Source organism: Terrabacter carboxydivorans (genome assembly GCF_039532035.1).
Classification (GTDB): domain Bacteria; phylum Actinomycetota; class Actinomycetes; order Actinomycetales; family Dermatophilaceae; genus Terrabacter; species Terrabacter carboxydivorans.
In genome coordinates, this window is record NZ_BAAARE010000028.1 from 1 (window position 1) to 41,249 (window position 41,249).

The window sequence follows — 41,249 nt, forward strand, 5'->3', positions numbered from 1 at the left end:
CCAAGCCGACCTCGACGAGGTCGCCCGCGAGCTCAACGGGCGCCCCCGTGAAACCCTGAACTGGAGAAACCCCGCCGAAGCCCTCAACCACCACCTCGTTGCAACAGCTCTTTGAAACCGCCCGGTGAGCAGGGGGCCAGTCGTGGCCTCTCGACGGTTGGGGAGGGTTGGGATGTGGGTGGGAGGGGGCAGGATCAGGTCATGGAGCTCTCGGACGTCGTCGCCACCTCCCGGACCGTCGCCGCCACGTCGTCGCGCACGGCCAAGGTCGAGGCGCTGGCCGCCTGCCTGAAGCGCGCCGCCGAGGACGGCCCGCACGTCGTCGAGGTCGTCACCGCGCACCTGTCGGGCACGCTCCCCCAGCGGCGCATCGGGGTGAGCTGGCGCGGCCTGCAGGGACTGCCCGACCCTGCCGAGACATCCACCCTGACCGTCGAGGAGGTCGACGCGGCAGCGTCGGCCATCGCAGCCATCGGCGGGTCGGGATCCGGCGCCGCGCGGTCGGCCGCGGTCCGCGACCTCTTCGCGCGCGCCACCGCCGACGAGCAGGCGTGGCTCCGAGGGCTCATCACCGGCGAGACCCGCCAAGGCGCCGGCGACGGGGTCATGCTGCAGGCCGTCGCCAACGCGGCCGAGGTGCCTGACGCCGCCGTCCGGCGAGCCGTCATGCTCGCCGGTTTCGCCGGGCCGGTCGCGAGCGCCGCGCTCACCGGGGGCGCCGCGGCACTCGAGGCGCTGACCCTCGAGGTCGGTCGCCCGCTGCGGCCGATGCTCGCCGGCTCCGCCCCCGACGTCGCCGCGGCCCTCGCCACGCTGGGCGGCGAGGTCGTCGTCGAGACCAAGCTGGACGGCATACGCCTGCAGGCCCACGTCGACAACCGCACGAGTCCCGGGACGGTGCGCCTGTTCACCCGAACGCTCGACGAGGTCACCGACCGGATGCCCGAGATCACCGAGGCGCTGGCCGCGCTCGACGTCGAGACGCTCGTGCTCGACGGGGAGGTCATCGCGCTCGGTGAGGGTGGTCGTCCCCAGCCGTTCCAGGTCACAGGCGCGCGCACGGCCAGCAGCGCCGACGTCGACCGGCTGCGCGAGGAGGTGCCGCTGACGCCCTTCTTCTTCGACGTGCTCCACCTCGACGGCGCCGACCTGCTCGACGAGCCGGCCCACGTGCGCTGGAGCCACCTCGGGCGCACCGTGCCGCCCGCCTGGCTCGTGCCGCGCGAGAGCACCGACGACCCGGAGCGGGCCCAGCAGTTCTTCACCGACCTCGTCGCCGCGGGTCACGAGGGCGTGGTCGTCAAGGACCCCGCCCTGCCGTATGCCGCGGGCCGGCGCGGTCCGGGATGGGTCAAGGTCAAGCCCCGGCACACCCTCGACCTCGTCGTGCTCGCCGTCGAGTGGGGCAGCGGCCGCCGCAAGGGCTTGCTGTCCAACATCCACCTCGGGGCGCGTGACGCCGAGAGCGGCGACCTCGTCATGCTCGGCAAGACCTTCAAGGGCATGACCGACGAGATGCTCGCGTGGCAGACCGAGCGCTTCCGGGAGCTCGCCGTCGACCCGGCCGACGAGAGCGGGTGGGTCGTCTCGCTGCGTCCCGAGCAGGTCGTCGAGATCGCCTTCGACGGGGTGCAGAGGTCGACGCGCTACCCCGGCGGCATGGCCCTGCGCTTCGCGCGGGTGCTGCGCTACCGCGACGACAAGCCGGTGTCCGAGATCGACACCGTGCAGACCGTGAGGTCCCTCGCCGGCTGGTGACGGTCGGCGCGGCGGGCGCCGGGCCCAGGTCGTGCGGAGCACTGTCCACCGGCGGCATGTCCGGTGGACCGGCCGGCGCCATCTGTTGCCGACCCCACGAGACGTAGGTAAGTTCCGGCGAAAGAGCAGATTGCGTCACTTCTTCACATTCCGGAGGCTCCCATGTCCACGTCCCCCCTCTCGCGGCGCACCGTCCTCACCGGCGGGCTCGCCGCAGCGGCCGCCGGCGCGGCGGCTGGCAGCGCGCGCGCCGCCGGCTCCAACCCCCTCCCGCCGGCCGCCGAGAACGGCTGGGTCACCTCGACGATCGCTCGGATGACGCTGGAGGAGAAGGTCGGCCAGCTGTTCATCCAGAACGTCTACGGCAAGGACGCCACGACGCCCGACAGCCGCAACCTCCCGCTCTACGGTGTCGCGAGCCCGGCGGAGGTCGTGCAGAAGTACCACCTCGGTGGCGTCATCTACTTCGCGTGGACCGACAGCGTGCAGAACCCCGACCAGATCGTCGGCCTCTCCAACGGCCTCCAGAAGGCGGCGCTGACCCAGTCGAGCAAGGTGCGCATCCCGCTCCAGATCGCCACCGACCAGGAGCAGGGCGTCGTCACCCGCATCGGGCCGCCCGCCACCCAGTTCCCCGGGTCGATGGCCCTCGGCGCCGGACGCAGCGCTGCCGACGCCCGCACCGCCGCGGCGATCACCGGCACGGAGCTGCTGGCCATGGGCGTCAACACCAACTTCGCGCCCGACTGCGACGTCAACGTCAACCCGCTCAACCCGGTCATCGGCACCCGGTCGTTCTCGTCGCGGCCCGGGCTCGCCGCCGAGCTGGCGGCCGCGCAGGTCGCCGGCTACCAGCGTGACGGCAAGGTGGCCTCCTCGGCCAAGCACTTCCCGGGTCACGGCGACACCGCGACGGACAGCCACGTCGCGTTCCCGGTCATCACCCACACGCGCGAGCAGTGGGAGGCCATCGACGCCCCGCCGTTCAAGGCCGCGATCAACGAGCAGATCGACATGATCATGACGGCGCACCTGTCCTTCCCCGCGCTCGACGACTCGGGCAACCCCGCGACGCTGAGCAAGCCGATCATGACGGACCTGCTGCGCCACGAGCTCGGCTACACGGGCGTCATCGTCACCGACTCCCTGGCCATGCAGGGCGTCCGTGACCTCTACGGCGACGCCGAGGTCGCCGTGCGCGCCCTCCTCGCCGGCGTCGACCAGCTGCTCATGACGCCGGCCATGGACGACGCCTTCGCCGCCGTCCTCGCCGCCGTCCGCAGCGGCCGCCTCCCCCAGGAGGACGTCGACGCCAAGGTGCGTCGCGTCCTGAGCCTGAAGTACCGCCGCGGCATCGTGGCACGGCCGTACGCCGACCCGAGCGCCGTCCCGTCCGTCGTCGGCACCCCGTCCCACCTCGCGGCCGCAGACTCCGTCTCGGACCGCACGACGACCCTCGTCAAGAACGACGCCAAGGCGCTGCCGATCGCCCCGAAGGGCAAGAAGGTCCTCGTCACGGGCTACGGCGTCACGACCACCGCGACCCTCGCGGCGGCCATGACGGCCAAGGGCGCGACCGTCCAGACGGTCCAGACCGGGACGTCCCCCACCGACGCGCAGGTCTCGGCCGCCGTCGCCGCCGCCGCCGGCAAGGACGTCGTCGTCGTCACGACGATGAAGGCGTGGGACACGAACGTCACCGATACCCGCGGCGGCCAGCAGAAGCTCGTCAAGCAGCTGCTCGCCACCGGCACCACGGTCGTCGTCGTCGCCGTGCGCGACCCCTACGACATCGCCTACTTCACGGCTGCTCCCACCTACCTCGCGACGTACTCCTACAGCCCCGTCGCCATCGAGGCCGCAGCGCGCGTCATCGTCGGCGACGTCGCACCGACGGCGTCACTGCCCGTCGACATCCCCGTCGCCGGTGACCCGGGCACCGTCCTCTACCCGTTCGGCCACGGCCTCACCTACTGACGCCCCGGCTCGACCCAGGATCGGAGAGCTCCAGATGACCAATCTCAACCGCAGGCAGCTGCTCACTGCCGGCGCCCTCGGCGCCGTCGCCGTCCCCGCCACCGCAGTGGGTTCCGTTGCAGCGCAGACCGGCCCGACGGCATACGCAAGCAACTTCCCCAACAACCCGGTGACGACGGGCGCCCAGCGCGCGGCCGCCGCGAAGTGGACGGCCCTGTCGGGGCAGAAGGTCGGGGTCATCACCAACCCGACCGGCATCCTCACCAACCTGCGCACCATCGTCGACGAGATGCACGAGTCCGGCGCCGTCGACATCGTCGGCGTCTTCGGCCCCGAGCACGGCTTGCGCGGCACGGCGCAGGCCGGGGACTCCGAGGGCAACCACACCGACCCGCGCACGGGGCTCATGGTCTACGACGCCTACGGCGCCAACGCGGCCCGGATGACGACGCTCTTCCGCACGGCCGGTGTCGAGACGGTCGTCTTCGACATCCAGGACGTCGGCGCCCGCTTCTACACCTACATCTGGACGATGTACACGGCCATGCGTGCGGCCGTCGCGGTCGGCGCCCGCTTCGTCGTGCTGGACCGCCCGAACCCCATCGGCGGCAAGGCGATCGGTCCGATGATGACGACGCCGTGGACCTCCGGCGTCGGCGCCAAGGAGATCGTCCAGGCGCACGGCATGACGGTCGGCGAGCTCGCGCGCTACTTCGACGGCGAGTTCCTCACCGCCGACGCGGGTGGCCGGCTCACCGAGCTGTCCGTCATCGAGGTCAAGGGCTGGCGACGGGACGTGCCGTATGCCGTCACGGGCCTCCCGTGGGTCATGCCGAGTCCCAACATGCCGACTCCCGACACCGCCCTGGTCTACCCGGGCACCGGCATGTTCGAGGGCACCAACCTCTCGGAGGGTCGTGGCACGACGCGGCCGTTCGAGCTCATCGGGGCGCCGTTCGTCGACTACAAGTGGGCCGAACGCCTTGCAACTCTTGGCCTTCCGGGCGTCGGCTTCCGCGAGGCCTACTTCTCCCCGACCTTCAGCAAGCACACGGGCAAGGTGTGCGGCGGTGTGCAGGTCCACGTCACCGACCCCGCGAGCTTCGACCCGATCCGGTCCACCGTCGAGATGCTCGTCGCAGCCAAGGCGCTCTACAGCGACTTCGAGTGGCGCTACGACTCCTACGACCCGGCGCGCCCGTATTGGATCGACAAGCTGACCGGCTCGCAGCGGCTGCGCACCCAGATCTCGGCCGGCGCCCCCGCCGACGAGGTCGTCGGCGCCTGGCAGGACGAGCTCGCGGCCTTCGACGCCCGACGTCGCCCGTACCTCATCTACCGCGGCCCGGCGGCCTGAGCGCGCCGCACGCGTCCCCGACAATCCAGGAGTGACATGCGTCTGCGCACCCTCGTCCCGGCCGTCCTCGGCAGCCTCGCCCTCGCGGGCAGCCTCGTGACGGCCGGGGCGGCCGGCGCCGCCGCGGCCGACGACTTCAGCAAGCCCGATCGTGGCTTCGCCCCGCCCAACACCGTCCTGTCCGACGCGAGCCCCGCCTCGGTCGGTCTCGACCCGGCACCCATCGCCGAGGCCGTGGCGCAGATCCACGGTCACGAGCAGGTCGACGCGAGCGGGCACCCCCTCTTCGCCGGCGCCGTGGGGATCATGGGCCACGAGGGTCGCATCGTCGAGCGCGACGCGAGCGGCTGGGCGCTGCGCTACGCCGACGCGGCCACCGAGCTCCCCCGCGACCAGTGGGAGCCGATGCGCACCGACACGATCTTCGACCTCGCCTCGGTCTCGAAGCTCTTCACCTCGATCGCCGTCGTCCAGCTCGTCGAGGAGGGCCGCGTCTCCCTCGAGAGCCCGGTGGCGGCATACCTCCCCGAGTTCGCGGCGAACGGCAAGGGGGCCGTCACCGTGCGTCAGCTGCTGACGCACACGTCGGGCTTCACGTCGTGGCTCCCGCTGTGGAGCAAGTGGCCCGACAAGGCGTCGCGGATCAAGGCCGTCATGGACCAGCCCCTCACCAACGCGCCGGGCTCGACCTACCTCTACAGCGACCTCAACCTCATCACGCTCGGCGTCATGGTCGAGAAGCTGCGGGGCGAGCCGCTCGACGCCGTCGTGCACGACCGCATCACCGCACCGCTCGGCATGAAGGACACCGGCTACAACCCGACCGACAAGGCCCGCACGGCCGCCACGGAATACCAGACGGCCCCGCCGCGCGGCATGGTGCGCGGCGAGGTGCACGACGAGAACGCCTGGTCGCTCGGCGGCATCGCCGGCCACGCCGGCGTCTTCTCCACCGTCGACGACCTGGCGGTCCTGTCCCAGGCCCTGCTCAACGGCGGGACCTACCGGGGCGAGCGCATCCTCAGCCGCAAGAGCGTCGAGGCGCTCGTCACCGACTTCAACAGCGCCTTCCCCGGCGACTCGCACGGCCTCGGCTTCGAGCTCGACCAGCGCTGGTACATGGACGCCCTGAGCGGTCCGCGCACGGCCGGCCACACCGGCTACACCGGGACCTCGATCGTCATCGACTTCACGTCGCGCTCGTTCGCCGTCCTGCTCACCAACCGCGTGCACCCGTCCCGCAGCTGGGGCTCGATCAACCTCGCGCGGCGCGAGTGGGCGCACGGACTCGCCGCCGCGATGGCCATCCGCCCACGCCACGGCGACACGGCCTGGTTCACCGGCGGCGACAACGCGACCACGAGCACTCTCACCACACCGACGCTCCCGGTCGGAGCGGCCGGAGCCCGTCTCGGCTTCGACCTCTTCCTCGACACCGAGGAGACCGACCTGCTGCACCTCGAGCGCTCCACCGACGGTGGGGCCACGTGGACGGCGCTCCCGTTCACGGTCACCGACCGCGGTCAGACCGAGACGGCCGACGGGGTCATCTCGGGGTCGGGCACGAGACGGTGGGTGCAGGTCCGGGCCTCCCTGCCGGCGGGGTCGCAGCAGCTGCGGTGGCGGCATTCGACGGACGGCGCCTACCTCGGGCGCGGCGTGGCCGTCGACGACGTGGTGGTGCAGGGACCCGGCGGCATCCTGCTCGACGGCGAGAAGACACCCGGCGCCTTCACCCCGGATGGCTGGCGCCTGGCCGGCCGCGACGCCGTAGCGTAGGCCCATGCCCAGGACCGAGGACGGGGCCTCGCCCCCCGCAGGCGCCGCGAGCGCATCGCTGCTCATCCGCCTGCGGGGGATCAAGCCCTCCCTGTCACCCGCCGAGGACCGTGTCGCCGACATCGTCCTCGCCGACGCGCGCCGCGCCGCCGGGCTGACCATCAGCGAGCTCGCGACGGCGGCTCGCACGTCCGAGACGACGGTGCTCCGCTTCTGCCGCCGGCTCGGGCTCCCGGGCTACCCGCAGCTGCGCCTGGCCCTCGCCGAGGAGTCGGCCCAACCGCGCACGATGAGCCGCAGCGGCACCGACATCAGCGCGAGCGACTCGATCGACGACATCATCGCCAAGGTCGCCTTCACCGATGCGAGCGCCGTCGAGGAGACCGCCCAGCAGCTCGACCGCGACGCCCTCGCCGGCGCCGCCACCGCCATCGCCAAGGCGGGTCGCGTCGACATCTACGGCATCGGCGCGAGCGCCATCGTCGGCACCGACCTCCAGCAGAAGCTGCACCGCATCGGCATCGTCGCCTTCGCCTGGAACGACCCGCACATCGCGCTGACGAGCGCCACCCTCCTCGGCCCCGGCGACGTGGCGGTCGGGATCTCGCACTCCGGCACGACGACCGAGACCATCGAGGCGCTCGCCGCGGCGCGCTCGACCGGCGCGCAGACCGTCGCCATCACCAACTTCCCGCTCTCGCGCCTCGCTGCGGGCGTCGACCTCCTCCTCACCACGGCCGCGCGCGAGACGAGCCTGCGGTCGGGGGCGACGGCGAGCCGCATCGCCGCACTCACCGTCATCGACTGCCTCTACATCGCCGTCGCCCAGCGCAACCTCCGCAAGGCACGCAAGGCGGTGGCGGACACCCGCGAGGCCGTGGCCGGCCACCACGTCACCGACTGACCCTTTGAGCACAGACTGCGCCTGGCGGCATACACCGCTGGGCGAGCGACCGCGGATGCCGCGTAGCGCAGTCCGAGCCCCGGAGCGGGCACCGCGTGACGTGACCGGAATGTTACTGATTTACAGCATTGACGCTACGGGCGTAGGAAACTAACCTCGCTCGGGTGAGCAGCGAGGTGACCGTGGACGCCCCCACCGAGGAGCGCCATCCGGGGACGACGTCCATCGACACGCACACCTCGCTCGACATCCTCCGGGCGCTCAACACCGAGGACGCCACCGTCGCGGGAGCGGTGGGCGAGATCCTGCCCGAGCTGGCCCACCTCGTCGACCGGGCCGTCGACTCCCTCCGCGCCGGCGGCTCCGTCCACTACTTCGGCGCCGGCACCTCCGGGCGCCTCGCCGTGCTCGACGCCGCCGAGCTGCGCCCCACCTTCAACGCACCCGCCGGGCTCGTCGTCGCCCACCACGCCGGCGGCCCCGCCGCGCTGCTCCAGGCCGTCGAGAACGTCGAGGACGACGTCGACCTCGGCCGTTCCGAGGCCGACGTGCTGCGGCCCGGCGACATCGCGATCGGGCTCACGGCCTCAGGACGTACGCCGTTCGTGGCCGGCGCTCTCGCCCGGGCCCGCGAGCTCGGCGCCGTCACCGCGCTCGTCACGGCCAACCCCCGCGCCGAGGTCGCCGTCCACGCCGACATCCTCCTGGCCGTGCGCACCGGCCCGGAGGCCCTGACCGGGTCGACGAGGCTCAAAGCCGGCACCGCTCAGAAGCTCGTCCTCAACTCGTTCTCGACCGCCCTGATGATCCGGCTCGGTCGCACGTGGAGCAACCTCATGGTCGACGTCGTCGCGACGAACGCCAAGCTGCGCGGCCGGGTGCTGCGCATCCTGCAGGAGGCGACCGGCGCCGACGCCGAGCAGGCCCGGGTGGCCCTCGACGACGCCGGCGGCGAGCTCAAGCCGGCCCTGCTCTCGATGCTCGCGGGCGTCGACGCCGCCCGCGCCCGCGACGCCATCGCCACCCACGACGGCTCCGTCGCCCGCGCCCTGGCCGCCCTCGGCTCGCCGGTCCCGCCCGCGCCCGCCGACCCGACAGCACCTACCGAGCCCACCGCACCGACAGCGCCCACCGCGCCCACCGCGCCCAGGCCCTGACACCCCCGCCGCACCCAGCACCACCTGCCCACCCGCATGCCGACCCCCAGGCACCGCGCAGAACCCGACAGGAGCACCACCATGACGTTCGCCTCACGCCCTCCCGGCTCCTCGCGGCGGGTCCGCCGCACGGTCCTCACGATCGCCGCGCTCTCCGGCGCGCTGCTCGTGACGGCCTGCTCGCCCTCCTCGCCGGGCTCCTCGGGATCGACCGGGGCCGGCGGCGACGGCAAGGTCACCCTGACGGTGTGGTCGTGGCGCGTGGAGGACGAGGCGGCATACAACAAGATCTTCCAGGCGTACGAGAAGTCCCACCCCAACGTGAACGTCGAGTTCAAGGCCTTCAAGGCCACGGAGTACAACAAGATCCTCGCGACCGGGCTCGCGGGCTCCAGCGGCCCCGACGTGCCACAGGTGCGCTCCTACGGCCAGCTCCAGGGCACCGTCGCGAGCAAGTCGCTGCTGCCGCTCGACGGCAAGGTCGACCTGTCCGGCTGGGACGAGAACGTCGTCGCGAGCGCCAAGGGCAAGGAGGACGGCAAGACCTACTCCGTGCCGCTGGCCCGCCAGACGGTCCAGATGTTCTACAACCAGGGTCTCTTCGACAAGAGCGGCATCAAGGCCCCAACGACGTGGGACGAGTTCATCGCCGCCAACGACAAGCTGATGGGCGCCGGCGTGACCCCGATCGCCGTCGGGGCCAAGGACGACTGGACGCTGCCGATCGTGCACGAGGTGCTCGCCGGATCGCGCTTCGGCGGCAAGGCCTTCCAGAACGAGGTCATGTCGGGCAAGAAGTCCTTCACCGACCCCGACTGGGTGGCGTCGGTCAAGGTCGTCGGCGACCTCGAGAAGTACATGCCGAAGAACGTCACCGGTGTCGCCCAGACCGACGCGCAGACGCTCTTCTCGGCAGAGAAGGCCGCGATGATCCCGGGTGGCAGCTTCGACCTGTCCGTCCTTCAGAAGGCCAACCCCGGCATGAAGATCGGCATCTTCCAGGTGCCCCCGGCACCGGGCTCGCCGAGCGGCTCGAGCGCGACGACGGCAGGATGGGCCGATGGCAACTTCGCGGTCTCAGCCAGGTCGAAGCACCCCAACGAGGCCACGGAGCTCGTGAAGTGGATGACCTCCAAGGAGTTCGGCCAGATGGTGAACGACGACATCAAGCAGATCTCGGCCGTGCCCGGTGTCGAGCCGACAGACCCGCTGCTCAAGCAGATGAGCGACAACTACAACAACTCCGGCTCGCCCTACCTGCTGCTCACCGACTTCCGCTACGGCGCACCCTCGGGCACCGACCTGCTCGGCAAGGGCCTGCAGCAGATGCTGCTCGGCTCCAAGGACGCCGCCGGTGTGAGCCAGGACCTCGACACGGGCGTCAAGACCTGGTTCAAGCCGAGCGCCTGACGCTCGACCCGAGAGGCACAGCATGAGGCGCCGCACCGGCCTGGTCTTCGTCGCGCCGGCGCTCGCGCTCTTCGCGGTCTTCGTGCTCTACCCGATGGTGACGGCGTTCTCCTACGCCTTCTTCCACTGGCAGGGCACGAGCCGCGGAGGGTTCGCGGGTGTCGAGAACTTCGCGACGCTCTTCACCAGGGCACCCTTCACGACAGACCTGCCGCAGGCTCTGCTGCACAACGTGCTCTTCTTCGTCGGCACGATGCTCATCCAGAACACCTTCGGGCTGACGATCGCCTACCTGCTCCACAGCCGCCCGCGTAGCCGCCGGATGCTGCAGACGCTCTACGCGATGCCCTACCTCGTCAGCCCGATCGTCATCGGCTACCTGTGGACGCTGCTGCTGTCGCCGACGTTCGGGCCGGTCAACACGCTCCTGACCAAGGTCGGCCTCGACTCGTGGGCCCTGCCCTGGCTCGGCGACCCGAAGACCGCGCTCTGGGTGGTCATCCTCGTCAGCGTGTGGCAGTGGATCGGCTTCCCGGTGCTGCTCTACGGCGCAGCGCTCGGCGGCGTGCCGGAGGAGCTGACCGAGGCGGCACGCGTCGACGGGGCGAGCAACCGCCAGGCGTTCGCCAGGATCACCTTGCCGCTGGTCGTGCCCGCCATCGGCACGGTCTCGGTGCTGACGTTCATCTTCGCGATGGAGGCCTTCGCCCTGCCGTACGCCTTCGGCGGTTCGACCGGAAACCCCGCTGGGTCAACGGACTTCGTCTCGCTGCTCTTCTACCGCACGGCGTTCGACTCGGGTGCCACCGACGCCATCGGCAGCTCGTCGGCCCTGGCCACGCTGCTCTTCCTCATCATCTTCGGCGGCGCCTACGCCGCCACGGCCGTGCTGCGCCGTCACGAGCGGAGGATCACCGCATGACCACCGCCGTCGTCACCACCGAGGCACCCACGGAGTCCGCCGTCACCCGCCCGGAGCAGCCCGGCCGACGCCGCCCCCCGCGGGTCAACCGTCCCGTCGGCGGCGCCGGGGCCAGCGTGCTCCTGTGGGGGTATGCCGCCCTGGCGCTCGTGCCGCTCCTGCTCATGGTGAGCAACAGCTTCCGCACCAACGCCGACCTCATCACCGACCCGCTCGGCCTGCCCGCTCCCCCGACCACGGCGAGCTACGTCGAGGCCTGGACGACCGGCAACTTCGCGACGTACTTCGGCAACTCGCTCGCCGTGACCGTCGGCGCGGTGGCGCTCTCGACGGCCGTCGCGACCATGGCGGCCTACGCACTGGCCCGGGGCCGCTCGCGCATCTTCCGCTGGCTCGAGTCGCTCTTCCTGTCCGGCCTCATGCTGCCGATCCACCTCGCGATCCTGCCGATCTTCTACCTCTTCGACGGGCTCGGCCTCATCGACTCCCGCCTCGGACTCATGCTGATGTATGCCGCGTCGGGCATCCCCTTCTCGATCTTCGTCCTCACGACGTTCTTCCGGCAGCTGCCCGAGGAGCTCGAGGAGGCGGCCGCCCTCGACGGCGCGAGCAGCTGGCAGACGTTCTGGCGGATCATGGTCCCGCTCGTGCGGCCCGCGCTGGCGACCGTCGCGGTCTTCCGCTTCGTGCCGATCTGGAACGACTTCCTCTTCCCGCTCGTGCTGCTGCGCCGCGAGGAGAAGTACACGCTGCCCGTCGGCCTGACGAACTTCTTCGGCGAGAACGCGACCAACTACTCCGCCGTGTTCGCCGGCCTCGTCATCACGACCATCCCGCTCATCGTGCTCTTCCTCGTCGCGACGAAGCAGATCGTGGCCGGCCTGACCGCCGGCATGGCCAAGTGACCGGGTCGCCCTCGTGAGCGGGCCGGTGCCGTCACGCCCGGGGACGGTCGTCGCCGTCGACGTCGGGGGCTCGGGCCTGCGCCTGCAGACGTATGCCGTCCGGCCCGGTCCCGTGCTCACCGCGCCGGGCGTGCGGGTCGGGGCGGCAGGCATCGACGTGGCCGCCCTGGTGGCCGACGCCCGGTCGCTGCTCGTGACCGGAGCCGTGGCCGGCGGCGGTGCGACCGAGGGCGCCGAGGGCGCAGGCGGCGATGATCGCGTGGATGGATCACCCTGCAGCACAACGCGGCCCGAGGTCGTCGTGTGGTCGATGCGCGGCCTGCTCTTCCTCGCCGACCGCGCGGAGGTGCTGCGCACCGTGGCCGAGGGGCTCGGCGCGCGTCGAACCGTCGTCGTCAGCGACGCCGTCGCGGGGCTCGTCGGCGCGACCGGGCACATCGGGCCCGGCGCCGTCGTCGCAGCCGGCACGGGGGCTGTCGCCTTCGGCACCGACTTCGACCGGCAGTGGCGCCGCGTCGACGGGTGGGGACACGTGCTCGGCGACGCCGGGTCCGCCGCCGCGCTGGGCATGGCCGGGCTGCGGGCGGCCCTGCGCGCCCACGACGGCCTGCCCGACGGCTCCACGGCCCTGCTGAGCGCAGCCGTCGACCTGCTCGGCCCCCCGGACCTGTGGCCGCGGCTCGTCATGACCACGGCCGACGCCCCCGAGCGCCTGGCCGGCGTCGCACCGCTCGTGACCGCAGCCGCCGGCACCGACCCGGTGGCCGCGGCGCTGTGCGAGCGGGCCGGGACCGACCTCGCCGACTCGCTGCTGCGGGCCGCCGACGGCCTGGACCACCCGCGCCTCGCCGCGACCGGCGGCCTGCTCGCGGCCGCCCCCGTCGCCGAGGCGCTGGACCGGCGCCTGGCGCTCGCCGGTGCCCGACGCTCACCCGCCCGCGGCACCGCGCTGGACGGCGCCCTGCACCTCGCCCGGCAGCTCCGGGACACCGGCGCGATCCCCGAGCACCCGGCATACCTGCTCGTCTCCTGAGGGGAGCTTCGCCGCGACCAGAGGGGTCGTTGGGGCCATGGGGACCCGTGGGGCGCTCCGAACCGGTACCGTCACAGGTGGCAGTGTCCGTTTTGTGCCTCGGCTACGGGTATCGGCGATCCAGCTAAACGGCTGCCCTGACGCTCGAGAGGTTCTGACATGACCACTTCCTGGTGCCGGATCACGGCTCTCGTCGGTGCTGCCGCACTCGGTCTCGGCGGCGCGTCCAGCGCCGCGGCCGGCTCGCTCGCCGCCGCTCCGGCCGGGCCCGGACCGGTCGTGTCCGCCACCCCGTCGGCCCCGACTGCGCCTTCCGCCCCGTCAGCCGCAGCGCCCGCGCCCGCCGCACCGGGGGCACCGGGGGCTCCGGCTGCTCCGGTCGGCACGCGGCCGGTCGACTACCGCGGCGTCCACGTGACGGTCCCCGCCGACTGGAAGGTCGTCGACCTCGACGCCGACCCGACCCGCTGCCTGCGTCTCGACGTCAAGGCCGTCTACCTCGGGCGCCCCGGCAGCCAGCAGGACTGCCCGGCCCACCTCGTCGGTCGCACCGACACGCTGTGGCTGCACCCGGGCTCCGACCGGGCCACGGCGGCGTCGACCGCGACCACCGCGAGCGCCTCCAGGGTCGGACGGCTGACGGCGCACACCGGCTCGGACCCCGTCGCCCGCACGAAGGTGGCCCGGTTCACCGCCCAGGACGTCCAGGTCGACGCCACGTGGGGCTCGAGGGAGTCGACCGTCGACGACGTCCTCGCGACGGCGACGACGAGCACGACGACCGCCTCCACGCCCGCCCCCGCCCCGGCCCCGGCGCCGGCCCCCAAGACGCCCTCCGCGACCACCACCTCGTCCAGCGCCACCACTGGTGCCTCCTTCGCCCCCGCCGTGGCGACGAGCGGATCGCCGGCCATCGCCCCCGCCGTGGCGACGACCGGGTCGCAGGCCCTCGCACCCACCGTGACCACCGCCGCCGCGTCCGGCCCGCGCACCTTCACCGGTATGGGCTTCGACGCCTGCGCCGCGCCCAGCGCGTCGACCATGCAGTCGTGGCTGTCCTCCCCCTACCGGGCGGCCGGCATCTACATCGGCGGCTCGATGCGGGCGTGCCCCGACGGCAACCTGTCCGCGAGCTGGGTCAGCCAGGTGAGCTCGATGGGGTGGGGTCTCATCCCGATCTACGTCGGCGCGCAGGCACCGTGCGTCAACCAGACCGGGCTCGCCACCATCGACCCGAGCCAGGCCGCGGCCCAGGGCAAGGCGGCTGCCGCCGACGCCGCCGGACGCGCGGCGACCTTCGGCCTGGGGACCGGCTCGCCCATCTACTACGACATGGAGGCCTACGCGCCGAGCGCGTCCTGCACGTCGACCGTGCTGAAGTTCATCACTGCCTGGACGCAGGAGCTGCACGCCCGCGGCTACACCTCCGGCGCCTACGGCAGCACCTCGTCGCTCATGGTCGACATGTCCAACGCGGTCGGCACGTCCGGCTTCACCGCGCCGGACAACGTGTGGTTCGCCAACTGGAACGGCCTGCAGACGCTGTCGGACTCCGCCCGCTACCGCGAGTTTCCCGACGGCTACTGGGCCAACGGCCAGCGGCTGCACCAGTACAGCACCGGGAGCGAGACCTGGGGCGGGGTCAACATCAGCATCGACGCCAACTGGGTGGACGGCCGCGTCACCGGCAACCCCGTGCCGATCAGCTACGGCACCGGGATCGTCGGCCCCGGCGGCCCGTCCTTCCTCTTCACCGGCAACATGTACTACTGGAAGCCCAACCAGGGGCAGGGCCTGCAGGGCCGCGCCTACTACACCTACACGACCTACTCCTCGAACGGCAGCGTCGAGGAGAACGGCGCCACGTGGTCGCCCAGCCTCTCGACGGGCCTGTATGCCGTGAGCGCCTACGTCCCTGCCACGGGGGCGACGGCCAACACGCGGTATGCCGTCACGGACTCGAACGGCACGACGACGCGCTACCTCGACCAGTCGACCCTGTCCGGCTGGTCCTCCCTGGGCACCTACCTCGCCCGCAACGGCTCGTCGGTGGGCGTCCACGCCAGTGACAGCAGCACGAGCTCGACGACCACCCAGGTCGGCGTCGACGCCATGCGGTTCTCGCTCGTGGCCACCGCCCCGTCGGCCCCGACCTCGGTCTCGGCCGTGCCCGACAACGGCCGCGCGACCGTGCGCTGGGCGGCGGCCACGGCCAACGGCAGCCCGGTCACGAGCTACACCGTCAAGGCCTCGCCCTCGGGTGCGACGACGACGGTGTCGGGGTCCGCCACCTCGGCGACCCTGACGGGTCTGACGAACGAGACGGCCTACACCTTCACGGTCACGGCGACCAACGCCGTGGGTGCCGGTCCCGCGTCGACCCCCACCGCCGCCGTCCGGCCCTCGTCCTTCTCGCACATCGTCCCCGTGACGCCGACCCGGATCCTCGACACGCGCTACGGCACGACGACCAACCCGGTGAGCACCGCCCTCGCCGCCGGGGCCGCCCTCACCATCAAGGTCGCCGGCGCCTCAGGGTCCCCGGTCCCGGCGGGAGCCACCGCCGCGGCGGTCAACCTCACCGCCACCGCGCCGCAGAAGGCGGGCTTCCTCAGCGCCGACTCCACGGCCACCACCGGCAGCTCCACCGCCAACTTCGCACCCGGCCAGACCGTCGCCAACCTCCTGGTCGGGCGCCTCACCTCCGCCGGCACCCTGACGATCGTCAACCACTCCACCGGAACGGTCCAGGTCGTCGCCGACGTCACCGGCTACCTCACGACCAGTGGCACGACCCAGCGGTGGGTCGCCACCACGCCCACGAGGCTGCTCGACACCCGCGTCGGCACGACGAGCAACCCGGTCCGCACGGCCCTCGCCGCCGGTGCCGCCCTGACGATCAAGGTCGCCGGCGTCACGGGCTCGCCCGTGCCCGCGGGGGCAACGGCCGCAGCGGTCAACCTCACCGCCACCGCGCCGCAGAAGGCGGGCTTCCTCAGCGCCGACTCGACGGCCACCACCGGCAGCTCGACCGCCAACTTCGCACCCGGCCAGACCGTCGCCAACCTGCTCGTCGGGCGTCTCACCTCCTCCGGCACCCTGACGATCGTCAACCACTCCTCCGGCACCGTGCAGGTCGTCGCCGACGTCACCGGCTACGTCACGTCCACGAGCACCGCGAACCAGTGGGCGTCGACCAACCCGACCCGGCTCGTCGACACCCGCTACGGCACGTCGACCAACCCGGTCCGCACGGCTCTGGCCGCCGGAGCCTCCCTGACGATCAAGGTCGCCGGCGTCAGCGGCTCCCCGGTCCCGTCGGGCGCCAAGGCCGCCGCGATCAACCTCACGGCGACGGCGCCGCAGCAGCCCGGCTTCCTCAGCGCCGACTCGACGGCCACCACCGGCAGCTCCACCGCCAACTTCGCACCCGGCCAGACCGTCGCCAACCTCGTCGTCGGGCGGCTGACCTCCTCGGGCACGATCACGGTCGTCAACCACTCCCGCGGCACCGTGCAGGTCGTCGCCGACGTCACCGGCTACCTCCGCTGACGGCGAGCGGGCAGCACCGGGACGAGACGGCCGGGACGAGCGTGCACGCCCGCTGAGAGGACGGTCGGGCAGGACGAGTGGGCCGAGCGGGTACGACACCCTTCGGTCCCCTCGTCCGAGCCAATGGCTCGGACCACCCCTTCCTGATGTCTGGAGCCCCTCATGTCCGAGCACGAATCCCCCCGACCCGGACTGGGCTCGATGCCTCATGAGGGCGGCACGGCCTTCCGGGTCTGGGCCCCCAACGCCGACGCGGTGGCGGTCACCGGCAGCTTCACCGACTGGTCCGACGAGGGCCACCCGATGCAGGCCGAGGACAACGGGCACTGGTACGTCGACGTCGAGGGAGCCCGGCCTGGCGACGAGTACCAGCTCGCCATCACCAACGGCGACCAGCGCCTCATGCGCATCGACCCGCGGGCCCGCGCCGTCACCCACTCGTCCGGCAACGCGGTGGTCTACGACCGTGACGCCTTCGACTGGGAGGGGGACTCCTTCGCCTGCCCGCCCCACGACGACCTCGTCATCTACGAGGCGCACATCGGCTCGTTCGTCGCGACGGACGGCGATGCCGGCGACCTCGGCCGCGTGGCCGGAAAGCTCGGCCACCTCGCCGACCTCGGGGTGAGCGCCGTCGAGCTCATGCCGGTCACGGAGTTCGCCGGCGACTACTCCTGGGGCTACAACCCGTCCAACCCCTTCGCGGTCTCGAGCAGCTACGGCGGCCCGGACGCGCTCAAGGACTTCGTCAAGCAGGCCCACCACCACGGCATCGCAGTGATCCTCGACGTCGTCATCAACCACTTCGGCCCGAGCGACCTCGCGCTGTGGCAGTTCGACGGGTGGAGCGAGAACGAGAAGGGCGGCATCTACTTCTACAACGACGAGCGCTCGGCCACGCCATGGGGCGACACCCGCCCGGACTACGGCCGTGAGGAGGTGCGCAGCTACCTCCACGACAACGTCCTCATGTGGCTCGAGGAGTTCCACCTCGACGGCCTGCGGTTCGACGCCACGCTGTACGTGCGCACCGTCGACGGGCTCGGGACCGGCGACGTGCCCGAGGGCTGGGACCTCATGCGTTCGGTCACGGCGTCGGTCCGCGAGACCTACCCCGACAAGGTCCTCATCGCCGAGGACCTGCAGTCCGACCCTGCGATCACCACCGTCGACGACGGCGGCGCCGGCTTCCACGCCCAGTGGGACCCCGGCTTCGTCCACCCGGTCCGGCAGGTCCTGACCGCCGTCGACGACCGGGAGCGCTCGATGTCCGAGCTCGCCGAGGCGCTGCGCGGCAACGACGAGCCCTTCCGCCGCGTCGTCTACACCGAGAGCCACGACGAGGTCGCCGAGGGCAGTCTCCGCGTGCCCGACGAGGTCGACGGTGGCGACCCCACCGGATGGGCGGCCCAGAAGCGCGCCACCCTCGGGCTCGCGATGACGCTGACCGCCCCCGGCATCCCGATGCTGTTCCAGGGCCAGGAGTTCCTCGAGGGCCAGGAGTTCCGCGACACCGTGCCGCTCGACTGGGACCGCGCCGAGCAGTTCCGCGACATCGTGCGCCTGACGGGTGACCTCGTGCGCCTGCGCCGCGACACCGACGGGGTCTCCCGTGGCCTGCGTGGCGAGGGCTTCGAGGTGCTGCACCTCGACGACGAGGCCAAGACCATCGCCTGGGCCCGCCGGGCGGCCGAGGGCGTCGCCGTGGTCGTCGTCAACGCGAGCGCCGAGCCGCGGGACATCAGCCTGGGTATGCCGTCCGCCGGGCGGTGGACGGTCCGCTTCAACTCTGACGCGTCCACCTACAGCGCGCTCTTCGCCGGCCACGAGACCCACGACGTCGAGGCCGCGGAGGAGCCGCTCGACGACCAGCCCGCGAGCGGCACCGTGTCGGTGGGCGCCTACAGCCTCGTCGTGCTGACTCCGGCCTGACATCGACTGGTCCCGGCCTGACGTCCGCCCGACGTCGGTCCGTCACCGCCCTCGGATCGGCACCCATCCGGTCCACAGGACGTCTCCGAACCCCCGTCGACGGCCGCCGCCGCACTGAGGGGTCCGGTGGCGGCCGTCCGTGGCAGTGCGGCACGGCCGCCCGCCGTTGCGCGGGGGGACGCGCAGAGAGGCCCACCTGACGCACGCGTCAGGTGGGCCTTGTGCTGCGTGCTCGTGCTGCGCGCACGGGTGCTCGGTCGGGGCCGGCCGGCGTGCTCCGACCGGTCGATCCCGACCGAGACGTGTCAGCGACGTGTCAGCGGCATCTCAGCGTCGCGACGGTGTCGCGTCGCCGAGCCTCAGCGCAGCGGGTTGAAGGGGGCGAGCTGCTCGGGGGCCCGGCCGGTGACGATCTGCTCGGCGAGCAGGCGGCCGGTGACGGGGCCGAGCGTGATGCCCCACATGCCGTGGCCGCCGGCGACGAAGACCTTGGGGTTCTTCGAGGCGCCGATGAGCGGCAGCCCGTCGATGGTGCAGGGGCGCGAGCCGACCCACTCGTCCTGACGCTGGTCGAGGTCGGCGCCCTTGAGCAGCGGACGGGCCGACTCGACGATGGCCTTGATGCGGCGGCGGTCGAGGGCGGCCTCCGGCTGGCGGAACTCCATCATGCCGGCGACGCGCAGCCGGTCGCCCACGGGCGTGCAGGCGACCCGGGCCGCGGGGAAGTAGACCGGGCCGTTGGGCAGGTCGTCGACGGCGACGCTGAAGGAGTAGCCGCGGCCGGCCTGCACGACGCGCTTGACGCCGAACTCACGGGCCAGCTTGCCGAGCCAGGCGCCGGTGGCGACGACGACGGCGTCGTAGTGCTCGGCCTGACCGAAGTCGTTCGTGACGAGCACGCCGGTCGGGGTGTCGGTGATGCGCGAGACGGCGCTGCCAGTGACGATCTTGCCGCCGCGGGCGGTGACCGAGTCGGCGAGCGCGGCGACGTAGGCGCCCGGGTTGATGAAGCGCTGGCCGTGGAGCACGATCGCGGCGCCGATCTCGTCGGACAGGGCCGGCTCGATGGCGCGGGCCTCGTCACCGGAGAGCACGTCGAACGTGATGTCCCCGCCGGAGGCGTGGATGTGCTCGATCTCCTCGAGCAGCGTCTGGCGCTCCTCGGCGGTGCGGTAGGCGGCCGTGAACGACTTCGCCTCGTAGGTCTCGGCGTCGACGCCGCCGGCCTTCAGCAGGTCGAAGCTCTGGAGCGACAGGTCGTTGACGGGCACGAGCGAGCCCATCGCCTTCTTCCAGGCCGTCATCGTGCTGTGGCGGGTGAAGCCGGTGACGAAGCGGAGGAAGTCGGGTCGCGCGCTCGGCGGCACGTAGACGGGCGAGCTCGGGCTGAGGACGGCGCGCAGGCCGTACTTGAGCACGGCGGGCTCGGGCAGCGGGGTCGCGATGCCGGGCGTCAGCCAGCCGGCGTTGCCCCAGGAGGCGCCGGCGGCCACGCCGTCGCGGTCGATGACGGTGACCTCGACGCCGCGCTCCTGGAGGAACCAGGCAGTGGCGAGGCCGACCATGCCGGCGCCGACGACGGCGACGCGCTGGGGGACGGGGGTACCGGCGGGGGTCACGGCGGGCATTCGATCGACTCCTGTGTCAGGTCTGGTGGGGCCTTGCGTCCATGCTGGGGTCGGTCGCGCTGCTCCTGTTGGTGTCCGAGTGCCAGAGTTACGGCTTTCAGTTGTGCCGTGAGCACCATCGGATGAGAGATGATGGGGTATGCCGTCCGCCTCCTCGCGCCCCTCCGAGCCGGCTCGTCCACCCTCCTCCTCAGGCGGCTCCCGCCCGTCACGCGCGTCGCGGAGGTCCGCGACCCCGACGTCGTCGACCACCCCGGTCGGGCTGCCGATCGCGCAGCTCGTCGGGACGCTGGGCGGGGGTCTGCTCACCGTGGTCGTCGACGTGGGCGGTCCGGCGGTCGACGACGTGACCCTGGCCGAGCCGGGGTCGGGGGTCTTCGGCCAGGCGGGCGACCTGCTGCTCGGCGTCGGGGTCGAGCGTCCGGCCGACGCCGCCGCCCTGCTCGAGGGAGCGGCCGCGGTCGACAGCGGCGCGGTCGTGCTCCGTCGGGCCGCCGCCCGCAACCGGCAGGTCCGAGCGGTGGCGACCCGCGTCGGCGTCAGCCTCGTGGAGCTGGCCGACCACGCGTCGTGGGCCCACGTCGTGTGGCTGCTGCGCGGCGTCCTCGACCGCGCCGCGAGCGGCCCCGCCGTCCGGGCCGAGGGGCCGGTGCTCGACGAGCTCTTCGTCCTCGCCGACGCGTGCGCAGCGCTCGTCGCCGCCCCGATCACCATCGAGGACACGCAGTCCCGCGTGCTCGCCTACTCCTCCACGCAGGACGTCGCCGACCCGGCCCGCGTGTCGACGATCGTCGGTCGCCGCGTGCCCGACGAGGTCATCGCCGGGCTGCGCGGCCGAGGGGTCTTCCGACGCCTGGCCCGCTCCGACGAGCCCTTCTTCGTGCCGGCCGGTCGCGGGCTGGGGGCGCGCGTCGTGGTCCCGGTTCGGGCCGGCACCGAGTGGCTCGGCTCCATCTGGGCCGTCGTCGACGAGGAGCCCCCCGAGCCCGTCCTGGCCTCACTCGCCCAGACGGCCGCGGTCGTGGCCCTGCACCTGCTGCGGATGCGCTCGCAGGCCGACCTGGCCCGCCGCGTCTCGGCCGACCGCCTCCGGGCGGTGCTGAGCGGCGACACGCTCGAGGCGGAGGGCTGGCTCCCGCCGGCCCCGTGGCGCGTCGTCGTCCTGGCGGGCGCGCACCGTGACCGGAGCGTCGTCACGGGCGAGGGCTCGCCGCGCGACACCGAGCGCGAGCTCGACGTGTGGGAGTCGGCGGCCCGACGCCGGTCCTGGCGTCAGCCGCTGCTCGCGATCTTCGACGGGGTGGCGCTGACCCTCGTGCGCGACGTGCCCGGCGACACCTCCCCCGGGTCGTGGGAGTGGCTGCACGGCGTCGTGGAGGAGGTGGCCGGCGTGGCGCCCACCGCCACCGCGAGCGCGGGCGGACGGGTCCACCGCACCGTCGAGCTCGACCGGTCGCGCCGCGAGGCGACCGAGGTCCAGCGCCTGCGTGACGTCGGCCGCGTCTCGGGCACGACGACCACCGTGGAGGACGCGTGGGCAGCCGTCACCAACGCCCGCGCGCTCGGTGGCATCTGGACCGAGGAGCTGCTCGGCCCGGTCGCGACGCTGCGCGCGCACGACGAGGCCCACCACACGGCATACCTCGAGACGGTGGCCGCCTGGCTCGACCACCCCGGCGACCCGCGGGCGGCGGCGGCGCGCATCCACGTGCACCCCAACACGTTGCGCTACCGCCTGCAGCGCCTGTCCGACGTCGTCGACCTCGACCTGCACGACCCGGAGTCCCGTCTCGCCCTGCGGCTCCAGCTGCGTGCGCTCGGCCACTGACGTCCGAGCGGTCCGCCGACGACCCCGACGACGCGGCGGCCCGACGACGCGGCGGCCCGGCGGCCCGGCGGCCCCGTCACTAGGGTGAAGCCGTGTCGACCTCCGAGCAGCGGCCCGCAGCGCCTCCTCCCGCCGACGACGGGCGGATGAGCGAGGAGGAGTTCCAGCGGGTCTACGGGCGCCTCGACCCCCTGTCCCCGAGCGAGCTGCGCAGCCTGCTCGACGGGCTGGACGTCCCGTGGTGGGTGGCCGGCGGGTGGGCCGTCGAGGCCTTCACCGGCGTGCCGCGCCACCACGAGGACATCGACGCCGCCGTGTTCCGCCGTGACCTGGCCGCGGTGCGTGCCCACCTCGAGCCGCACTTCCACCTCTGGGCGGCCGGTGACCGCGGGCTGCTGCACCTGGCGCCCGGACGCGAGATGCCGGACGACGCGGAGCAGGTGTGGTTCCGCGAGCACGCCCTGGCACCGTGGCGGGGCGAGGTCCTGCTCAACCGCGATGTCGAGGGACGCTGGCAGTTCAAGCGTGATCCGTCGGTCGTGCTCGACCTCGCCGACGCCACCTGGCACCGCGAAGGTGTGCGCTACCTGCGCCCCGAGCTCGTCCTGGCCCACAAGGTGAAGGCGACCCGGGCCAAGGACGACGCCGACCTCGAGGCCGCGCTCCCCCTGCTCGACGTCAGCCAGCGCGCGTTCCTCACGGACGTCGTGGTCCGGCACGCACCCGACCACCCGTGGCGACGACGGCTCATCTGAGAGCGTCAGCCCACGCCGAGGTGCACCGTGCCGTCGGGGTCGACGCGGAAGTTCGGGTTGTGCACGAGGTCCCACCGGAAGCCGTCGGGGTCGGCCACGCAGGCGCTGACCCCACCCCACTCGCGCACGGTCGGGACGGCCACGGAGGTGGCCCCGGCCGCCAGCGCCGCGGCATACAACTGCTCGACCTCCTCGGCGGCGCCCACGTTGTGGCCGAGCGAGACGGGCGGGGCGGACGGGCCGTGGGCGACGTCGCCGTACTCGCTCGGCATCTGCGTGACGTCCCACAGGGCGAGCAGCTGGCCGGGGGCGCACTGCACGAAGCTGATCTCGCCCGCGAGGTGCAGCACGGAGCGGAAGCCGAGACCGTCGACGTAGAAGGCCCGCGACCGCTCGACGTCCCGGACGCCCAACGTGATGGCGGTGATGTCGGGAGGCGTTGTCATGACGACCACGCTAGGACCCGCCACCGACGTCGCCGTCCCGTAAGGACCGGGTAACCGTCGTGTCATGGCGCCCGGCCCACCCGAGGACTTGACTCGTCAGGAGCCGGTCAGGGTGATCGGTCGAAAGGTGGAAACCCATGTCCCACAGTCTGACTCGCGCCGCGGTCCGGTCGCTCGGAGCCGCTGCCGTCGTCCTCCCGGCCCTCCTCGCGGCCGGCGCACCCGCCCTGGCCGGCGGCGTCTCCGGGCCGGCCTTCTACGTCGACCACCAGCTCTACCGGACGGTGGCGACCCCGACCGACCTCAGCGGCACCGGCGCCCCCGCCCAGTCGTGGGACACGATCTACAGCTTCGGCGCCGTCCAGCGCAGCGTCGCGACGGCAGCTCCCGGGGACCCCGGCTACAACGGCGGCCGCTGGCAGGTGCACGCCGTGTCGCTGACGAGCACGTATGCCGCCGCGCTGGCCGCCGGCGACCGCGACGGGGACGGCGTGCTCGACGCGGCCGACGAGGTGCAGGCCGCCATCGCCGCCGGGACCCTCGTCGACGGCGGCGTCGTGAGGTACTTCGTGTGCACGGTCAACCCTGTCCCCCACGGCCAGGGCTGAGCGCGCACCCGGAAGGCATCCGACGAGCAGCTGACGGGCAGCCGCCGATCAGCCGGAGTCGGCCGGAATGCAGTCGGGGGAGGGACACCCTGTGGTGTTCCTCCCCCGACGCTGTGACCGGTCTACCCCCAACTAACGGTCGAGCTCAGTGCCCGCCACCCAGTAGGTCGCGAACCTCTGACTCGCGGTACCTCCGGTGCCCTCCAAGGGTCCGGATCGAAGTCAGCTTTCCTGCCTTGGCCCAGCGAGTGACCGTCTTGGGGTCCACTCGGAACAGGGCTGCTACCTCGGCAGGCGTCAGCAGCTTCTCGGTCTCGTGTCGATCCTGAGTCGTCATTGTCATATCCCCACCACCCTGTCGCTAGGTGCAGCGACACGCATGCGCCCCAATCGGGGCTCAGTAAAGCAAGGGTAAAGTCTCGGCCCGCCGAATGGCAGTTAAACACTGAAAAGAGTCAAATCGTCCCGCTTTCACAGGTTGTGGTGTAGTGGCGCCCGCCCGCACCAAGGCCCGATCGAGGCCCGCGGGAGACCCCTGGACGTGGACGACCGATCCCTCCGCAGGCGGGGTCATACCCCTCCCGAAGCGCCTCCGAGCGCTCCGTCGGCGACACCTCCCCCGACACCCGCCCGCGCCGGCCCCCGCCGACCGGCGAGCCGCGGGTCCGCCGTGCGCGGGAATCGCAGGTCTCATGTAGCGTTAGGCCCACGAGAACACACACATTCCCGGGACCGCTACGCAGACATCGATGAGCCATCCGGCTCTTCGAGGGGCGATGCCGTCCCGGCACGACGCACGAGGGGGTCACGCCATGGGGCGCGGCCGAGCCAAAGCCAAGCAGACCAAGGTCGCACGGCAGCTCAAGTACTACACACCCGACACGGACTTGAGCGCGCTGGAGCGTGAGCTGCACGGACCGTCGCAACGCGACGTCTCCAACCAGCCACGGTCCGTCGACGACGACGAGTACGACGAATACGGGAAGTGGGTCTCGGGCGAGCGCTGAGCTCGTCCCTCCCCCTTCCGTCTGCACCTCGTGCGTCGGGTGTTCGCACCCGACGCGCGATCGGTGCTGCCCGATCGGCCCACGTCGTCCGCGACAGCCGATCCAGCTGACACCTCGATGCCCGCGCACCCTCCGGGGCGTGGGCTCTCGTCATGAGTGGTCCTCCCGATCACGTATGCCGTGTCCCCGGCTCCCCGCGCCCGTCGCCTGACGTCCACGGTGCGTTCCGGGGCCGCCGTCCGGCGGCGAGCGAGGACGCCCACCGGCGCACGTACCTCAGGCGCGCCTCAGGCGGCCGGGTGGTCGCCGACGACCTGCACCGCGCCGCCGTCGACGCCCTTGGCGCCTCGCACGATCTCGACACCGTCGGCGACGAGGCCACCGGACTGCGCGCGCTCCTCGGTGGCGACCTCACCGAGCCGCCAGGCCGCGATGCCCCGGGCCTCGCTCAGCTCGATGGCCCGCTGCGCCTGGGCCTCGGGCAGCACGGCGACGAAGCCGATGCCTTGGTTGAGGGTGCGCTCGATGTCGGCCTGCGGCACCCGGCCGAGGTCCTGGAGCGTGCGGAACACGGCCGGTGGGGTCCACGTGCTGCGCTCGACGCGGGCGAACATCCCGGTCGGCAGCACCCGGGCCAGGTTGGCGGCGAGCCCGCCGCCGGTCACGTGGCTGAGGGCGTGCACGTCGACGCCGTCGGCCGCGATGAGCTCGAGCAGCGGCTTGGTGTAGATGCGGGTGGGCTCGAGCAGCTCCTCGCCGAGGGTGCGACCGAAGTCGTCGACGTGACGGTCCAGCTGCCAGCCGGCGCTGGCGATGACGCGGCGCACGAGGCTGTAGCCGTTGCTGTGCAGGCCGCTGCTCGCGAGGGCCACGACGACGTCACCGTCGGCGACACGCTGCGGACCCAGCACGGCGGCGTGCTCCACGACACCGGTGGCAGCGCCCGCCACGTCGTACTCGTCGGGGTCGAGCAGGCCCGGGTGCTCGGCGGTCTCGCCACCGACGAGGGCGACGCCGGCCTCCTCGCACGCGCGGGCGATGCCGCCGACGATGGCGGCGATGCGCTCGGGCACGACCTTGCCGGTCGCGATGTAGTCGGTCATGAAGAGCGGCTCGGCGCCACAGACGACGATGTCGTCGACGACCATGCCGACGAGGTCGAAGCCGATGGTGTCGTGCCGGTCGAGGGCCTGGGCGATGGCGACCTTGGTGCCGACGCCGTCGGTGCTCGTGGCCAGGATCGGGCGCGTCATGCGGGCGATGGCGCTGGCGTCGAACATCCCGGCGAAGCCGCCGAGGCCACCGAGCACCTCCGGACGGGTCGCGCGACGCACCGACGCCTTCATCAGCTCGACGGCCTTGTCACCCGCCTCGACGTCGACACCGGCGGAGGCATAGGTGATGGGGGCGTCGCTCACGCGCCCCAGCCTACCGGCGCGACCGGGAGGTGCTCTCCCGCGTCTGCCGCAGGTCGCCCGTCCCTCGGTCACCGGGCCGGCGCGTGGCTATCGTGTGGCCGATGACCCGCACGTCGGACCTCCCGGCGCCCTCGTCGCCCAACGGTCGCGAGGTCATCGTCCCGCGGTCGCGGTCCGACTGGCGACGATGGCTGGCCGAGCACCCCGACCGCACCGAGGGCGTGTGGGTGGTCTACCGCAAGAAGTCGAGCGACCTCGACGGCCCCGGCTACGACGACCTCCTCGACGAGGCCCTCTGCCACGGCTGGATCGACAGCCGCGGTGGACGGCTGGACGAACGCCGGATGATCCAGTGGTTCTCCCCGCGTCGCAAGGGCGGCCTGTGGTCGGCCCGCAACAAGCAGCGCATCGAGGTGCTCGAGAGCTCCGGTCTGATGACCCCGGCCGGCAGGGCCGCGATCGACCGCGCCGTCGCCGACGGGTCCTGGGCTTAGGCCGACGAGGTCGACGCGCTCGTCGTCCCGGTCGACCTCGCCGAGGCCCTGGCGACGTCAGCCACGACGACGGCCTACGAGGCGCTGACCGAGTCGACCCGTCGCCAGTACCTCTGGTGGGTCCACAGCGCCAAACGGCCGGCGACCCGGGCCACCCGCATCAGCGAGATCGTGCGTCGCCTGACCGGACCCGACACCACCGGCTGAGGGCTCCCGCCGAGGGCCGGCGTCCGTGGGCCCGGCGGCGCCAGCGCCTCTCAGGGGTGCTGCAGGGCGCTCGAGCCGCCGAGACCGACCCCGAGGCTGACACCCTCGACGTCGACCGAGCGGTCGTGACCCGTGCGGACCGTGAGCGGCAGCGTCTCGAGGACGTGCTTGCCGATGAGGCCGTCCTCGGGCAGCTCGATCGGGTAGCGACCGGTGAAGCAGGCGGAGCACAGCTCGTCGGCGGGCTGGTTCGTCGCGCCGATCATGCCCTCCTCCGAGATGTAGCCGAGGGAGTCGGCGCCGATCGAGGCGCGGATCTCCTCGACACCGAGCCCGGTCGCGATGAGCTCGGCACGCGTCGCGAAGTCGATGCCGTAGAAGCACGGCCACTGCACGGGCGGCGAGCTGATGCGCACGTGGACCTCGGCCGCACCGGACTCTCGGAGCATCCGGATCTGCGCCCGCTGGGTGTTGCCGCGCACGATCGAGTCGTCGACGACGACGAGGCGCTTGCCGCGGATCGTGTGCTCGAGCGGGTTGAGCTTGAGCCGGATGCCGAGCTGGCGCAGCGTCTGCGAGGGCTGGATGAAGGTGCGTCCGACGTAGGCGTTCTTGACGAAGCCCTGCCCGAACGGGATGCCCGACTCCTGCGAGTAGCCCACAGCCGCAGGCACGCCCGACTCGGGGACACCGATGACGAGGTCGGCGTCGACGGGGTGCTCACGCGCGAGCACCCGGCCCATCTCGACCCGGGCCTCGTGCACGACGCGGCCGCGGATGACGGCGTCGGGGCGGGCGAGGTAGACGTACTCGAAGACGCAGCCCTTGGGCTGGGGCGCCGCGAACTTGTGCGAGCGCAGGCCGTCCTCGTCGATGACGATGAGCTCACCGGGCTCGACCTCGCGGATGACGGCGGCACCGATGGTCTGCAGGGCCGCGGTCTCGGAGGCGACGACCCAGCCCCGCTCGAGGCGGCCGAGCGCGAGGGGACGCACGCCCCACGGGTCGCGGGCGGCATACAGCGTCGTCTCGTCCATGAAGACGAAGGAGAAGGCGCCCTTGAGCTTGGGCAGCAGCTCGAGGGCAGCCTGCTCGGGAGTGCGGTCCTCATCGGCCGCGAGCAGCGTCGTGACGAGGGCGGTGTCGGAGGTGTTGCCGCGGGCGAGCTCGCCGGTGATGCGGGCGCCACCGAAGTGCTCGTCGACGAGGGCCTTGAGCTCGACCGTGTTGATGAGGTTGCCGTTGTGGGCGAGGGCCAGGGTGCTGCGGCCGGCTCCGCCGAGGGTCGGCTGGGCGTTCTCCCACGTCGACCCGCCCGTCGTGGAGTAGCGGGTGTGCCCGATGGCGATGTGCCCGCGGAGCGAGCTGAGCGCGGTCTCGTCGAAGACCTGGGACACGAGGCCCATGTCCTTGTAGACGAGGATCTTCTCGCCGTCACCGGTCGCGATGCCGGCCGACTCCTGCCCGCGGTGCTGCAACGCATACAGCCCGAAGTACGTCAGCTTCGCGACGTCCTCTCCGGGAGCCCAGACGCCGAAGACCCCGCAGGCGTCCTGCGGGCCCTTCTCGCCGGGGATGAGGTCATGGTTCAAACGACCGTCGCCACGTGCCACTCGCCCAGTCTCCCACACCGGTGCGGTCAGTCCGTCCGCGGTGGACGCTCGCGCAGGGGCAGCTCGGCGAGCACCTCGTAGCGAGGCCGGCGCCCGCGACCCTCGCCGAGGTGGGACTCGACGAGCGCGAGCTCCCCGACCCGCCATGCCGGCCCCTCCCACGCGTCGAGGGCGCGGATCCACCGGGTCGCCTCGGTGGGCCGGTGGAAGCGCCCCAGGGTCAGGTGGGGATGGAAGCGGGTCCCGTCGGGTGTCGCTCCGGCCGAGGTCGAGGCATTGCGTATGCCGCCCGCCACCGCCGCGAGGTCACCGCGCACCTGCTCGACGCCCGCCCACAGGACGCGCGCGGCATACGGGTTCGGGAAGGCGCCGGCCCCGCTGAGGCGCAGGACGAGCGGGTCGCGCTTGGCGGCGGACCGGCCGAGGGTATCGGTGAGGTCGTCGAGGCGGCGCTCGGGCACGTCGCCGAGGAAGGCGAGGGTGACGTGCCACTGGTGGCGGTCGGTCCAGCGGATCTCGGGGCCGGCCTCGCGACGGGGCTCGAGGTGCTCCTCGAGGTCGTCGAGAACGTCGTCGGGCGGGACGACGGCGACGAAGAGCCTCATGACGGCTCGGAGGGTCCTGACGCGGCGCCGGAGGCGAGGAGGGCGTCGACGTCGTCGATCCCCCACGCGGACAAGGCCGCTCGCGTGTCTGCGCCAGGGGTCGACGGTGGCGCGCCGAGCGCGGTCGGGGTGCGCGAGAAACGCGGCGCCGGCGCCGGCTGGACGACGCCGTGGTGCTCGACGTAGGTGCCGCGGGCGGAGAGGTGCGGGTGTGCCGGGGCCTCGGCGTAGCTGAGGACCGGCGCGACGCAGGCGTCGGTGCCCTCGAGGAGCGCGGTCCACTCGTCACGGGTCCGGGTGCGGAAGGTCTCGGCGAGCAGGTCGCGCAGGGCGGGCCAGCTGCGGGGGTCGAGCCGGTCGGGCGCGCTGCCGGTGAGGTCCAGCAGGCGCAGCAGCTCGGCGTAGAAGGCGGGCTCGAGCGGCCCGACCGCGAGCCACCCCCCGTCGCTCGTCTCGTAGACGTCGTAGAACGGGGCGCCGGTGTCGAGCAGGTTGGTGCCGCGGCGGTCGGACCACAGGCCGGCGGACACGAGGCCCATGACGAGCGAGGAGAGGTGGGCGGTGCCGTCGACGATCGCGGCGTCGACGACCTGGCCGCGACCGCTGGTGCGGGCCTCGAGGATCGCGGCCAGCACGCCGACGACGAGGTAGAGCGCTCCGCCGCCGAAGTCACCGACGAGGTTGACCGGCACCTGGGGAGGGCCACCCGCTCGCCCGATGGCGTGCAGCGCACCGGTGACGGCGACGTAGCCGATGTCGTGCCCTGCGGTCTGGGCCAGCGGCCCGTCCTGGCCCCAGCCGGTCATCCGGCCGTAGACCAGGCGTGGGTTGCGGGCGAGGCAGGCGTCGGGGCCGAGGCCCAGCCGCTCGGCGACGCCGGGGCGGTAGCCCTCGACGAGGACGTCGGCGCGCTCGACGAGGGCCAGGGCAGTCGCGAGGCCGTCCGGGTGCTTGAGGTCGAGCGAGACCGAGGGGCGACCGCGCCTCAGCAGGTCGGCCTCCGGGGGCAGCGGGATCGGCAGGGCCGGCTCACCCGGCCGGTCGATGCGGATGACGTCGGCGCCGAGGTCGGCCAGCAGCATCGCCGCGAAGGGTGACGGGCCGATGCCCGCGAGCTCGACGACGCGCACGCCGGCCAGCGGGCCTGCGCCGCTCCGCGCGGCACCCGAGCCGTCGGCCGGCGAGGTCACGACCGGTCGCGACCGGACCGGTCGAGGAGGATCCCGAGCACGCCCGCCAGCCCGGTGCCGAGGAAGGCTCCGAACGCACCGATGTAGAGCGCGCCCGTCGTGGTGGTGTAGCCCTGCACCTCGTCACCGACGATGGAGATGGCGGCACCCACGATGAAGCCCAGGACGGCGCCCGTGATGAGGAAGCGCTTGAAGTTCGGGATGCGGACCTGCTCCGGTCGAGGGCGCGGCGGCGGGTTCAGCGGCGAGTTCGACGGCAGGTTCGGCGAGGACTGGGTCACGGGTCAAGCCTAAGCGAGGCGAGCGGGAGGAGGCCGTCGAGGTGTGCACGCTGACCGCTGGCCCGCACGAGCGCGCCCCCGGTCGCGTCCTCCCAGGCCAGCTCTCCGACGGCGAGGCGCAGCCACGTCGCGGCGTCGGTCTCGATGACGTTGGGCGGGGTGCCGCGCGTGTGGACCGGGCCCTCGATGCACTGCACCGCGCCGTGCGGTGGCACCCGCACCTCGACCGTGCGGCCGGGGGCGACGGTCGCCAGCTCCTCGAGGGTGTAGCGCACGGCCGTGGCTGTCGTCCGCCGGTCGGCCGCCCAGCCCGCCGCACGGCAGGCCAGGAGGGCGGCGTGTCCGTCGGCGACAGGGGTACGGCGGCGGGGCGGCATACATCGCAGGCTATCGGCGCCCACCGACGCGACGTGCAAGGTGGCTCAGGCCGCGAGGACTCTGCGACCACGCTGGGGCCCAGGGACCACGCCAACTCAGCCCCGGCAGAAAAGGCGCGCTATCCCAAGACCACGGACCACGCCAACTCAGCCACGGCGGAGAAGGCGCACCCAGCCCAGGACCAGAGACCACGCCGACTCACCCCCGGCGAAACAGGCGCGCCCAGACCAGGCCCAGGGACCAGGCCAACTCAGCCCCGGCGGAGAACCAGCGCTACCCCGAGACCAGGGACCACGCCAACTCCGCCCCGGCGGAGAAGGCGCGCCCAGCCCAGGACCAGAGACCACGCCAACTCAGCCCCGGCGGAGAACCAGCGCTACCCCGAGACCAGGGACCACGCCAACTCCGCCCCGGCGGATAAGGCGCGCCCAACCCGGGCCTGCGACCACGCCAACTCAGCCCCGGCGTAATAGGTGCGGGGGCCGGCGCCGGGGCCAAGGGGCCGCGGGGGTCAGCGCAGGCGGGGGATGACGTGGGCGACGACCTCGTCGAGCACGTCGCGGGTCCCCTGGAACGGTCCGCTCGGGCGCGGCCAATGGGTGATGACGTCGGTGAAGCCGAGCTCGGCCGCGCGGCCCACCGCAGCCTCGAAGGTGGCCACGCTCGTCAGCGAGAACGTCGGCGCCGAGTCGAGGTTGAGGTAGCGCGTGAAGCCCGCAGCATGGCGACCGGCGGTCGCCAGCGCCTCGTCGACGCGGCGGCTGTGGCCGGCCACGAGGGCCCACCAGTCCTCGTCGGTGTCGGCGTTGCCGCCGTAGGTCATCCACCCGTCACCACGCTCGACGGCGAGCCGGATCGACTTGGGCCCGTTGGCCGCGACGACGAGGGGCACCCGGTTGCCGGTGTCCCCGCCGCGCACGGGACCGGGCAGCGTGCGCACGTCGCGGGCGGCGTAGAAGCGCCCGTCGGCGCTGACGTGGTCCTCGGTGAGGAGCCGGTCGAGCAGGTCGGTGAACTCGTGGAAGCGGGCGACCCGGTCGCGCAGCGCCAGGTCCTCGCCCATGATGCCCGCGTCGATGTCCCCGCCGGTGCCGATCCCGAGCAGGAAGCGTCCCTGCGAGATGTCGTCGAGGGCCAGCACCTCGCGCATGAGCTGCACCGGGTGGTGGTTGTTGGGCGACGACACGAAGGTGCCGAGGCCGATGCGCTCGGTGACGGCGGCAGCCGCAGCGAGCGTCGGGACCGCGGCGAACCACGGCGACTCGGGCAGGCCGCCCCACGTCACGTGGTCGAAGGTCCACGCGTGGTCGAATCCCATCTGCTCGGCCTCGCGCCACATCGGCGCCGCCTCGGACCAGGGGTGCTCGGGCAGGATCGTCAGGCCGAATCGCATGCTGCGACGGTAGCCCCCGACCATCCCGACCGAGGCGGCGACCACGTCCCCACCTCGGTGGCGACCACGCCCGAACCGTTGTCGTCGACAGTGCCGGGTCGTAGCGTCGGAGAAGACAACACCGACCCGGCGAAGGAGCCGTCATGTCCAACCTCGTCGTCCACTTCGAGATCCACGGCTCGGACCCGGCGCGCCTCGCCGACTACTACGGGCGCCTGCTCGGCTGGAGCTTCCAGCAGTTCGGCGACATGCCCTACTGGTCCATCGACACCGGCGAGGAGGCCGGCCGACAGGGCGGCGTCGGCCACGGCATCAACGGCGGCCTGACCCAGCGCCAGGGCCCGAGGCCCGAGGCCGGTAGCCCCGTCAACGGCGCCAACATCGTCGTCGCCGTCGACGACGTCGACGGCCTCCACGCCCGGGGCCTCGAGCTCGGGGGCACCGACGCCCTCGCACCCGCAGACATGCCCGGTGTCGGTCGCATCGCCTACCTCAACGACCCCGACGGCAACGTCTTCGGCCTCATCTCACCGGTGATGTCCGACGGCACCACCGCGATGGGGTCCTGACCTCGTCGCCTCCTACGCTGGTCGGGTGACGCCAGACCCCCGTGCCGACGCCGCAGGACACGTGTCCCTCGAGTGGGACGAGCGGGGTGGCGTCACCGTGCACATGGACGGGTCGCCGCAGTCGCACGTGCAGCCCGACGACCCGACGCTCCTCGTCTTCGAGTACGTCCAGCACCTCGCGCTGGTGATCGAGGCGCTGCCGCCGGGCCCGCTCGGCGTCACGCACGTCGGCGGCGCCGGCCTGACGCTCCCGCGCTGGGTCGAGGCGACCCGCCCCGGCTCGCCCCAGATCGTGCTCGAGCCCGACGATGCCCTGACCGACCTCGTGCGCCGTGAGGTCCCGCTCCCCCGGCGCCACCGCATCCGGGTCCGCCCGGTCGACGGGCTCACCGGGGTCCGGGCCCTCAAGGACGACTCGGCCGACGTGGTCGTGACCGATGCCTACGCGGGAGGACGCGTGCCTGCGGAGCTCGTCGGGACGGCATACGCCAGCGAGGTCGCCCGGGTGCTGAAACCGACGGGACTGGCCCTGTGGAACCTGGCCGACGAGCCCGGGATGCGTTGGGTCGCAAGGGTGGTCGCCACAACGGCTGCCGTCCTGCCGCACGTCGCGGTCATCGCGACCCACGAGGTGCTCAAGGGGCGTCGCTTCGGCAACACGGTGCTGCTCGCGAGCTCGTCACCGTTGCCGGTGGAGGCGCTGCGGCGCGCGGTCGCCCGCGCCAACCTCCCCACCGGCCTGCGCGAGGGCGCTGCTCTCACCAAGCTGGTGGCTGGCGCAAAAGCCTTCGACGAGAGGGGAATGCAGAGCCCGCCACCCCCCGAGGCCGGGAAGTGGCGGGCTCGCTGACCCTGGCGGGAGGTCAGCCCCCGAAGACCGCCGGCAGCGTGAACTCGTGCGCCGACTTCAGCTCGGCCACCGACACGGAGAAGTGACCGGTCACCTCGAGGTCGCGACCACCCGTGACACCGATGCGGGCGTGCGGCACGTCGCCGAGCAGCGCCTCGAACTCGGCCGCGTGGCCGGCCGGGACGGCGACGAGGGCACGCGCGCTCGACTCGGAGAACAGCGCGGTGAAGACGTCGAGCGGGTTGCCCTCGGCGTCGACGCCGACCTGGTCGAGGCCGTCGACGGTCACACCGACGCCGTGGCGCATGCACGCCTCGGCGAGCGCGATCGCGAGACCGCCCTCGGACAGGTCGTGCGAAGCCTCGACGAGACCCGTGCGGGCCGCCTCGACGAGCACACGCCCCAGCGCCTGCTCGGCGGCGAGGTCGACCTTCGGCGGCAGACCACCGAGGTGCTTGTGCACGACGTGGGCCCACTCGGAGCCGTCGAGCTCGTCGCGGGTCGTGCCGAGGAGGTAGACGTGCGCGTCGTCGCTGCGGAAGCCGGACCCGGAGCGCTTGGACACGTCGTCCATGACGCCCAGCACGCCGATGACCGGCGTCGGGTGGATCGCGACGTCACCGGTCTGGTTGTAGAACGAGACGTTGCCGCCGGTGACCGGGATGCCGAGGAACTTGCAGCCCTCGGCGATGCCGCGGATCGACTCGCGGAACTGCCACATGACGCCCGGGTCCTCGGGCGAGCCGAAGTTGAGGCAGTCGGTGACGGCGAGCGGGGCAGCCCCGGCCGTCGCCACGTTGCGGTAGGCCTCGGCGAGCGCGAGCTGCGCGCCGGCATACGGGTCGAGCTTGGTGAAGCGGCTGTTGCAGTCGGTCGAGATCGCGACGCCACGGCCCGTCTCCTCGTCGACGCGGACGACGCCCGAGTCGTCAGGCTGCGCGAGCGCCGTGTTGCCGAGGACGTAGCGGTCGTACTGGTCGGTGATCCACGACTTGTCGCAGAGGTTGGGCGAGCCGAGCAGCGTGAGCAGCTGGGCCCGGACCTCCTCGCCCGACTCGGGCTTGGCGAGCGAGGCCGTACCCGCGGCGTTGAGGCCGTCGAGGTAGGCCGGCCGGGCCAGCGGGCGGTCGTACGTCGGGCCCTCGTGGGCGACCGAGCGCGGCGGCACGTCGACGATGGTCTCGCCGTGCCAGGTGATGACGAGGTGCTCGCCGTCGGTGACCTCACCGATGACGGTCGCCTCGACGTCCCACTTGTCGGTGATCGCCATGAACTGCTCGAGGTGCTTCGGCTCGACGACCGCCATCATGCGTTCCTGCGACTCGGACATGAGGATCTCCTGCGGCTGCAGGCTCGCGTCGCGGAGGGGCACGAGGTCGAGCTCGACCTGCATGCCGCCGTCGCCGTTGGAGGCGAGCTCGCTGGTGGCACAGGAGAGCCCGGCCCCGCCGAGGTCCTGGATGCCGTCGACGACGCCCGCGGCGTAGAGGTCGAGGCAGCACTCGATGAGCACCTTCTCGGCGAACGGGTCGCCGACCTGGACGGCCGGGCGCTTGGTCGGGCCACCCTCGTCGAAGGTCTCGGAGGCGAGCACGGAGACGCCGCCGATGCCGTCGCCACCGGTGCGGGCACCGAACAGGATGACCTTGTTGCCGACGCCGGACGCCTTGGCGAGGTGGATGTCCTCGACGCGCATGGCGCCGACGCAGAGGGCGTTGACGAGCGGGTTGCCCTGGTAGCAGTCGTCGAAGACGACCTCGCCGCCGATGTTGGGCAGGCCGATGCAGTTGCCGTAGCCACCGACGCCGGCGACGACGCCGGGCAGGACGCGCTGGGTGTCGGGGTGGTGCAGGTTCCCGAAGCGGAGCGGATCCATGACGGCGATCGGACGGGCACCCATCGACATGATGTCGCGGATGATGCCGCCGACGCCGGTCGCGGCGCCCTGGTAGGGCTCGACGTAGCTCGGGTGGTTGTGGGACTCGACCTTGAAGGTCACCGCCCAGCCGTCGCCGATGTCGACGACGCCGGCGTTCTCACCGATGCCGACGAGGAGCCTCTCGCGCATCTCGTCGGTGGTGTTCTCGCCCCACAGCTTGAAGTGGATCTTGCTCGACTTGTAGGAGCAGTGCTCGCTCCACATGACGGAGTACATCGCGAGCTCGGCGATGGTCGGGCGCCGGCCGATGATCTCGCGGATGTTGGCGTACTCGTCGGGCTTGAGGCCGAGCTCGGCCCACGGCTGCTCGGCGTCGGGCGTCGTGGCGGCGTGCTCGATGGTGTCGAGGACGGGCACGATCGGCGACGGGACGGTCTGGGTGTCGCTCATGCGGTGGCTGCGCTCTCGAGGGTCTGCTTGATGATCGAGGTGAAGAAGCCGCGGCCGTCGAGGCTCGGGCCGTAGCCCTCCTCGACCGCGTGCTCCGGGTGCGGCATGAGCCCGACGACGTTGCCGCGCTCGTTGGTGATGCCGGCGATGTGACGGTAGGAGCCGTTGGGGTTGCGGCCCTCGGCGTCGGGGACGTAGCGGAACACGACGCGCCCCTCGCCCTCGAGCACGTCGAGGGTCTTCTCGTCGGCGACGAAGCCGCCCTCGCCGTTCTTGAGGACGATCGTGATCTCCTGGCCGGCCTCGAAGTCGGACGTCCAGGCGGTGGAGGCGTTCTCGACGACGAGGCGCTGGTCGACGCAGTTGAACTTGCGGTGGTCGTTGCGGATCAGGGCGCCCGGGAGCAGGTGGCTCTCGGTCAGCACCTGGAAGCCGTTGCAGATGCCCAGGACCGGCAGGCCACCCTGGGCCGCCGGCACGAGCGCATCCATGACCGGCGCGAAGCGGGCGATGGCACCGCAGCGGAGGTAGTCGCCGTAGGAGAAGCCGCCGGGGAGGATGACCGCGTCGACGCCCTTGAGGTCGTCGTCGCCGTGCCAGAGCGGCACGGCCTCGCCGCCGCACTCACGCACGGCGCGCGCCGCGTCACGGTCGTCGAGGGAGCCGGGGAACGTGACGACGCCGACCTTCACTTCTCGTCGTCCTCCGACTCGCCGGCGTCGGGGCCGGGCTCGTCAGCCGCGTCGGCTGCAGCAGCCTCGTCGGCCTCGTCGAGCACGCGCACGGCGACGACGTCCTCGATGACGGGGTTGGAGAGGAGCTTCTCGGCCGCCTCGCGCGCCGCGCTGAGGTGCTCGTCCGTGACGTCACCGTCGACGGTGAGCACGAAGCGCTTGCCCTGGCGGACGTCGGTGAACCCGTCGAACCCGAGCCGCGGCAGGGCGCCGGCGACGGCCTGTCCCTGGGGGTCGAGGATCTCGGGCTTGAGCATGACGTCGACGACGATGCTTCCCATCGGTGGTCGTTCTCCCTGCGCTGGATGGGCGGTGGCGGCGTCCCGAGGGACGGCTCGAGTCTATCGGGCGCCGCAGGGGCCGCCGGACAACGTCTCAGCGGGACTGGAGGGCGTCGAGCGCGACGGCCATCGCCATGCCCACGCGCCAGTCGATCGGCCGGCCGTCGGGCAGGGCCGGGAGCGTCACGTGGTAGACGTCCTTGACGCTCGGCTTTTTCGTCGAGCTGAGCGCGACCGACCCGTCGGGGGCGGTGAAGTCGAAGTGGAAGAGGAACGGCACCGGGATGCCCCCGACGACGGGCACGATCTCCCAGAGCCGGCGCGCGACGGCGACCTTGGCGTTGCGCTCGGTGCCGACGAACTCGCGGCCGTCGGGCAGCCCGAGCGTCCAGGTGGAGCTGACGAGGGAGGCCTTGAAGTGCTTCTTGAACCAGCCGATGGGCTGGCCCTGGCTGTCGGTGACGTCGTAGGTCGATCCGAGGTCGAGCCGCTTGCGGGCCTTGAAGCCGAAGAGCGCGTGCGTCCTGGCCGAGTCGGTGAAGAAGGTGACCTGCTCCTTGGCGGCCATCCGCTTCTGCTCGGCGAAGCACAGCAGACCGAGCTCGGCGCCCTTCTCGTCGGCGCGCAGGATCTCGTAGCGGTTGACCATCATGGTCAGCTTCTGCCGGAGCACGTAGCGCTCGGCGGTGGTCTCGGACGCGGCGTCGGCGACGGGCTCGGTCATGCAGTCAGCGTGGCACAGCCGTGCCGCGGGACCGCGTGCGTATGCCGTCCGGCCGGGAGCGTGGCCGGACGGCATACGTCCTTGGCGACCCGGCGGGCGGGTCGTGTCGGTGGGGTCGGTCAGTCGGCCTCGGGACGCGCGGCGGCGTCGGCCGGGGCGTGGACGGCGGGACCGGCGTGGCGGGCGCGCAGCGGCAGCCAGACGGCGACGGCCATGGTGGCCATGGCGAGCGGCACGTGCACGGCCGTCAGCGAGTCCTGGCTGTCGTCGGCGATGAGGCCGCCGATGTAGGACTCGAGGACGAGCAGCACGACGAGGGCGGCGCTGCCCACGAGGAGGTCGCGACGGGAGCGCAGCTTGACGAAGGCGATGACGAGGGCGATGACGGCGAGGGCGAGGGTGATCTCGCCGCCGCGGGCGTGGACCTCGATCCACGAGGAGGCGGCGTCACGCTCACCGTCGTGCTCGAGGAAGATGCCGGCCCACAGACCCTGCAGGAGGACGAGCAGGGCAGCGAGGCCGGTCACGATGCTGAACGCGCGACGGCCCGGGGTGGCGGCGTTCACGGTGGTCGGGGTGTGCTCGACACGGGTGGAGGCGGAAGTCATGGGGGGTGCTCCTCGGCGAGGGGATCGTTTCGGGCGGAGTTCGCGACGCTTCCGGGCGCAGGTGAACGCGAGGTGAACACCGGGCATGGTGCAGCCCAGGTGGGCCTTGGAGAACCCTGGCAATCGACGGAGGGCGTATGCCGTCCGGCGCGGTCCGGTGCGATGGCGCCGCGCCGCTGTCCTGGTCAGCGTCTCGTCACCTCGTCAGCGGCGCACCACTGACCGGGAGCCCGTTCGCACACCAGGAGACTCACCACTCACCGTTTCGGCCCGGCGACCGCGCCGGCGCCTCGCGGGCCGAGGCGTCAGAAGGTCTCGCCGGTGAGGCGCTCGTAGGCCTCGACGTACTTCGCGCGGGTCTGCTCGACGACGTGGGCGGGCAGCTCGGGCGGAGGCCCGCCGGCCTTGCGGTCCCAGCCCGACTCGGACGACGTCAGCCAGTCGCGGACGAACTGCTTGTCGTAGGACGGCTGTGGGTGCCCGGGCTCCCACAGCTCGGCCGGCCAGAAGCGCGACGAGTCGGGGGTGAGCACCTCGTCGGCGAGCACGAGGCCGCCGGTGCCGTCGGGCGAGACGCCGAACTCGACCTTCGTGTCGGCGATGAGGATGCCGCGCTCGGCGGCGATCTCGTTGCCCCGCGCGAGGATGGCGCGCGTCAGGCGCGACACCTCGGCGGCGACGCCCGCGCCGAGCTCTGCCTCCACCTGGGCGGGCGACATGGGCAGGTCGTGCTCGCCGACCGGCGCCTTGGTGGTGGGGGTGAAGACCGGCTCGGGCAGCTTCGAGCCGTCGACGAGGCCGTCCGGCAGGACGACGCCCGAGACCGAGCCCTTCTCGCGGTACTCCTCGAGACCGCCGCCGGTGAGGTAGGCCCGCGCGATGGCCTCGACCTTGAGCATGTCCAGCTTGCGCACGAGCACGGCGCGGCCGGCGACGGCCTCGGGCACATCGGTCGAGACGACGTGGTTGGGCACGAGGTCGGAGAGCTGGTCGAACCACCACAGCGAGAGCCGGGTCAGCACCGCGCCCTTGTCGGGGATCTCGGGCGACATCATCCAGTCGTAGGCCGACAGGCGGTTCGAGGCCACGAGGAGCAGCTGGTCGGGGACCACCTCGCCGTCGGCCCCGACGGGTGCGTAGAGGTCACGCACCTTGCCCGAGTAGACGTGGGAGTAGCCGGGAAGGTCGAGCGTGCTCATCGGGAGTCTCCGATCGTGATGTCGCCGCGTTCGGCGCGCAGGGCGATGTCGGTGCGGTGGTGCGAGCCCGCGAGCTCGATGACGGCGACGGCGTCGTAGGCCGCCCGCCGCGCCTTCTCGAGCGTGGGTGCGACGGCGACGACGTCGAGCACCCGCCCGCCCGCAGAGACCAGCGCACCCGTGTCGTCGAGGGCGGTGCCGGCGTGCAGCACGACGACACCGGGCACCTCGGCCGCGGCGTCGAGCCCGGAGATCGGGTCGCCGGTGCGCGGCGAGGCGGGGTAGCCCTCCGAGGCGACGACCACGACGACCGCGTGGTCGTCGGACCAGCGCAGTCGCCCGAACTCGGCGAGGCCACCGGTCGCGGCCGCGAGGAGCAGCTGCGCGAAGGGCGTCTCCAGGCGGGCGAGGGACGCCTGGCCGTCGGGGTCGCCGAGGCGGGCGTTGAACTCGATGACCTTGGGTCCGCGCGAGGTCAGGGCGAGTCCGACGTAGAGCACTCCGACGAAAGGCGTTCCGCGGCGGCGCATCTCGTCGATGGTCGGCTGGGCGACGCGGCGCACGATGTCCTCGGCCAGCCCGTCGGGGGCCCAGTCGAGGGGCGAGTAGGCGCCCATGCCACCGGTGTTGGGTCCGGCGTCGTCGTCGCCGACGCGTTTGAAGTCCTGGGCCGGTGACAGCGCGACGACGGTCTCGCCGTCGCTGATGCAGAAGACCGACACCTCCGGGCCGTCGAGGAACTCCTCGACGACGAGGCGCCCGCCGGGCTTCGCGAGGCACGCCCGAGCGTGGTCGACCGCCGCCTCGCGCGAGTCCGTGACGACGACGCCCTTGCCCGCCGCCAGGCCGTCGTCCTTGACGACGTGCGGGGCTCCGAGCGCGTCGAGGGCCAGCTCGACCTCGCCCATCGTCGTGCAGACGTGGGCCAGCGCCGTCGGCACGTCTGCCGCGGCCATGACCTCCTTGGCGAAGGACTTGCTGCCCTCGAGACGGGCCGCCTCGGCGGACGGGCCGAACACCGCGAACCCGGCCTCACGGCATACGTCGGCGACTCCCGCGACGAGCGGCGCCTCGGGGCCGACGACGACGAGGTCGACGTCGTACTCGCGGGCCAGCGCCGCGACGGCTGCGCCGTCGAGGATGTCGACGGGGACGCACAGGGCGGTCGCGTCGATGCCCGGGTTGCCCGGCGCGGCGATGACCGCGTCGACCTCGGGATCGGCCGCGACGGCCTTGACGAGTGCGTGTTCACGGGCGCCGGAGCCGAGCACGAGGACCTTCACGGCGCCCAGCCTAGGTGTACTCGGTCAGCACGTTGGTGACACGTGGGCGTTGACGACAAGGAGAACCTCCGGATGAGGTGAGGAGTGTCTACGTCCCGCACCGTCCGGAGGTTCTCGTGTCCCACGCTAACGCCC

Annotated in this window: 36 protein-coding genes and 2 pseudogenes; 21 read left to right on the forward strand and 17 right to left on the reverse strand. The window is 72.5% G+C overall.

Going from position 1 to position 41,249, the window contains the following annotated elements:
* The 13 genes and pseudogenes from ABD297_RS23750 to ABD297_RS21320 all read left to right on the forward strand — a co-directional run.
* Positions 1-115, forward strand: a pseudogene (locus tag ABD297_RS23750) (IS30 family transposase); the annotation flags it as partial.
* Between the two features lie 86 nt (positions 116-201).
* Positions 202-1,758 (forward strand): ATP-dependent DNA ligase, encoded by a 1,557-nt coding sequence (locus ABD297_RS21265; RefSeq protein WP_344257131.1) that lies wholly within the window; start codon positions 202-204, stop codon positions 1,756-1,758.
* 162 nt (positions 1,759-1,920) lie between these two features.
* Complete coding sequence (locus ABD297_RS21270; RefSeq protein ID WP_344257132.1) at positions 1,921-3,735, forward strand: glycoside hydrolase family 3 protein; 1,815 nt, start codon at positions 1,921-1,923, stop codon at positions 3,733-3,735.
* Between the two features lie 34 nt (positions 3,736-3,769).
* Positions 3,770-5,092 carry an exo-beta-N-acetylmuramidase NamZ family protein gene (locus ABD297_RS21275; protein WP_344257133.1) on the forward strand — a complete coding sequence of 441 codons (1,323 nt, stop codon included), beginning with the start codon at positions 3,770-3,772 and terminating at the stop codon, positions 5,090-5,092.
* Positions 5,093-5,128: 36 nt separating this feature from the next.
* Positions 5,129-6,871, forward strand: a complete 1,743-nt coding sequence (locus tag ABD297_RS21280) for a serine hydrolase domain-containing protein (RefSeq protein ID WP_344257134.1) — start codon at positions 5,129-5,131, stop codon at positions 6,869-6,871.
* Positions 6,872-6,875: 4 nt separating this feature from the next.
* On the forward strand, positions 6,876-7,775 hold the full coding sequence (locus tag ABD297_RS21285) for a MurR/RpiR family transcriptional regulator (RefSeq protein ID WP_344257135.1): 900 nt from the start codon (positions 6,876-6,878) through the stop codon (positions 7,773-7,775).
* A gap of 164 nt (positions 7,776-7,939) precedes the next feature.
* Positions 7,940-8,932 carry an N-acetylmuramic acid 6-phosphate etherase gene (locus ABD297_RS21290; protein ID WP_344257136.1) on the forward strand — a complete coding sequence of 331 codons (993 nt, stop codon included), beginning with the start codon at positions 7,940-7,942 and terminating at the stop codon, positions 8,930-8,932.
* A gap of 81 nt (positions 8,933-9,013) precedes the next feature.
* Positions 9,014-10,342, forward strand: coding sequence for an ABC transporter substrate-binding protein (locus ABD297_RS21295; RefSeq protein ID WP_344257137.1), 1,329 nt, complete (start codon positions 9,014-9,016; stop codon positions 10,340-10,342).
* Positions 10,343-10,364: 22 nt separating this feature from the next.
* Positions 10,365-11,264, forward strand: a complete 900-nt coding sequence (locus tag ABD297_RS21300; RefSeq protein WP_344257138.1) for a carbohydrate ABC transporter permease — start codon at positions 10,365-10,367, stop codon at positions 11,262-11,264.
* Positions 11,261-12,169 (forward strand): carbohydrate ABC transporter permease, encoded by a 909-nt coding sequence (locus tag ABD297_RS21305; protein WP_344257139.1) that lies wholly within the window; start codon positions 11,261-11,263, stop codon positions 12,167-12,169. Before ABD297_RS21300 ends, ABD297_RS21305 begins: the two co-directional genes overlap by 4 nt.
* Positions 12,170-12,182: 13 nt before the next feature.
* Positions 12,183-13,202, forward strand: coding sequence for an N-acetylglucosamine kinase (locus ABD297_RS21310; RefSeq protein ID WP_344257140.1), 1,020 nt, complete (start codon positions 12,183-12,185; stop codon positions 13,200-13,202).
* A gap of 159 nt (positions 13,203-13,361) precedes the next feature.
* Positions 13,362-16,754 (forward strand): glycoside hydrolase domain-containing protein, encoded by a 3,393-nt coding sequence (locus ABD297_RS21315; protein WP_344257141.1) that lies wholly within the window; start codon positions 13,362-13,364, stop codon positions 16,752-16,754.
* A 162-nt stretch (positions 16,755-16,916) separates the two neighbouring features.
* A complete protein-coding gene (locus ABD297_RS21320) occupies positions 16,917-18,686 on the forward strand; it encodes an alpha-amylase family glycosyl hydrolase (RefSeq protein WP_344257142.1) in 1,770 nt (589 codons plus the stop codon).
* A gap of 359 nt (positions 18,687-19,045) precedes the next feature.
* Here ABD297_RS21320 and ABD297_RS21325 read toward each other — a convergent pair whose 3' ends face one another.
* Entirely contained in the window at positions 19,046-20,314 is a 1,269-nt protein-coding gene (locus tag ABD297_RS21325; RefSeq protein WP_344257143.1) for an NAD(P)/FAD-dependent oxidoreductase, read from the reverse strand.
* Positions 20,315-20,453: 139 nt separating this feature from the next.
* Between ABD297_RS21325 and ABD297_RS21330 the strand changes: the two genes are divergently transcribed.
* Together ABD297_RS21330 and ABD297_RS21335 are read left to right on the forward strand one after the other, a co-directional pair.
* Positions 20,454-22,142, forward strand: a complete 1,689-nt coding sequence (locus ABD297_RS21330; protein WP_344257144.1) for a PucR family transcriptional regulator — start codon at positions 20,454-20,456, stop codon at positions 22,140-22,142.
* A gap of 92 nt (positions 22,143-22,234) precedes the next feature.
* Positions 22,235-22,897, forward strand: a complete 663-nt coding sequence (locus ABD297_RS21335; protein WP_344257145.1) for a nucleotidyltransferase domain-containing protein — start codon at positions 22,235-22,237, stop codon at positions 22,895-22,897.
* A 5-nt stretch (positions 22,898-22,902) separates the two neighbouring features.
* Here the strand turns inward: ABD297_RS21335 and ABD297_RS21340 are convergent, their stop codons facing one another.
* Entirely contained in the window at positions 22,903-23,343 is a 441-nt protein-coding gene (locus tag ABD297_RS21340) for a VOC family protein (RefSeq protein ID WP_344257147.1), read from the reverse strand.
* A 137-nt stretch (positions 23,344-23,480) separates the two neighbouring features.
* Here ABD297_RS21340 and ABD297_RS21345 point away from each other — a divergent pair, with 137 nt between their 5' ends.
* Entirely contained in the window at positions 23,481-23,951 is a 471-nt protein-coding gene (locus ABD297_RS21345) for a hypothetical protein (RefSeq protein ID WP_344257148.1), read from the forward strand.
* A 145-nt stretch (positions 23,952-24,096) separates the two neighbouring features.
* Here ABD297_RS21345 and ABD297_RS21350 read toward each other — a convergent pair whose 3' ends face one another.
* Positions 24,097-24,288: a BldC family transcriptional regulator gene (locus ABD297_RS21350; protein WP_045191048.1), complete on the reverse strand. Its 192-nt coding sequence runs from the start codon at positions 24,286-24,288 to the stop codon at positions 24,097-24,099.
* A 475-nt stretch (positions 24,289-24,763) separates the two neighbouring features.
* Between ABD297_RS21350 and ABD297_RS21355 the strand changes: the two genes are divergently transcribed.
* Positions 24,764-24,958, forward strand: a complete 195-nt coding sequence (locus tag ABD297_RS21355) for a DUF3073 domain-containing protein (RefSeq protein ID WP_030199226.1) — start codon at positions 24,764-24,766, stop codon at positions 24,956-24,958.
* A gap of 287 nt (positions 24,959-25,245) precedes the next feature.
* On the opposite strand, the gene purM is transcribed toward ABD297_RS21355, so the two are convergent.
* On the reverse strand, positions 25,246-26,376 hold the full coding sequence (purM, locus tag ABD297_RS21360) for a phosphoribosylformylglycinamidine cyclo-ligase (RefSeq protein ID WP_344257149.1): 1,131 nt from the start codon (positions 26,374-26,376) through the stop codon (positions 25,246-25,248).
* Between the two features lie 101 nt (positions 26,377-26,477).
* On the opposite strand from purM, the gene ABD297_RS21365 reads away from it, so the two are divergent.
* Entirely contained in the window at positions 26,478-26,870 is a 393-nt protein-coding gene (locus ABD297_RS21365) for a YdeI/OmpD-associated family protein (RefSeq protein ID WP_344257150.1), read from the forward strand.
* A gap of 30 nt (positions 26,871-26,900) precedes the next feature.
* Positions 26,901-27,077 (forward strand): annotated as a pseudogene (locus ABD297_RS23755) (YdeI/OmpD-associated family protein); the annotation flags it as partial.
* Positions 27,078-27,127: 50 nt separating this feature from the next.
* Here the strand turns inward: ABD297_RS23755 and purF are convergent.
* The 6 genes from purF to ABD297_RS21395 form a co-directional block, all read right to left on the reverse strand.
* A complete protein-coding gene (gene purF / locus ABD297_RS21370) occupies positions 27,128-28,690 on the reverse strand; it encodes an amidophosphoribosyltransferase (RefSeq protein WP_344257151.1) in 1,563 nt (520 codons plus the stop codon).
* A 26-nt stretch (positions 28,691-28,716) separates the two neighbouring features.
* Positions 28,717-29,295 carry an RNA 2',3'-cyclic phosphodiesterase gene (gene thpR / locus ABD297_RS21375; RefSeq protein ID WP_344257152.1) on the reverse strand — a complete coding sequence of 193 codons (579 nt, stop codon included), beginning with the start codon at positions 29,293-29,295 and terminating at the stop codon, positions 28,717-28,719.
* On the reverse strand, positions 29,292-30,485 hold the full coding sequence (locus ABD297_RS21380) for a CaiB/BaiF CoA transferase family protein (RefSeq protein ID WP_344257153.1): 1,194 nt from the start codon (positions 30,483-30,485) through the stop codon (positions 29,292-29,294). Before ABD297_RS21380 ends, thpR begins: the two co-directional genes overlap by 4 nt.
* The gene (locus ABD297_RS21385; protein WP_344257154.1) at positions 30,482-30,766 is read right to left on the reverse strand and encodes a hypothetical protein; all 285 of its coding nucleotides are present in this window, start codon (positions 30,764-30,766) and stop codon (positions 30,482-30,484) included. The genes ABD297_RS21380 and ABD297_RS21385 overlap by 4 nt, the downstream gene beginning before the upstream one ends.
* Positions 30,763-31,143, reverse strand: coding sequence for a sterol carrier family protein (locus ABD297_RS21390; RefSeq protein WP_344257155.1), 381 nt, complete (start codon positions 31,141-31,143; stop codon positions 30,763-30,765). Before ABD297_RS21390 ends, ABD297_RS21385 begins: the two co-directional genes overlap by 4 nt.
* A gap of 512 nt (positions 31,144-31,655) precedes the next feature.
* Positions 31,656-32,537 (reverse strand): LLM class flavin-dependent oxidoreductase, encoded by an 882-nt coding sequence (locus tag ABD297_RS21395; protein WP_344257156.1) that lies wholly within the window; start codon positions 32,535-32,537, stop codon positions 31,656-31,658.
* 143 nt (positions 32,538-32,680) lie between these two features.
* On the opposite strand from ABD297_RS21395, the gene ABD297_RS21400 reads away from it, so the two are divergent.
* Together ABD297_RS21400 and ABD297_RS21405 are read left to right on the forward strand one after the other, a co-directional pair.
* Entirely contained in the window at positions 32,681-33,106 is a 426-nt protein-coding gene (locus ABD297_RS21400) for a VOC family protein (protein WP_344257157.1), read from the forward strand.
* Positions 33,107-33,131: 25 nt separating this feature from the next.
* Positions 33,132-33,956 (forward strand): spermidine synthase, encoded by an 825-nt coding sequence (locus tag ABD297_RS21405; RefSeq protein ID WP_486388998.1) that lies wholly within the window; start codon positions 33,132-33,134, stop codon positions 33,954-33,956.
* Between the two features lie 13 nt (positions 33,957-33,969).
* Here the strand turns inward: ABD297_RS21405 and purL are convergent, their stop codons facing one another.
* The 7 genes from purL to purD form a co-directional block, all read right to left on the reverse strand.
* Positions 33,970-36,285 carry a phosphoribosylformylglycinamidine synthase subunit PurL gene (purL, locus tag ABD297_RS21410; RefSeq protein ID WP_344257158.1) on the reverse strand — a complete coding sequence of 772 codons (2,316 nt, stop codon included), beginning with the start codon at positions 36,283-36,285 and terminating at the stop codon, positions 33,970-33,972.
* Positions 36,282-36,977, reverse strand: a complete 696-nt coding sequence (gene purQ, locus ABD297_RS21415; RefSeq protein ID WP_344257159.1) for a phosphoribosylformylglycinamidine synthase subunit PurQ — start codon at positions 36,975-36,977, stop codon at positions 36,282-36,284. Before purQ ends, purL begins: the two co-directional genes overlap by 4 nt.
* On the reverse strand, positions 36,974-37,300 hold the full coding sequence (gene purS / locus ABD297_RS21420; protein ID WP_344257160.1) for a phosphoribosylformylglycinamidine synthase subunit PurS: 327 nt from the start codon (positions 37,298-37,300) through the stop codon (positions 36,974-36,976). The genes purQ and purS overlap by 4 nt, the downstream gene beginning before the upstream one ends.
* Positions 37,301-37,394: 94 nt before the next feature.
* Positions 37,395-38,024: an LURP-one-related family protein gene (locus ABD297_RS21425; protein WP_344257161.1), complete on the reverse strand. Its 630-nt coding sequence runs from the start codon at positions 38,022-38,024 to the stop codon at positions 37,395-37,397.
* A 119-nt stretch (positions 38,025-38,143) separates the two neighbouring features.
* The gene (locus ABD297_RS21430; RefSeq protein ID WP_344257163.1) at positions 38,144-38,632 is read right to left on the reverse strand and encodes a hypothetical protein; all 489 of its coding nucleotides are present in this window, start codon (positions 38,630-38,632) and stop codon (positions 38,144-38,146) included.
* A gap of 305 nt (positions 38,633-38,937) precedes the next feature.
* Positions 38,938-39,831 (reverse strand): phosphoribosylaminoimidazolesuccinocarboxamide synthase, encoded by an 894-nt coding sequence (locus ABD297_RS21435; protein WP_344257164.1) that lies wholly within the window; start codon positions 39,829-39,831, stop codon positions 38,938-38,940.
* Positions 39,828-41,114 carry a phosphoribosylamine--glycine ligase gene (gene purD / locus ABD297_RS21440; RefSeq protein ID WP_344257165.1) on the reverse strand — a complete coding sequence of 429 codons (1,287 nt, stop codon included), beginning with the start codon at positions 41,112-41,114 and terminating at the stop codon, positions 39,828-39,830. Before purD ends, ABD297_RS21435 begins: the two co-directional genes overlap by 4 nt.
* Positions 41,115-41,249: the final 135 nt, after the last annotated feature.

Bases quoted from the DNA above. Each gene is read 5' to 3' on its own strand.
- ABD297_RS21265 (WP_344257131.1), top strand. From the start codon at position 202: ATGGAGCTCTCGGACGTCGTCGCCACCTCCCGGACCGTCGCCGCCACG.
- ABD297_RS21270 (WP_344257132.1), top strand. From the start codon at position 1,921: ATGTCCACGTCCCCCCTCTCGCGGCGCACCGTCCTCACCGGCGGGCTC.
- ABD297_RS21275 (WP_344257133.1), top strand. From the start codon at position 3,770: ATGACCAATCTCAACCGCAGGCAGCTGCTCACTGCCGGCGCCCTCGGC.
- ABD297_RS21280 (WP_344257134.1), top strand. From the start codon at position 5,129: ATGCGTCTGCGCACCCTCGTCCCGGCCGTCCTCGGCAGCCTCGCCCTC.
- ABD297_RS21285 (WP_344257135.1), top strand. From the start codon at position 6,876: ATGCCCAGGACCGAGGACGGGGCCTCGCCCCCCGCAGGCGCCGCGAGC.
- ABD297_RS21295 (WP_344257137.1), top strand. From the start codon at position 9,014: ATGACGTTCGCCTCACGCCCTCCCGGCTCCTCGCGGCGGGTCCGCCGC.
- ABD297_RS21300 (WP_344257138.1), top strand. From the start codon at position 10,365: ATGAGGCGCCGCACCGGCCTGGTCTTCGTCGCGCCGGCGCTCGCGCTC.
- ABD297_RS21305 (WP_344257139.1), top strand. From the start codon at position 11,261: ATGACCACCGCCGTCGTCACCACCGAGGCACCCACGGAGTCCGCCGTC.
- ABD297_RS21315 (WP_344257141.1), top strand. From the start codon at position 13,362: ATGACCACTTCCTGGTGCCGGATCACGGCTCTCGTCGGTGCTGCCGCA.
- ABD297_RS21320 (WP_344257142.1), top strand. From the start codon at position 16,917: ATGTCCGAGCACGAATCCCCCCGACCCGGACTGGGCTCGATGCCTCAT.
- ABD297_RS21325 (WP_344257143.1), bottom strand. From the start codon at position 20,314: ATGCCCGCCGTGACCCCCGCCGGTACCCCCGTCCCCCAGCGCGTCGCC.
- ABD297_RS21330 (WP_344257144.1), top strand. From the start codon at position 20,454: ATGCCGTCCGCCTCCTCGCGCCCCTCCGAGCCGGCTCGTCCACCCTCC.
- ABD297_RS21340 (WP_344257147.1), bottom strand. From the start codon at position 23,343: ATGACAACGCCTCCCGACATCACCGCCATCACGTTGGGCGTCCGGGAC.
- ABD297_RS21345 (WP_344257148.1), top strand. From the start codon at position 23,481: ATGTCCCACAGTCTGACTCGCGCCGCGGTCCGGTCGCTCGGAGCCGCT.
- ABD297_RS21350 (WP_045191048.1), bottom strand. From the start codon at position 24,288: ATGACGACTCAGGATCGACACGAGACCGAGAAGCTGCTGACGCCTGCC.
- ABD297_RS21355 (WP_030199226.1), top strand. From the start codon at position 24,764: ATGGGGCGCGGCCGAGCCAAAGCCAAGCAGACCAAGGTCGCACGGCAG.
- ABD297_RS21365 (WP_344257150.1), top strand. From the start codon at position 26,478: ATGACCCGCACGTCGGACCTCCCGGCGCCCTCGTCGCCCAACGGTCGC.
- thpR (WP_344257152.1), bottom strand. From the start codon at position 29,295: ATGAGGCTCTTCGTCGCCGTCGTCCCGCCCGACGACGTTCTCGACGAC.
- ABD297_RS21390 (WP_344257155.1), bottom strand. From the start codon at position 31,143: ATGCCGCCCCGCCGCCGTACCCCTGTCGCCGACGGACACGCCGCCCTC.
- ABD297_RS21395 (WP_344257156.1), bottom strand. From the start codon at position 32,537: ATGCGATTCGGCCTGACGATCCTGCCCGAGCACCCCTGGTCCGAGGCG.
- ABD297_RS21400 (WP_344257157.1), top strand. From the start codon at position 32,681: ATGTCCAACCTCGTCGTCCACTTCGAGATCCACGGCTCGGACCCGGCG.
- purL (WP_344257158.1), bottom strand. From the start codon at position 36,285: ATGAGCGACACCCAGACCGTCCCGTCGCCGATCGTGCCCGTCCTCGAC.
- purS (WP_344257160.1), bottom strand. From the start codon at position 37,300: ATGGGAAGCATCGTCGTCGACGTCATGCTCAAGCCCGAGATCCTCGAC.
- ABD297_RS21425 (WP_344257161.1), bottom strand. From the start codon at position 38,024: ATGACCGAGCCCGTCGCCGACGCCGCGTCCGAGACCACCGCCGAGCGC.
- ABD297_RS21430 (WP_344257163.1), bottom strand. From the start codon at position 38,632: ATGACTTCCGCCTCCACCCGTGTCGAGCACACCCCGACCACCGTGAAC.
- ABD297_RS21435 (WP_344257164.1), bottom strand. From the start codon at position 39,831: ATGAGCACGCTCGACCTTCCCGGCTACTCCCACGTCTACTCGGGCAAG.